Origin of the sequence: Paraburkholderia megapolitana (genome assembly GCF_007556815.1) — a bacterium.
GTDB lineage: Bacteria > Pseudomonadota > Gammaproteobacteria > Burkholderiales > Burkholderiaceae > Paraburkholderia > Paraburkholderia megapolitana.
In genome coordinates this window covers 2,435,687-2,492,005 of record NZ_CP041743.1, presented here as the reverse complement: position 1 = coordinate 2,492,005, position 56,319 = coordinate 2,435,687, and the positions used below count along the sequence as shown (strand labels likewise).

Below are 56,319 nucleotides of genomic sequence, written 5' to 3'. Positions count from 1 at the left end.
AGACGCAAGGTCTGCCCGGCCTTCAGACGACCCGCGCGCTTCAGGCCGTTCCACGTCTGCAGATCGGCCACGCTGCAATTGTGATCCTGCGCAATGCGGCTCAACGTATCGCCGCGCTGGACCTCGTAGAACTGCGCCGGCGCCGGCGTAGCTGCCGGCTGGCTGGCCGCCCCCGTCGGCACCTCGGTGCCGGACGCAACTGCCGTAGACGCCGACGCGACAGGCGCTGCGCCGATGGTCTGCGGGTTCTGCTGTGCAACGTTCGTACACCCACTCACTACGATCGCGAGCCCAAGGCTCACGAGACCGATCTTCGTGATGTCGAAACGACTTCCCAACATGTTCGACTCCTGCTCGATTTGCCGGGACCGATGCTTCCGACAGACGCGCTACCACGCGACTGTCGCAACCGGTCCCGATCATGCATCCAGCCGGCTTCAGCACGCAAAAGCGCACAAAGCCCCTCGTTCGTCTCTAAACGGGGTCGGACTGGCATTCAACCTTCAGGGCGCCATTGTAAAATGCGCGTCACAAAAATCTGCGCCGGAAACACAAACTGATACAAATGAAATGTTTAGGTCTCGCGCTCAGTGCGGACGTGGACGCGGGCACATCGCCAGTTTCCTGACGACGGCCCGGCGAGCGGACTAAATGAGGGAGAAAGCGTACGAAACAGGTCAGCTGTAGTACTGCCCCTGATACAGCACATAACCCACCGGATGATGCGTGAAGTGCAGCACGGCCAGCACGGGGTTGTCGTTGTCTTCGGTGGGATAGGCGCTGGCTTCGGCGATGTACTCGCCCTGCGCCTCGATGGGCTGGCCTGCCTGCAGGCCAGGAATTTCATGAGCCAGCCCTTCGCTGTCGCCGAAACGCACCGCGAGGAAGACTTCGGTGCCGACGAGATTCTGGGTACCGCCGTCGAACTTCACCACCTTGTCGATCGTTACGATGAACTGCTGATGGTTCGCGCCATGGTGATTCTCGGGGCTCGCGAACACGCGACTGATAGTGCCTTGAATACACGCGAGCGGTGCAGCAAGCGACGGGGCAAAGCGATGATGCGGAAGGATCTGGTTCGCGCGATTGGTCATGAACTTCGTTCTCCGGGGAAAGGAACGCAGCGGATCTGCATGCCGATAGTACGGTGATGCGGGTAGTACGACCACGCGGCGGCCAGATCGATCCCTATCCGATGTACATTCAATGCGCACTGCCCTCGCTATCCAGGTGCGACAGATGCACTTCGTTATAGCGCGCGCCGGCCACTGCTTGCGGCGGAATGGCTGCTTCGATCCGCGCCAGCTCTTGCGCATCGAGTTGCAGGTTCGCGGCGGCAAGCGCATCGGTCAACTGGGTCCGGCGGCGCGCACCGACCAGCGGCACGATATCGTCGCCGCGCGACAGCGCCCACGCGATCGCAAGTTGCGCCGGATTGCTTTGGCGCGTTTCCGCGATAGCGCGCAACGTCTCCACCAGCGCGAGATTGCGGTCGAGATTTTCGCCCTGAAAACGCGGGCTCACGCTACGGAAATCGCGCTGCTCTCCACGAGCCTTCGACCACTGTCCGCCGAGCAGCCCACGCGACAGCACACCGTAAGCCGTCACACCAATGCCGAGTTCGCGGCAGGTCGGCAGGATGTCCGCTTCGATGCCGCGCGACATCAACGAGTATTCGATCTGCAGATCGCCGATCGGTGCGACGGCCTGGGCACGCCGCAGCGTCGCCGCCCCGACTTCCGACAGACCGATCTGCCGCACGTAGCCCTCTTTGACCAGATCGGCGATAGCGCCGACAGTGTCCTCGATCGGCACCGACGGATCGAGCCGCGCCGGCCGATAGACATCGACGTAATCGGTGCCGAGACGGCGCAGCGTGTAAGCGAGGAAGTTGCGAATCGCTACCGGTCGCGTGTCGTTGCCGGCCCATCCGTTGGACGGATCGCGCAGCGCGCCGAACTTCACGCTAACCTGCACGTTCTCGCGCTGCCGCCCCCGCAACGCATCGCGAATCAGCATTTCGTTGTCGCCCATGCCGTAGAAATCGCCGGTATCGAGCAAGGTAATGCCGGCATCGAGCGCGGCGTGTATCGTTGCGATGCTTTCTTCGCGATCGGCGGGACCGTAGAAATCGGACATGCCCATGCAGCCGAGACCGATGGCTGAAACGTGCGGACCCTGGCGGCCGAGTTGACGGGTGTTCATGGTGTTAGCTCCAGAATGTTTTCGAACGGGCGCACATCCGGACCGATAATGCGGTTCGCGCGGAACGGCCCATGTGCATGAACGCTATTCTGCGTACGCGGCGTCAATCGATAAATGCGCGGTGTTCGATCAGTCTGTTCGACGGGCGTTAACAGTCGCGGTGCTTCAGGTCCACTACGTCCGTTATGCTCTTGCCCCGCCCACCCGAGCTCATGGAGTCATGCTCATGGATCACCTGCAGGCGATGCGAGTCTTCGCGCGAGTCGCGCAGCTCGGCAGTTTCTCGAAAGCCGCGGAACAGTTGCAGTTGCCGCGACCGACAGTCAGCAACGCGATCCAGTATCTGGAGGCGCATCTGCGCGTGCGGCTACTACACCGTACGACGCGACGCGTCGCGCTAACACCCGAAGGCGCGGCCTATCACTCGCGCTGCATCCAGGTACTCGCCGATCTCGACGACGCCGAGTCGCTGTTCGCCGATGCGGCCGCCAGTCCACGCGGCTCGGTACGCGTCGATCTGCCCGAGCGGCTTGCGTTGCAAACCGTGATTCCCGCTCTACCCGACTTCCTGGCGCGATACCCGGATATTCACGTCGTACTCAGCGCAACGGACCGCATGATCGATCTGATTGCGGATGGCGTCGACTGTGCAGTGCGGGTGGGCGAACTGCGCGACACGACACTCGTCGCGCGCCGACTCGGTGCGTTCGAGCAGATCAACTGCGCGTCGCGCGGCTATATCGAACGCTACGGTTTGCCGCGTACACCCGACGATCTCGCCGATCATCAGGCGGTCGGCTTCTTTTCGAGCCGCACCGGCCGGGATCTTGTCTGGGAGTATGAGGAAGACGGGCAGGCACGCAGCCTTGCAATGCGCAGCGCGGTTTCGGTCAACAGCGCGCATGCTTATCTGGCTTGCTGCGTGGCTGGCCTCGGGTTGATTCAGGCACCGCGTGCCGGAATGGAAACGCTGCTGCAAAGCGGCGAACTGATCGAGGTGCTGCCGCAATGGAAAGCACCGCCGTTACCGCTTTCGGTGGTGTTTCCGCATGGGAAGCATCTTGCGCCGCGGGTGCGGATTTTCGTCGATTGGGTCGCGAAGTTGCTTGGGGAACCTGATACTGCGCGCGCGGTGCGGCCGAGAAAAGCGCGTGCTGCGCGCGTATAAGAAAACCCGGCTCGCCGGATCAGGTCGCCGGGTCAAACTTGACGCGGCGCCACAGCGCCGCGCCATCCCGCCTGAACCTCAAAACTTATGCCGGATCCCCGCGCGCACCGCGAACTGGTTCGCCGCCGACGAAACCCCACCCGCGCCCGGAATATAGGCGTTGTCCAACACAGTCCCGGTCTTGTCGCCGCCAACCTTCTGATACGCGCTCTGCACGTAGAAATCGGTGCGCTTCGACAGGTTGTAGTCCGCCATCAGGCCAAGCGTGTGGAACTTCGGTTTAAGGTTGCCCGTCGATGCCTCGTAATTCACGAGCGTATAGACATACTGCGCACCAACGAAGAACGTCGGCGTGACCTGATACTTGCCGTTCACTTCGAAGTTCTGGAATTTCAGTGCACTCAGCGTGCCGCCCGCGCCGACCAGCGGCAAGAAGTTACCCGATGCATCGGTCAGGTAAACCGTGCCCGCCGGATTCTTTACGTTCGTGTTGGTGTAGACCAGGCCAACCGTCGCCGAGCCAAACGTGTACTTGGCGCCGCCGCCAAAAACACGCAGAAGGTCAGACGTGAAGTTCGCATCGTTGGCCGCGATCGCACCATCGCTGCCCACACCCGGATTGTTCGCTTGCAGATAGGCCGCCGCGAGCAGCAGCGGTCCGCGCGTATATTGCGTGCCGATGCTGTACTGGCGATTGTTCGCGAAGTTCGTGCCGTTGCTGAAGCTGTACGTACCGCCGAACTGCAAGCCGGAAATATTCTGACTCGCGTACTTCACCGTGTTGTTCACACGAAACGAGTTGTCGGTGTTGTCGTTATCGAGCGGATGCGACAGCAGGAAACCGCCCCAGTTGCCGTTCGCCGTCATTTGCGCGAGATAGTCGACGAGCGAATCGTACTGACGGCCGAGCATGACGGTACCGTACCGATCGTCCGCGAGGCCAATGAACGCCTGCCGCCCAAACATCCGGCCACCCTGCATCAGCTTGCCGGTGTTCAATTCGAACCCGTTCTCGAGCGTAAAGACCGCCTTCAGGCCGCCGCCGAGATCTTCGCTACCCCTCAGCCCCCAACGGCTACCCTGTGCGTAGCCGCTCTGCATCTGATAGGACGCCTGGCCCTTGGTGTTTGTGTTGTTCGTGTAGACGAAGCCCTCATCGATCAACCCAAACAGCGTGACGCTGCTCTGTGCGAAAACGGGCGCGGCAAAAGCGGCGGATGCCGCCAGCGCGATAACCTGCTTTTTCATTGCTATCTCCAAACTCTACGGACAACTTATTTTTTGAGACGGCCCGTCGTTTCAGGTCGCGCCATCCAGTGATGTCGGCGGCTGTGCCCGCGCGACGAACGCAATCCTTACATAATGTAATATTCCCGTCTATTGGCGATTCATGCTCAATGGCCGAAGCGTTGTGAAAGGCCCACGGCGGGTGCGTCAATCAGCGGCATTGACGTGATCGAGCGCAGGCGCACGCGTGCGATATCTGGATGGAAAGTTGCGCGAAGTCCGCTCGATGGTGTGCGTCATACGTCCGGGTAATTCGACGAAATATTCCGAACGGCTATCTGCCGGCGCGTGGTGGAACTCGTGAACCAGGGTCGTGTCAGTTTCTACGACGCTGCCGTCGCGCGTTTGTTTTCACGATACGGCGGCACCGGACGATGCACGAGACTCCGCCTGCTCGCAGCGTTGCGTGTATCGTCCGCCTTCCCAATTCAGGTTCATGCCGACGCGTCCCCCAGGTTTTGCGCGCCGCTGCTACGAACCGCTTTTGTCAACGCGCATGCAAACGTCGTCTTCCCGTCTGATCGAGCTGGATTTTTTTCGTGGACTCGTACTGCTGGTCATCGTGGTCGACCATATAGGCGGCAGCATTCTGTCGCGCTTCACGCTGCATGCGTATGCGCTGTGCGATGCGGCTGAAGTGTTCGTGTTCCTCGGTGGTTTCGCAACGGCGACCGCTTATGCCGCACTCGCCGAACGACGCAACGAGGCCATCGCGCGGCAGCGTTTCCTGCGGCGCGCGCTCGAAATCTATCGTGCGTTTCTGATCACCGCGGCCCTGATGCTGCTGGTCAGCGCGGTACTGGTTGCGCTCAGCATCGACGCGCCGAACATGACCACCGACGACCTCAACGAGTTCATCTCCGCACCGCTCGCCGGGCTGCGCGACATCGTGCTGTTCAGACGCCAGCCGTATCTCGCATCGGTACTGCCGATGTACACCTTCTTCGCGCTGACCGCGCCCGCCATCCTGCCGCTCGCACGCCGCAAGCCCTGGCTGCTGCTCGCGGGCAGCGTCGCGCTGTGGGCCGTGGCGCGACCGCTGCAAGGCTATCTGCCAGCCGTCGAAGACGCGCACTGGGACTTCAATCCGTTTGCCTGGCAGCTGCTGTTCGTGCTGGGTGCGCTCGCGCGCTATCAACCCGTGTACCAGCGGGTTGCCGCGCATCGATTTGGTTGGCTCGTGAGCCTCGCGGCGCTCGCCATCGTGATCGCGGCGGCGTACTACAAGATATTTATCGAAAGCTCGCTGCCTGATGGCAGCCTCAAGCAGAACCTGTCGTGGTTACGGGTGGGGAATTTTCTGGCGATCGCGTGGCTCGTCGCGAACCTGATCCGCATGGGCATCGCGAAGAAGCTCGCGCAGTGGTTGCCGTGGGTCGGCCTGGTCGGGCGTAAGGGGCTGCTGTGTTTTATCGCGGGCGCGGTGATTTCGCTCGTCGTCGACTCGCTGTTGTATACCGTCACCGACGGTTATCTGAACATACCGCTCGGGCTGCTGGCCGATGCCATCGCGGTCAGCGCGCTGCTACTCGTGGCAAAGGCCTCGGTGCCGCTCGGCCGCGTGCTGGCGCCGCGCGTGCGCATCCCCGCCTGACGGCGGGGTTCGCGCAACGCTGAGCGACGATGCACGACGACACGCGTCGTCTACTGCACCCAGTCCTTCCACAGCACGACGAGTACTGTCATCAGCGCCGGGCCGATGAAAAGCCCGAGCAGACCGAATGTCTCGGCGCCGCCCAGGATGCCGAACAGCACCAGCAGAAACGGCAGGCGCGTCGAATTGCCGATCAGCACCGGCCGCACGAAGTGCTCGGCGACGAACACGACGACCACGCCGAATGCCGCGACACCGATCGCGCCGGCAACCGCCCCCTGCACGGCAAAGAGCCACAACGCGGCGCCGCCGAATACGATCGGCGCGCAAAACGGCAGCATGGCCGCCACCGCGGTGACGAGCGCGAGCAGCGTCGCATGCGGCACGCCGGCAATGGCATAGGCAACACCGAGCAGCGCTCCTTCGCCGAGCCCGACCACCACGAGCCCCGTCACGGTACCGCGCACCGCACCGGCCATGCGCTGGAGGATCTGCGCGCCATCGGCGCCAAACGCCCGGCGCGCGCCCTTCAGCAACGCCCCCGACAGGCGCGGCCCGGCCTGGAAGATCACGAACAGCGTGACCAGCGTGAAGCCGAACACCAGCAAGCCATGCGCGGCGCGCGCGCCAAAATGCCGGCCGAACGTGACCACCGCCTGACCGTGCAACCCTTTCATGGCCGGCGATGCATTCAGCGGCTGCGCGAGATTGGCCTGCCACCAGGCGCTGATCTGCTGCGCGCCGAACGGCAGATGCTCGACGAAGGCAGGTAGCGGCACACCATTTTCCTGGATGGTGCGGGTCCAGACGATCAGGTCGTGCGCCTCGCGCGCCGCCTGGGTGATCCCGAGACCGATGGGCAGCACGACGAGCAGCCCGACGGCTGTCGTGAGCACGATCGAGATTAGCGTCGTGCGCCCTTTGAACAACCGGTGCCCTTCGATTGCCCGCATCGCAGGCCACAGCGCAATCGCGATCACGGCGGCCCAGACCACCGCGGGAATGAAGTTGTGCACGACCCATAACGCGAGCACGACCAGCACGCCGTACAGAATCGCGGACGCGATCTGCTGCATCTGGGCACGACTGGGAGAGTGAGGGTCTTGCGACGACGGACGCTGGATCATGGAGCCTCATACGGGTTGCGGAGCTGGCGACGCCGGTTTGCACAGGCGCGGTACACTGCCGTCCGCCCGCGTAGTCCGGCGAGAGCGCCCATCTTAATGGAAGCGCCGCAGCCAGCCTACACCGCTTCGGCTTGTCTCACCCGTTACAACACTCTGTTGCAAAAATCCGCCCTATCGCAATCATTGTTCCCGCAGAGCCGCGTCCCTTCGTAGGTCGCGGTCCAGCGGGTTCGATTGTTGCTATTTGGAGAACGGTGTTTCAACTGGCGCACAATGGCACTCCGTCACCGGCAGGACTACATTCGGCACACCACACCTACTGGAGCCGATGATGAAGACCACAGAGTCCATCCCCCTGACCGGCGCCAACGGCGTTCGTATCGAGATTCTCGAACGCTCCGACACCACCCTTGTGATCCGTTGGGTCGAACCCGGCCGCTGCCACTATGGCGAGCAACGCTGGCGCCGACGCTCGGCGCACACCTCGGGCACCTGCGCAGTGTCGCGCCGCAAGATCCGTCGCGGCGACGCGGTGTTCCGGCCGGCTGAACGGCCCGCACCGTCCAATGCCGCCGCCATGATCTCCGCTGAGATTCTCTGCGGGCTAACCGCCGAGGCCTGACGCTACGCTTCCCTCACGAGACGACGGATAGCGAAAAGCCATCCCAGCCCTTGCTGCCGACGGTCTGGATCGCGGTCGTCGTCAGATGGGGCGTGGCCGCGGCCAGTGCCAGAAATTCCCGGATACCGGTGACATCGGGATCGTCGTTGTGCGGATCCGCGATGCGTCCATTACGAACCACGTTGTCGCCGACGATCACCGTTCCCGGCCGGGACAGTTGCAGCGCGAGCTTCAGATAGTCGGGGTTGTTCTGCTTGTCCGCGTCGATGAAGACGAGATCGAACGGTTCGGCCGCTTCGGCGATCAGCTTCTGCAAAGTCCGCACCGCGGGCCCCACCACGACCGAGACCACATTCGCCAACCCCGCAGCCGCGATGTTTTTTCTCGCGATCTCCGCGTAGCCGGCATCCGCTTCGAGAGAAATCAGCTGGCCGTCAGCCGGCAACGCGCGACCCAGCCAGATCGTGCTGTAGCCGGCCAGTGTGCCGATCTCGAGAATGCGCCGGGCGCCTTTGATTTTCGCTAGCAGATGGAGAAACTTGCCCTGAGCCGGCGTGACGTTGATGGACGGCAGGCCGGCCTCGGCGCTGTGCCTGAGCGTTGCGTCGAGCACGTCGTCCGAAGGCACGAGTGCTTGCGAGAAATACTCGTCTACCGCATTCCATTGCTGTGGGTTCGTCATGGCATCGTTTCCGCTAGTGATCGAGGCAGACGATGTTATCAGCGCGAGCCCAAGCGACTTATGACGATTTGCGATGTCGTTTCGTGTCCGCCGGTGGAACGCTCCCTGTGAGCGCGAGCCTCTAACAGGCAGCAAACGGGTACAAAAACAAAGGGCCTGCCGCACGAACCGTGCAGGCAGGCCCCATCAGACAGCAGACTCGATATACCGCCGCAGATGCCTTAGTTCACCTTGAGCTGACCACCCCGGCCCAGGCCGCCCTTCACGTCCTGCGCCTTGTAGTTGCGCAACGAGACGACCATCTTGTTCCACGCATCGATGAACGCGGAGACCGTTGCCTTGCCTTCCGGCGTCTTCGAGAAACCGCCCAGACCACCACCGGCGCTGCCACCGAGTGCCCCCAGCGCCGCGCCATAGTTCGTGGCCGTCGAACTGCCTTCGGCCGCCGCAATCTGCACCGCCGAGCGCACGTCGAACAGCGTCAGCGTCACGACCGAAGCCTTCGTCTGAACGCTGCCGGCGATCGCCGCTATCGCCCCCCCCCGGGGATCAGACCGCCCAGCGCACCGACCATCCCGCCAATCGGCGAGTTGCTGATGACGATCGACGGTTCCATATAGTAGTCAGCCGCGACGCGCTGGCCTTTCTGCTGCTTCGAGCCGGCGCGGTATTCGCCGGAGTTGCGCTGCAGGTCCGTAATGCGCGACAGGCGCGAGTCGGTCTTCTGGTTACCGATCGACGTAATGACGAAGCAGTTCGACTCCTGCACCGCGAGACGCAGCAGCGGATCGATGCTGGTCACCTGGGTGGCGCTCCCGAACGGACCGAACCAGTCGGCATTGCGGCCGTCGTCGACGGCGATCGTCCCGAGGGGCGCCGGACAGCGTTGCAGCGAGTCGTCGGCACCGGCGCTCGCGGCACCGCCCGCCGCGCCTGTCACGCCCAGGTTCTGGTTCCCCGTGGTCACCATGCCTCCGCACGCAGTCAGAGACCCGACCAGGGCGATCGCGATGGCGCCCTTGACGCCCGAATATTTCGAAATGAGGTTCATAGATTGATGGTCGTAGTAAGTGATCTCGATGTTCGACTTATCCGTTCTGGCGATCCGAAATAAGCCCCTGATGAGGCAGCCCCCGTAATGGCCGCCTCAAATCTCGCGTCGGTACCGTCCTGAGGTGGGCTCAGTACCAGTACCACGCTGTCTGGCGCCAATAGCCCTGATACGCGTAACCCGAATACCAGTAGCCGTAATACAGCTCGCGCTCTTCTTTTTGTCGTTTGTAGTCGGCCGCATCGGCCAGCTTGTCGGCTCGCGCCTGCACCAGAAGCTTCTTCGACTCCTGGTCGCCGCGGCTCGCGGCGAGCATCAGCCACTTCTCCGCTTCGCGCGGGTCCGGGCCCATCTCTTCGAGACCGAACAGATAGAAACTCCCGAGGGCTTTCTCAGCCTGCAGGTTGCCGGCTTCGCCAGCCTTGCGCATCCAGACGAGCGCCTGATAACTGTCCTGCCGTACGCCGTCGCCGCGGAAATAGCGCAGGCCCAGATCGTAGGCCGCGCGCGGTTCTTTCTCGGCCGCGGCTTTTAGCGCGGCAATACGCGGGTCGGCGTTTTCGTCGGGTGCATTGTTGGCGGCCTCGAACGTCCCTTGATCCTTCGGACGGTCGGAACACCCGTGGTCGTCGCAAATCCTGACGAGATTGTTCTGCGGAGGGTTTTGCACACAGGCGGCCAACACCACCACGGCACACGATGCAAACACGCGATACTTCATTTCTATCCCCGTTTCTTGTTGGAAACGCGCGCCACCATAACGGAGCGCAACATGCAAAAAACAAAATAACCGGCTTCTGATAATTCTGTTAATGCACGACCGGTGCAAACCGGCCTTGAATTCAAATGCGAATCGCCGATGAAATGCCGAACGATCCCCCAGAGTCCCGAATCAACAGGAACCTCTTTCGATAATTCTCATTTCGCGTAATCGCGTTAATTCTCTGGGCGCACATATCCCTGCCATAGACAGCCCGCATTCGCAAAAAGCGATGCGTGACCTGCCTGTCAGCACGTGGTGCTATCTGGCGGAAATATCTGCCTGTCCCGTTCTCGTCAAACCCCTTGTCGATTCATTTTTTTCACCCGCACCGGCAAGCGGCTTATATCGCTTGACGCAGCGGCATTCCCTGCAGATTTCTTGTTAATTCTTCGTGGCGCTCGTTGTCATCATAAAAGTCGACGTCGTGCACTTCGCACTCTTGCCTTGACCTGCATATCGGCACTGCAGGGCGGTGCGATCGTGTCGCAAACGTGACTCTGGTTGCATCTGCCGTCACTTATGTTGGACGAATTGTACAAGAAGAATTTTAATTTTCACCACAGGAAAATGTAGTTGCAAAGAAATCACTCAACCTGCCGGAGCGGCTGATGGCGGTCCGACAAGATGGAATATGACGGGACCGTTACTCCAGGCAAAGAAAATTGATCTGGTTGCACCCGCAACTAGTGCGGAATATCCGCGGGTTGCGCCAATGATGAGATTGACCAGTCAATCCGCCGCGCCTCGTTTGTCCCGGTAGACGCTATATTGCGTTTAATTTAAATACTCATTGCGCCAGGCGGAATATGTCTGGTTGCACCTCGTTTCTTCTGCTTCCTCTTATAGCGAGCGCTCCAGAATCCTGATCCGCGACAGCAATTCGTCGCGATCGACGTAGCAACCCTGCAGATGCCGGGCGCCGCCACGCGGATCGAACGCGGTGCGGGCATGGAGGATCCTGCGGTTATCGAACGCCCACATCTCGCCAGCGGCGAGCCGGCGCTGCACGTGGAACCGTGCATCGCGCGCGAGCCCCAGGAAGCGGCGATAGGCGCGGTATACCGCGGGCATTGTCTGTGCGGTCGCGTCGATCGGTCCGCGCAGAAAGTTCGCGTGCCGCACCTCGCTGACTTCGCCCCGTCCGTCCAGCGCGATCACCGGCGCCGAGCAGCGGTAGTCGCTCGAAGCACTCTTGTTCCAGAACTCGAACGGAACGCTCGTGAGGGTCGCGAAATCGTCGGGCCAGTGTGTGCGCAGCGCATCGGCCAGCGCGAAGCCGTCGACGAACACGTTGTCGCCGCCAGGCGCATCGTTCACGAGGCAGTGCAAAAACTGCAGGCCGGGTTGCAACTCGCGGGTCGGCAGATCGGTATGCGGCGGCAGGTTGATCGACGTGTACGCGTTGCTGTCGGGCACCGCCTTCGATTTCACGTCGAACAGCACACCGAAGTTGCTTTCGCGGATAAACGAAATGCGCAGCGCGATATCGGCGACGCTTCCCGGCTGCGTCGGGACACCGTGCACGAGCGTGAGCCCGGTATCGCGCAACGCAACGAGCCAGGCATGCAGTGCGCGTTCGTCGCGCATGACGTCGCGCCAGTCGAAGACAGCAAGTGTCGACCCACCCGACGCGTCCCAGATCTTTCGCGTATTGCCGCCGTGCCGTTCCGCGCGCGATGCGTCGTCGTACGCGTGCGCGCGCAACCAGCCAGGCGTATAGACGCTTCGATGTCCGTCGGACCATTGCACCTGCATGGCACCCGTGTCGTCAATCGACACGTCGATGGCGACCAGATCGTCCGGCATGTCGGCGATCTCGAAGACCTGCTCGCGCGTCAACGCATGCACGCACTGGTTGCACGCGCAATTGTCGCGCAGCCAGACGAAGTGATACGGCGAGCTGCGCGCATCGCTCCACTGCACGACGATCGCGTCATCGCTCAGCGTCGCGTCGGCAATCGACACGCTCGTTGCAAACGCGCGCCAGTCTTCAACCATCGATCCGGCAACCTGCATCTCATGTCTCCCGAAGAGAATGCCCGATGCCGTGTGGTTCAACCGGCCGGGACGTCGTGAATACTGTCGGTGTGGCCTGCCGCCGTATCGCGTAGAAAGCGGCACACTTCGTCGTGCATGCGCTGCGCGCCCGGGCTCGCATCGAGTGCACGCCAGCAGCCGTGCACGAGCCCTTTACCGAGCCAGAAGCGCCCGTTGCCACCCGCTGCCTGAATACGCTCGACGAACACGCTCGCGTCGTCGCGCAGCGGGTCGTGCTCGACGCCGATCGCCAGCACCGGTGGCAAGCCGTCGAAACGGCCCGCATCGAGCGGCACAGTCCACGCAGGCGGCGACACATCGCCCCAATACAGCCGACGAAACGCATGAACATCGGCAAGCGTGAGCATCGGTGCGTCGGCCTCGGTGTCGCGTGCCGGTAGTTGCGGTTCGAAACCGAGCATCGGATAGACGAGTGCTATTCCTGCGATTGCTGCGATTGCCGCCGCATCATCGACGCCCGCATCGCGCAGGTGCACCGCGACACCTGCTGCGAGATTGCCGCCGGCGCTATCGCCGGCGAGCAGCAGCGATGCCGGCAACGTTCGTTGCCACGAGGCAAACGGCAACCGGCCTTCGAGCGCGGCCCGTGTGACCTCGACGCAGTCGTCGTGTGCGGCGGGGGCGGGATGATCGGGCGCGAGCCGGTAATCGACGGCAATCACACATAGCCCGGTGTCGGCCGTAATACGTGCCGTGATGATCTGATGACTGTCTAGCGAGCCCAGCACGAAGCCGCCGCCGTGGAAGTACAGCACGGTGCCGCGTGCGGGATTAAGCGTGGACTGGTAGAGACGCAGCCGGATCGAATGACCGACGGCAGATTCGAACTCCGCATCTTCAACGGATACGCCCGGCGGTAGCGGTGGAGTTAACGCCAACGCGTAGCGATCGTAGATGGCCCGCTGCTCGGCAACCGGACGCTGTGCCGTGTGTGCGGGATAGACCGCAGCAGCCCGTGCAATGAATGCGGCGATTTCAGGTTCGAGCATGATCGCGGGGGTTCGATGTTATCGATTGTCGAAGCACAGGCGCCGTTTTAACTGCGTCGCGCCGGCGGCAGTCCGATCACACGCCCAGCATATTGCGCCGGCGGCAGCGCGGCTTGCAATGCACCCAATGCCTGCACGCGCTCAGCAACATCCGGATCGAACGCTACCGACCGCGGACCATTCGTATCGACGTGCAACAACATCTGCTCGCTCGCGGCAACTGCTTCGCTGTGCGCATCGGCGTACATCTCCAGGTACAGATGCAGGCGTTTCGCATCGTGCGCGAGCAGCCGCGCGGCGACGCGCACTTTGGCGCCAAGCCTGATCTCATGCAGATAGTTGATATGCGCTTCGAGCGTGTAGATCGAACGGCCCCGCGCGCGGCGCGCCGTATCGTCGAGACCGATATGCTCGATCAGCGCATCGGTCGCGAAGCTGAAGATCAGCATGTAGAACGCGTCGCGCAGATGGCCGTTGTAATCGACCCACTCCGCGCGAACCTCGTCGCGATAGATCTCCAGTCCTGGCATGGGCGGCTTGCTCCTGTCGCGTTGTGGCGGTTGAACTACTTGCTACGGCTACTCGTCGGCATGCAAACCGTGCCGCGCCTTCGCCTCGCGGATCGCCGTCAGCACGCTCGTAATGCAGTCGTCGCGATAGCGTTCGAGCTGCTTGATCGAGCGCGGTCCGACCTGCTCGGCCGTGCCTTCCACCACACGGTCGATCAGTTCGTCGGTGAGTTGCGGTGCGACCAGTTTGGTCCACGGCAATTCGAGCGCCGGTCCGAACTGCTGCATGAAGTGTCGCATCCCCGCATCGCCGCCGGCAAGCGTGTACGTAAGGAAGGTGCCCATGAACGACCAGCGCAGACCGGCGCCGAAGCGGATCGCATCGTCGATCTCGCCGGTCGTCGCGACGCCTTCGTTCACGAGATGCAGCGCTTCGCGCCATAGCGCTTCGAGCAGACGGTCCGCGATAAAGCCCGGTACTTCCTTGCGCACACGCAACGGTCGCATCCCCAGTGAACGGTAAATCTGCTGCGCGGCATCGATCGTCGCGGGCGAGGTACGCTCGCCGCCCAGCACTTCGACAAGCGGCAACAGATACACTGGGTTGAACGGATGCCCGACCACGCAGCGCTCGGGATGCAGCGCTCGCGCATAAAAGTCGGTGGGAAGCAGGCCAGATGTCGACGAAGCGATGATCGCATCGGGTTTCGCTGCCGCGCTGATCTGCCCGTGCAATGCGAGCTTCAGTTCTTCGCGCTCGGGCGCACTTTCCTGAATGAAATCCGCGTCGGCGACACATGCTTCGATGGTCGTGACAAAATGCAGCCGCTCCTGCGAGGCGCCCTCTTTCAACCCTGTGCGCTCCAATGCCGGCCATGCGTTCGCGACGTTGGCACGCAACTGCTGTTCGGCGCCCGGTGCTGGGTCCCATGCCACCACGTCGAGTCCGTTCGCGAGTGCGCGTGCTACCCAGCCGCTGCCGATCACGCCGGCCCCGATTGCTGCAAATGTCCTGATATCGACGATCACTGCCATTGCTGACGATCCCTTGCAAAAAGTGCGTTCACGCAGATTTCTTAAGCAAACTGCTCGGCCGGCCGCCGCTCGAGCAGACGTTCGCCACGCGCCGGCAAACCCAGCTTGCGGCGCCCTTCGGCCGGCGTCAGCGCCCGGCCACCCAGACGCTCGATAATCTCGACCGCTCGCTGCACGAGCGTACCGTTGCTCGCCGGTACGCCGCGGTCGAGCCAGATGTTGTCTTCAAGCCCGACACGCACATGGCCGCCGAGCAGCATCGCCTGCGCGACCATCGGCATCTGCATCCTGCCGATACCAAAGCCGGCCCACTGCGCGCCCGGCGGCAGGTTGTCGGCCATCGCCTTCATCGTCGTGGTATCAGCGGGTGCGCCCCATGGAATGCCGAGGCAGATCTGGAACATCGGCGGCGCATCGAGCAGGCCTTCCTTGAGCAACTGTTTCGCGAACCACAGGTGCCCCGTGTCGAAAATCTCCAGTTCCGGCTTCACGCCGAGTTCCTGGATACGCTTGGCACCGGCGCGCAATTGCGCAGGTGTCGACACATAGATGTAGTCGCCGTCGCCAAAATTGAGCGTGCCGCAATCGAGCGTGCAGATCTCCGGCAAGAGCTCTTCGACGTGCGCGAGTCGCGTCAACCCGCCCACCAGATCCGTACCCGCGCCGAAGCGCATCGGATCTTCGCCGGCACCGATCTCGAGGTCACCGCCCATGCCCGCGGTCAGATTGATGATCACGTCGGTGCCCGACGAGCGGATGCGGTCGACGACTTCGCGGTACAGGTTCGGATCGCGGCTGCCGCGGCCGGTCTGCGGATCGCGCACGTGACAGTGCGCCACGGTAGCGCCGGCCTTCGCGGCTTCGATCGCAGCCTCGGCGATCTGCTTCGGCGTGACGGGGATGGCCGGGTGTTTGCCGACCGTATCGCCGGCGCCGGTCACGGCACAGGTAACGATGACTTCGTGGTTCATGCGGGGTAGTCCTGTCTGTTCATGTCGAATCGGCCGCTAGTGCGCCCAGCCGTGTGTCAAAGCCCGAGATAGGCTTTCACCGCCGGCAATCCATCCTTGCCGTCATACGTCTTCACACCGGCGAGCCAGGTATCCAGTACCTGAGGGTTCTTCTTCAGATAAGCCTTGGCGGCGTCCGTCGGTTTTTCCTTGTTCATCACCGACTGCATCACGACGTTTTCGAGCTGCGTCGTGAAGCGCAGATTGCTGACGAGCTTGCCGGCGTTCGGACAGCGCGTCAGAAAATCGGGCGCCGTCAGCGTATAGACGCGCGCCTCGCCATCGTTCGGTCCGAACACACCGTCGCTGCCGGTCAGATATTTCATGTCGATCTGGATGTTCATCGGATGCGGTTCCCAACCGAGGAACAACACCCACTTCTTGTCGCGAATCGCGCGATCGACGGTGACAAGCATGCCGGCCTCGCTCGACTCGATCAGCTTGAAGCCGCCCAGACCGAACTGGTTCGTGTCGATCATCTTCTTGATCGCGGCGTTCGCACTGCTGCCCGGTTCGATGCCGTAGATCTTGCCGTCCAGTTCCGTCCGGTGCTTCGCGATGTCGGCGAAGGTCTTCAGGCCCGCGTCGTATTCGTAGGTCGGCACCGCGAAGGTCGCCTTCGCACCGGACAGGTTCGGCGGTTGCAGCACCTGGATCGTCTTCGCGTCGACGAACGGCGCGATCGCCTTTTCCTGCACCGGCCACCAGTAGCCGAGCGAGACATCGAGTTGTTTCGTCTTCAGCCCCGCGAACGAGATCGGCACCGATGCGACCGTCGTGACCGGCTGATAGCCGAGCCCTTCGAAGACCGTCGACGCCAGCGCGGTAGTCGACGTGATGTCGGTCCAGCCGATGTCGGCGAAGCGCACGTTGCGGCAGGTGGCCGGGTCCTGCGCGAAGGCCGGTTGGAGCAACGTGGCCGCGGCGCATAGCAGACCAGCGGACAAGGCTTTGACGCGTAACTTCATGACGTTCCCCCTTCTGATACCTGATGGGTGGGTCGCAGCGCTATTCGCCAGAAGGCGAACCGGCCGGACACCGTGTATTGCGTGGCGTGATGCAAAGGTACTAGCGCATATTCCCGCCAAAGCGACCGGCTGCGACCCGTTCTTGCTTGCTTGCGACCATGAGGGAAAACCAGCATGATCGTCCCGCGCGCCGTCCTGATCCCGCGAACGTCAATATTGGCGGGCCTTGCCGGCTCGCGCACTGCTTGTTACGCTCGCCCGGATCGCGACCGCAGGTCCACGCAACCGCCCACACCAGGCACCCACGCTCCGCACGATGCCCGAAGACATTTCGTTCCTGCTGCTACCGGGCTTCTCGGCGATCGGCTTCATGTCGGCGGTCGAACCGCTGCGCGTCGCGAACCGCTTTCGCGAGAATCTGTACCGCTGGCACATTCTCAGCGTCGACGGTGCGCCGGTCGCCGCGAGCAACGGCATCTCGCTGAACGCCGAGGCCGCCTTCGATGCCTTCGATCACGCACAGACCGTTTTCATCGTCGCGGGCTTCGATCCGCTTGCGTGCTACAGCCGCGCGCTCGCCGGCTGGCTGCGACGGCTGGCGCAGTCGGGGGCGACGCTCGGTGGTATCGATACGGGCAGTTTCGTGCTTGCCGAGGCGGGACTTTTCAGCGCCGCCGACAGCCTGACCGTGCATTGGGAGGCGCTGCCCGCGTTCCGCGAGCGCTATCCGGCGCTGCAGGCCAGCCAGGAGTTGTTCGAGATCGGCGCGCGGCGCATCACCTGTGCAGGCGGCACCGCCTCAATCGATATGATGCTGGACCTGATCGGCCGCAGCCACGGCGCGGCGCTGGCGTCGGCGGTGTCGGAGCAGTTTGTCGTGAGCCGGATCAGGCAGCGCTCGGACCATCAGCGCATGGAAATCGCCGCGCGCTACGGCGTGCACAATCGCAAGCTGATCCAGGTGATCGGCGTGATGGAACAGCATATGGAAGAGCCGCTCGCACCCGACGCGCTCGCGCAGGAGATCGGCGTGACACGGCGGCAGCTCGAGCGGCTATTCTGCTCGTCACTGAAGGACACACCGACGCATTTCTATCTGCAGTTGCGGCTCAATCGCGCGCGCGAATTGCTGCAGCAGACCGACATGACGATCACGTCGATCTGCGTCGCGTGCGGATTCGAATCGCCGTCGCATTTCTCGCGGACGTATCGCGCGAAGTTCGGTGCGAGCCCGCGACGCGATCGTAGCCCGGTGCGGGTTGCCGCGCAGTAAGCCATTTCTGCGCGCGGGGTCGCGAAGCTTCGCTGGCTGGAACCACGACACAACGCAACACGGCCCGCATCGCACGAACTTCGCGATGCGGGCCGTTACCCATTAGCCGTGGATGTCTGGCACTCCAGGTCGCGCGCCATACCGCAGGCGCGCGTGGCGCTCAGAACGAATGCCGCATACCCACGCGAACGTCAGCCTGTGTCGTCGTAGTAGACGGCGTGAAGCTATAACCGATCACCGCATCGACCCCTTGCGACGCCTTCAGGTAATCACCCGAGATATACACATCGGTGCGCTTGGAGAGCAGATAGTGGAAGCCAGCCGACACCTGGTTCCAGTGATGCCCTTCGAAGTTCGTGTACTGATAGCCGCCGATCGTGCTGAACGCCGGCGTGACCTGCCAGATCGCGCCACCTTCGAGCACCTTCATATGCGACGACACGCCGAACGCCTTGATCGTCGTGTACGTGAAGTCGCCGTTCAATGTCACATTGCCGATCGCGTAGCTCGTCCCGACGCCGAACGTACCCTGCTTGTCGACGGGGAACGACGAACTCGAATACAGATCGGTGATGGCACCGGTCGTCTGGTTGACGCTGACGGTCGGACGGCCGAGGAACGTGCTCGTACCGATCATCGCGTAGGGATCGAACGCGTAGATGCCGTTCGGATTGTTCAACTGCGTATAAGCCGCACCCAGTGTGAACGGCCCGTTCGCATAGTGCGCGCCGAGGCTGTATGCGCTGTTCTGGTGGAAGTTGCCGGCCACGTTACCGAACGAATACATACCGCCGAACATGAAACCCGAAAACTCGTTCGACAGGAATTTCACCGAGTTCGGCAGACGGTCGCCGTTAAAGCGGTCGAAGTCGCCCTGGTGGATCGCGTACCCGCTGCCCCAGCTTGAGATGTTGTACAGATAGACCATCTCTTCGGTCATGTCGAGCTGATCGCCGAACGACAGCGTGCCCCACTGGTTCTTCAGGCCGACGTAGGCCTGGCGCCCGAACTCCGCGCCACCGAAGCCGAGCTGGCCATTGCCCACGTGAAAACCGCTTTCGAGCACGAACACGGCCGACAGCCCGCCGCCGAGATCTTCGACGCCCTTCAAACCCCAACGGTTGCCGTACGACACACCGTCGTCGAATTTGACGACATGCGAGCCACCGGTGTTGTTCACGTAGGTGATACCGGCGTCGAGGATGCCGTACAGCGTCACGCTGCTCTGCGCATGGCTAATGGCCGGGACGCTGGCGAGCACGAGGGCTGCGCCGGAGAATGCTGCGGCATTCAGTCTTTTCATTGTGTGGTTCTCTCTTGCCTTGCTGGATGGAAAGAGGATTCCGCCGCTAACCGGGCGAAATCGCCTGTCTTGCTGGAATGACGCACTGTCGGTGCAACGCTCGTCGCGGGTGCCATTACGCATAAACCGTCGTCGATGATGGACATTACAAATCCAATTTGCGGCCAATACGATCTGAAGCGACATCGATTGGTCGGAATGCGACAACCGGGGGAAAACGACAATGAGGGTGCGCCGCCCCAGAACGGGGCAGCGGGAGCAACGCAAGTTGAGGGGTTTAGCGAATGCCGAGCTGACTCTGCACGGCCTGCAGGCCATCCGCGCCGCTGGCGGTCGTCACGCCCTTCAGCCACGTCGCCACGAGCGCGGGATTGCCCTGCAACGCGTGCAGCGCCGCCGTGTTCACATTGACCTTGTTCTGCAGCACGTTCGCGATGATCTGGTTTTCGAGGTCGACGTTGAAGGTCATCTGCTGGAACAGACGTGCGAGGTTCGTGCACTGACCGGCGAAGCCCGCCCGCGTCACGGTGTTGACGGTCGCGCCGCCGTAGTTCGGCCCGAAGTACGCATCGCCGCCGGACAGATACGTGAGGTGGAATTTCGTGTTCATCAGATGCGGTTCCCAGGCGAGAAACACGATCCACTTCTTGTCGCGCGCGGCGCGCTCGACCTGCGTGAGCATTCCCGTTTCGCTCGATTCGACGATCGACCAGCCGCCGAGCCCAAACGCCTTGTCGGCGATCATCTTCTTGATGTTCTGGTTGGCCGGCGCGCCGGGCTCGATACCGTAGATCTTGCTGTCGAACTGGGCCGCATGCTTCTCGAGATCGGCAAACGAGTGGATGCCCGCAGCGGCGACGTAGTCGGGCACGGCGAGCGTGAACTTCGCGTTGGTCAGGTTTGCGTGCAGCACATCGATCGAATGCTCGTCGACAAACGGTTTGACGAGCGGTCCTTGTGCGGGCATCCAGTTGCCGAGAAACACGTCGATCTGGCCTTTCTTCAGCCCCTGGTAGGTAATCGGCACCGACAGGTTCGAAACGTTCTGCTGATAGCCGAGCGCCTTCAGCAGCACGCCGGACATCGCGTTGGTCGCATCGATGTCGGTCCAGCCGGGATCGGCCATGCGTACCTGAGTGCAGCTTTGCGGTTCGGCCGCGGCAGCCGTGGTGACGCTGGCGATAGCGCCGATCCCCGCGCCCGCCGCAGCAAGCAGCAGGGACAACAACCACGTGTAGCGTTTTTTCATCATGGCCTCCGGTTCGTATGCAGAACGCGTTTGTATCGTGAGTGAGAAATTCGTTTCATTCCCTGGTCTCGCAGTCAGCGGGAACACAGTGTTCGAGGTGTCGCTTGTAGAGGCGTTCAGCTTCGCGCCAACCGTCCTCGGTCAGGATTGCGGATCGCGCCTTGTTGCGTGGATCGGTAATGAGGTCTCGCTCGTAAAGCTGGTCAAGTGCACCCCAGTCGCAGCCCCTCCACGCGCGCTTGGTTTCATGCTCCGTCAAGTAGAGAAGCGTCAGAACCGCAGCGTCGATCGAAGCGGTGTCGATGCTCATGCCGCTCATGACGGCCGCATCGTAGCTGTGCCGTGCATCACGCAGTGCAATCGCCGGCAGGTTATTCAATGAATTTCTCGCTCATGACGTTAACGAACGACGCGCGGAAACCGCGCCATCGCTTCCAGTGTGTCGAGCTCGATGTGATTGCGCATGTAGCGCTGGCTCGCATCGGTGAACGGCTGCCAGTCCCACGACTGGATGCGCCCCTGCGTCGTCGCCTCGAAGTGGAAGCGCCGCCGGCTCTGGCTCGCGAGCACGGCGTCATGCAGCGCAGGGAGATTCCAGCGGCGCGCCGTCTCCGCGCGAAACGCGTCGAGCACCGCGGCTGCGCCTGGGTCGGCGGCGAGGTTGTGCAGTTCGAGCGGATCGGCGGCGAGGTTGTACAACTGATCGGGATCGCATGGCGTGTGGATGAACTTGAAGTCGCCGCGCCGGATCATCACGATCGGTGCGACCGCGCCTTCGGCGAGGTACTCGGCGATCGCTTCGTCGTGCGCACTGTCGTGCATTTGCTCTTTTTCGCCACTGCCGCGCAGATGCGGTACGAGGCTGCGACCGTCGACGGGGTCCGGCCATGCGCTGCGGCGCTCGCCTGTAGCCAGTTCGACGAGCGTCGGCAGCAGATCGACGTGCGATACCGATGCGGCGACGCGGTGCGCGTCGAAGCGACCCGGCGCATGCACGATCAGCGGCACGCGCACGCCGCCTTCGAAGCAGGTCATCTTGTACCAGAGGCCGCGTTCGCCGAGCATTTCGCCGTGGTCCGAGGTGACGATCACGATCGTGTCGTCGGCCATCCCGGTCGCTTTGAGCGCATCGAGAATCTGCCCGAACTGCGTATCGACATAGGAAAGCGCGCCGTAGTACGCATGACGTGCCGCACGCACCTGCTGCGCCGTTGGCGGCGTCACATCGGCTTCGTAGACGTCGCGCAGGCGCCGCGAATGCGCATCGCTTGCTTCGCGCGACAGCTCGACCTTCGGCATGTCGATCTCGTCGTCGGAGTACAGGTCCCAGTATTCGCGCGGAATCGCGTACGGATCGTGCGGATGCGTCAACGACGCGACGAGGCAGAACGGCCGCGCATCGCCGCCGGCTGCCCGCTCGCGGGCGATGTCGAAGAGCTTCTGGCGCGCGGTGAAGGTCACTTCGTCGTCGAAGTCGAGCTGGTTGGTGCGCACGCAAGGGCCCGCGTCGAGCACCGAACTCATGTTGTGATACCAGCTCGGCCGCACATCCGGCTGCGCCCAGTCCGGGACCCAGCCGAAGTCGGCGGGGTAAATGTCGGTGGTGAGACGTTCCTCGAAACCGTGCAACTGGTCGGGCCCGCAGAAATGCATCTTGCCGGAAAGCATGGTCCGGTAGCCGGCCGCGCGCAGATAGTGGGCGAACGTCAGGGTTTGCGCTGGAAATTCGGCGGCGTTATCGTAGGCGCCTATCTTCGACGGCAGCTTGCCCGCCATCATCGAGAAGCGGGCGGGCGCGCACAGCGGGCTCGCGCAATACGCGGAATCGAACACGACGCCTTCGCGCGCCAGCGCGTCGATACGCGGTGTCAGCGAGACGGTATGACCATATGAACGCAGCGCAAACGGCGTCATCTGGTCGGCCATCAAGATAAGGATATTCTGCTTTGTATTAAGGCTCATGGGCGGGGTCGATTAGAATCGAGAGTTCGTTTGCGGCCGCGGGTTCGTAGCGCGTAGCGGCCCGGCTGCAGCGCTAGTCCTGCACGCGCCGCCTGCATCGTGGCGTACGGTGCAGAATCAGGCTGAAAACCGCACCGCGCACGAAAGCGTCCTCACTATTGCCGGTTAATTTCGCTCTGTGAAGCCGCGCAATGCTTATAGGTCCATAAGGGGGTGTTATGCCGAGACAAGATCGCCTGCCGCCGATGCAGACGCTATCGGTATTCGAATCGGCCGCGCGGCTCGCGAGTTTCACCGCGGCTGCGCGCGAGCTCGGTTCGACGCAGCCCGCCGTCAGCCAGCGCGTCGTGCAGCTCGAAACCGATCTCGGCACACCGCTCTTCGAGCGCGGACACCGTGGCGTGACGTTGACCGCCGACGGCGAACGGCTCTTCGAAGCCGTGCGACAAAGTCTCGACGCGATCCGCGTCGCCACCGGCGATATCCGCACGCGCCGTGCAACCGGCTCGCTCACCCTGCTCACCGATTTCGGCTTTGCGACCTACTGGCTGATGCCGCGCCTCGCCCGTCTCAAGCATTCGATGCCCGACGTGAGCGTGAAAATCGTCACGTCGCAACAGGGCTTCGATCCGCATCGCGATCACGCGGACGTCGCAATCGCATTCGGCGACGGCGACTGGGCACCCTGCACGTCGACGCGGCTCTTTCCCGAAGAGGTCACGCCGGTCTGTTCGCCCGCATTCGCCGCCGCGCACCCGGGCATCGTCCACGCCGGCGATCTCGCCCATCTGCCGCTATTGCATGTGCAACCCACCGAGCCCGAACGCTGGCTCGCGTGGGATAGCTGGTTTGCAGCGCTTGGCATCGAACGTCGCGCGAACACGGACGGCATGACGTTCAACAGCTATGCGCTCGTGATCCATGCCGCGCTGATGAATCAAGGTGTCGCGCTCGGCTGGACACCGCTTGTCGATGAACTCGTCGCGACAGGTCAGCTCGTGCGTCTGCTCGACCAGCCCGTCGTCACCGCGCGCGGCTATTTCCTCGTCTGCCCGCTCGCGCGACCTGAAGCTGCGGCGGTGCCGCTGTTTCGGCGCTGGCTGTTCGACGAGTGCCGGGCGCTGGCCGCCTGACGTCGCTTTGTGCAGGATCGCAGCGCAAAGCACCGCGCCGCAACATCGTCGCCAGGTGCAATGAGTCCGAACCGGCATGACGCGAGCCTCAACCAATCCTGACAATTACCTGACGAATATCGATCGTTGAGCTTTCCTGTGTGCGCAAGCGCACAGACTGCTCCGCACCGCTGCGCGCGCTTCTCCAGCCGGTGCAATACCCCACACGTATGTCATCTGGCCTTGTTACCATGCGCCGGGCACTGCACGTTAGCGTCACCGTTGTTCCGTTTGGTGCAATATCTGCGAGAGGACTCCGTTGATTTGCGCAACGAACTTTTCCAGTTGCGGCATCGCACAACCTGCGCTGTCCGGCATAAGATACCGGAGCCCCTTTCTACCGAAACGACTGACAAAGGAGTACGCATGAAAGAAGACCAGGTACGCTCGAAGGCGTTTGCGATGCCGCTCACCAGCCCCGCATTCCCGATGGGCCCTTACCGTTTCGTCGGTCGCGAATTCCTGATCATCACCTACCGCACCGATATCGACCGTCTGCGCGAGATCGTGCCGGAGCCGCTCAAAGTCACCTCGCCGCTCGTCCACTACGAATTCATCCGCATGGCTGACTCCACCGGTTTCGGCGACTACACCGAAAGCGGCCAGGTCATTCCGGTCGAATACAACGGCGTAGCAGGCGGCTACACGCTCGCGATGTATCTCGACGATCACCCGCCTATCGCCGGTGGACGCGAGCTGTGGGGCTTCCCGAAAAAACTCGCCTCGCCGACGCTTGCGGTTCACACCGACACGCTGCTCGGCACGCTCGACTACGGTCCGGTGCGCGTCGCAACCGGCACGATGGGCTACAAGCATAGCCAGCTCGACATGGCAAAAGAGCAGCAACGCCTGGCCGGCCCGAACTTCCTGCTGAAGATCATCCCGCACGTCGACGGTACGGCGCGTGTGTGCGAACTCGTGCGTTACTACCTGCAGGACATCACGATGAAGGGCGCGTGGACCGGCCCCGCCTCGCTCGAACTCGCGCATCATGCGCTGGCGCCGGTGGCCGATCTGCCTGTGCTCGAAATCGTCGAAGCGCGACATCTGATCGCCGACCTGACGCTCGGTCTCGGCGAAGTCGTGCACGACTATCTCGCGCAGTAACGCCCCGCCCTCTCATTCACTTACGAACAACAAACAGGAACCCAGTCATGAGCAATCTGAACGGAAAAGTAGCGGTCGTCACCGGCGCGGCCAGCGGCATCGGCAAGGAAATCGCCCTGACCTACGCGAAGGCCGGCGCGGCCGTCGCCATCGCGGATCTGAACCTCGATGGTGCCAACGCAGTCGCGAACGAGATCAAGGCGGCCGGCGGTAAAGCAATCGGTATTGCGATGGACGTGACCAGCGAAGAAGCGGTGAATACCGGTATCGATCAGGTCGCGGCAGCGTTCGGCACGATCGACATCCTCGTGTCGAATGCGGGCATCCAGATCGTCAATCCGATCGAAAACTACGCGTTCTCCGACTGGAAGAAGATGCAGGCGATCCACGTCGACGGCGCGTTCCTCACGACCAAGGCCGCACTCAAGTACATGTACAAGGGCGACCAGGGCGGCGTGGTGATCTACATGGGTTCGGTGCATTCGCATGAAGCATCGCCGCTGAAGTCGGCCTACGTGACGGCCAAGCACGGTCTGCTCGGTCTGGCACGCGTGCTGGCCAAGGAAGGCGCGAAGCACAACGTGCGTTCGCATGTAGTGTGTCCGGGCTTCGTGCGCACGCCGCTCGTCGACAAGCAGATCCCCGAGCAGGCGAAAGAACTCGGTATCAGCGAAGCCGATGTCGTGAAGAACGTCATGCTCGGCGATACCGTGGACGGCGTGTTCACGACCGTCGAGGACGTCGCGCAAACGGTGCTGTTCCTGTCGGCGTTCCCGAGCGCCGCGTTGACCGGTCAGTCGTTCGTGGTCAGCCACGGCTGGTACATGCAATGAAGCCACGCGCCCGCACCGAAAAGCAGGCCGTCGATCCGACCGACCTGCACAACGAGGTTGGCGCGACGCCGGTGCGCGCGCTGCCCTACGAAACCATCGCCCTCGTGCTGCAAGGGGGCGGTGCGCTCGGCGCGTATCAGGCTGGCGTGTTCGAAGGTCTGCACGAAGCCGAGATGCCGCTCGACTGGATTGCCGGTATCTCGATCGGTGCGCTCAATACCGCACTGATCGCCGGCAACCCGCCCGAGCGGCGCGTGGAGCGGCTGCGCGAGTTCTGGGAAACGATCTGCCAGCCGGCGTTCTTTCCCGCGCTGCCCGCCGCGTTCGAGTTCGCGCTGTTCAATAGCCACGAATCGATACGTTCTGCGTTCACCGCATCGCAGGCGATGAGTGCGATATTGCAGGGGCAAAAAGGCTTCTTCGTGCCGCGTTTTCCGCCGCCGATCGACGGCATCCCGGGCGAGCCCGGCAAGGTGAGCTATTACGACACCTCGCCGCTGCGCGCCACGCTGCTTGCGCTGTGCGACTTCGACCGCATTAACGACGGCAGCACGCGGGTGTCGGTGGGCGCGGTCAACGCCCGCACCGGCAACTTCGTCTACTTCGACAACACGCGTATCGAGCTGCGCCCCGAGCATTTCATGGCGTCGGGCGCACTGCCGCCGGCGTTCGCGCCGGTCGAGATCGATGGCGAGTTCTTCTGGGATGGTGGTGTGGTATCGAACACGCCGCTGATGGAAGTGCTGCAAAGCTCGCCGCGTCGCGACACGCTCGCGTTCCAGGTCGACTTGTGGAGCGCGCGCGGTCCGGTGCCCGACACGATGGCCGGTGTCGCCGAGCGCATGAAGGACGTGCAGTATTCGAGCCGTACGCGTTTTGTCACCGACACGCTGCAACGCGAGCAGCGTTACCGCAATCTGCTGCGCCACGTGCTCGACCAGGTGCCAGAAGATCAGCGCCACGACAACCCGTGGTGCAAGGAAGCCGAAGCGTTGTCGTCGAACAAGCGCTACAACGTCCAGCATCTGATCTATCAGCGAAAGAACTACGAACACCAGTACAAGGATTACCAGTTCGGTCTTTCGACGATGCGCGACCATTGGGCTGCCGGTCTCGCTGACATCCGCAACACGCTCGCAGTGCCGGATGCGCTTGCGTTGCCGCATAACGACGCGGGCTTCGTTACGCACGACGTGCATCGCCGCCGCAAGTAATCGGGCGCATCGGTCGGAGCGCGGTGGAGGTCGAACCCGCCCCGCCGCTCATCTTTAGTGATCTGAACCCGGCCGCCGTCCTGGCGCGCCGGTACTAGCAGCACGGCGTATCGATTCTATGCACGGGGAAATTGGGCTGCTCTACTGGAGCATCCCGCCTGTGCCGCCGTTGCGTGGTCGCGCTGCTACCGGCTTCATGCGGGCAATCCCATGAAAAGCCGAGGACCCGCATGCCCGCCACCGATCGTTTCCATCAATACGTGCTGACGCTGTCGTGCCCGAGCGCCGCAGGACAGGTCGCCGCTGTCGTCGCACTGCTCGATCGGCACCACTGTTATATCGACGAGCTGAGCGTATTCGATGACGACCTGAGCGAGCGCTTTTTTGTACGTTGCGTGTTTCATGGCGTGACCGACAGCGGTGAGGATGCGCCCGGCCGCCCGGCACTCGATCTCGACGCGCTGCGTCGCGAGTTCGTCCCGATCGCCGCCGACTTCGACATGACGTGGGCAATCCACGACGTCGACGCGCGGCCGAAGGTGCTGATCATGGTGTCGAAGCTCGAACATTGCCTCGCCGATCTGCTGTTCCGCTGGCGCATGGGCGAACTGAAGATGGATATCGTCGGGATTGCTTCGAATCATCCGGATTTCGAACCGCTCGCCGCGCAGCACGGACTACCGTTCTGGCACCTGCCGGTGAATGCCGATAACCGCGCGCAGCAGGAGCAACAGGTGCTCGATCTATTCGCATCGACCGGCGCCGAACTGATGATTCTTGCGCGCTACATGCAGATCCTCTCCGATGAGACGAGCCGCAAACTGTCGGGGCGCGCGATCAATATTCATCATTCGTTCCTGCCGGGCTTCAAGGGTGCGCGGCCTTATCACCAGGCGCATACGCGCGGTGTCAAGCTGATTGGCGCGACGGCTCACTTCGTCACTGACGACCTGGATGAAGGTCCGATCATCGAACAGGTCGTCGAGCGCGTCGATCACTCGTATAAACCGGAGCGGCTGCTTGCGGTGGGGCGTGACGTCGAGTGCATTACGTTGGCGCGGGCGGTGAAGGCGTTTGTCGAGCGGCGGGTGTTTATCAATGGGGATCGGACGGTGGTGTTGTAATCCATTGAGTCATAACGCATCGACCGCGCAGTCTCCTTCAACAACGCCCAGGAACACCCCACCTCTGATAACATCTCGCCCTCTTCTGCTGGCATGACCCTGCCGACGGTACTCGCCGGCGCGGTGAACGACTCCATGGAGATGGCATGTCCCAGATCGTGGTTGAGGGCCTGGCGAAAACCTATCGCGTCGGCGAACGACAACCTGGCGTACTCGGCATGTTTCGCCGCCACTGGCGCGAGATCGAAGCGCTCAAGGATGTGAGTTTCAGCCTGGAGCGTGGCGAACTGCTTGGATTCATCGGCCCCAACGGGGCGGGCAAATCGACCACCATCAAGATTCTCTCGGGGATCCTGCGCCCCACAGCCGGCAAAGTCGTGATCGAAGATCGCGTTCCGTTCGACAACCGCATTGCTCACGTCGCCCGCATCGGCGCTGTATTTGGTCAGCGCAGCCAGTTGTGGTGGGACTTGCCTGTCGTCGATGGCTTCGATCTGCTGCGCGATATCTATCGGGTGGAACCTGCCGCCTACGTACGGACTCGCGATGAACTGGTCGCCATACTGCGACTCGAACGCCTGCTCGATCAGCCGGTGCGTCAACTGTCGCTTGGACAACGGATGCGCGCGGAGATCGCGGCTGCGCTGCTGCACGCGCCACCTATTCTCTTCCTCGACGAGCCGACTATCGGCCTCGATGCGCCATCCAAGCTCGCCGTGCGCGAGTTCGTGAAGAAGCTCAACCACGAGCGCGGCGTCACGGTGCTGCTCACTACCCACGACATGCACGACATCGAGGCGCTGGCCGAGCGCGTCATCGTCATCGGTCATGGCCGCGTGCTGGCCGATCGATCATTCGATGCGCTGCGCGCGGAGGTGCTGATCGAGCGCCGTTTGCTGGTGGATTTCGCCGGCGAAGCGCCTGCTATCGCGATCGATGGCGTGCGATTACTTCGGCGTGACGGTCGCTCGGCGGAACTCGCTTTTGATCCTCGCGTCATCGGCGCGCCGACGCTGATCGCGCGTATCGCGGCCGAACATGTCGTCGAGGACATCCACGTCGAACAACCCGCAATCGAAGAAGTCATCGCCCGGTTCTACCACCTGCACGGCGCCGTGGAAGCCTGAGCCGATGAACGTCCTTCGTCCTTACGTCGCGGCGTTCGTTGCCCGCTTCAAGACCATGCTGCAATACCGGGCTGCCGCGCTCGCCGGTTTCACTACGCAGTGCTGGTGGGGTGGGCTCAAGGTCATGGTGTACGCGGCGTTTTATCGTCATTCGACGCATGCCCATGCGTCGATGTCGCTCGCGCAGGTGATTACCTATACGTGGCTCGGACAGGCATTGCTCGCATTGCAACCGTGGAACGGCGATCCCGACGTCGCCGCAGCTGTGCGGACCGGTTCTATAGGCTACGACCGCCTGCGGCCTGTCGACACGTACACCTGGTGGTTCATCCGGGCAGCGGCGTGGATGACTTCGCGTGCATTGCCGCGCGCCGGGCTGATGTTCGTTGCCGCTGCCGTTCTGCTACCGCTCGCGGGCCTCGGCGAGTGGTCCTGGCAAGCGCCGGCCGACGTCGTCCAGGCGGGGCTCTTTGCGATCTCGCTAGTGCTGATGATCCTGCTCGGCGCGGCTTTCACGATGCTGATCAACCTCTGCATCACCGCGACGCTGACCGACCGTGGCATCAACACGCTCGCGCCGTCCTTCGTGATCCTGTTTTCGGGCAATCTCGTCCCATTAGGCTTGTTTCCCGACTGGCTACAGCCCGCTCTCATCGCTCAACCGTTCGCAGGAATGCTCGACATTCCTTCGCGAATCTATATCGGTGCGCTTAGCGGTGGAGCGGCGTGGACCGGGTTGGCTTTCCAGGTATTCTGGACCCTGATCTTCGTCGTGCTCGGCCGCAGGGGGCTCGGCAGTGTGATGACGCGTCTCGAAGTGCAAGGGGGCTGACGCGATGAACGCCCTTTATCTGCTGCAACGCTACTTCGTCGCGTCGATCCGTACACAACTGCAATATCCAGCCTCGACTTTGATGTTGAGCTTCGGTGCATTCCTGGCCAATGCCATCGAACTCGCCGGAATCTGGGCGCTATTCAACCGGTTCGGTGCCGTGCAGGGCTGGCAGTTTGGCGATATCTGCATGTTCTTCGGTATGGTCAGCATCAGCTTTTCGATCGCCGATTTTTTGACTCGTGGCTTCGACGTTTTCGGTAGTCAATTTGTGCGCACCGGCGACTTCGACAGAGTGCTACTGCGCCCGCGTACCGCAACGCTGCAGCTCATGGGACACGATTTCAGGCTGCGGGTCTTAGGGCGCTTCGCGCAGGGGCTCGCCGTGATCGTCGTCGCGACCCGAGCACTGAATTTTGACTGGGATGTCGGTGCGATTGCCTTGACGATCTGGACGATCGCGGGCGGCGTGGCGTTGTTCTTCGGTGTGCTGGTCCTGCAGGCAACGCTCGCGTTCTGGACCGTTGAAAGCCTCGAAGTGGTCAATGTTGTCACCTATGGCGGTGTGCAGGCCGCGCAGTATCCCCTCACCTTCTACACAAGCTGGTTTCGCAACTTCCTGATCTTCGTGGTGCCGATCGCCTGCGTCGCCTACTTTCCGGTGCTGGCCATCTTGCACAAAGCGGACCCGCTAGGTGCGCCCCGCTGGTTGTTGCCTCTTACGCCAGCAGTCGGATTCCTCTTCCTCGCACTTAGCTTTGCGGTGTGGCGACTTGGCGTGCGGAAATACACGTCGACAGGTACCTGAAAGTCGAATGCGGGGTGGCCAGATACAGGGCGTATGCTTGCGTCGTGCGAGCATGCTAGACGGCTTGAACGCATAACGTATCGCCGGAATACCGATCCGCTCTGTCAACGTCAACGAGCATTGCCATGGCCCAGCGCAGTTCTACTTATGTTCTCCTGCCGCTATTCATAATCGGCCTGATTTTTCTGGCCGTAACCGCGGTTGCGCTCGCACAGACGCTGACCTTCGTCGTTCACGCAACCCGAACCGAAGGGGCCTTCGTGGGTGCCGTTGCAAAGTCCGGCGGCAATCATGGCGGCACGTTTTTGTATCCGCAGGCTCAATTCACTACGCCAGATGGCCACACTTTTAAGGCGACTTCGAAGAGCGGTTCCACGGATCAGCCCTACACTGACGGAGCCCCGATTACCGTTCTCTACGATCCCAACAATCCGGAGCACGCCGAAATCGAGTCGATCTGGCTGTGGATCGGTTCGATTATTCCGGGGTCGTTCGGTCTGCTTTTCAGCGTCATTCCGACCATCGTGTTCTTTTCCTTGCGTAAAAGATCGCGAGCGGCCGGATAACGGAGTTGGCGTAGAGACGAACTTGAAGCGTTCAATCTAGTCGGTTCGCGCTGGTCACAATACGCGGTCACATCCTCGATCTCAGGCTTCCCGCTGCGTCGCCTGGCGATAAAGAGCTTTGGTAAAAGCCTCCGCCGTCCATGATTCCCGGAGCGCCCTCGCGAACAACATCTGCTGGCTTTCCGGCGCAAGGCCGCCAACGGGTGGATCGCTATCGAGATTCGTCGGAAACGGATAGCCGTCCGCGCTCGACGCAACGACTGCCTCGACTTCAACCTCGGTCAACCGATGATTCGCCAATTGATCGAGCAGAACTGGGTACAGCGCTTCACACATCCTCGTGCGATTCAGCGACTCCATGGCACGACCGTAGGCCGAAGAAACCTGCAATAGATTCGCCATGCGTTGAACGTCAGCCGTCCGGTTCGCCCCTGCTGCGTGGAAGAGCGCGGGGTTGAAGAAAAGCACGTCGCCCTTTTCGAGGGGTAGCTGAATGCAGTTCGCCTCGAAGTAATCGCGGAAATCCTGTCGTCGCCAGGCAAGATAGCCCCCGGCGTAGCGCTGCGAGAATGGAAGTAGCTTCGTCGGACCGCTTTCCACGGGCATATCGCTGTGTGCAACGGCACCTTGCAGCGTCAGAAAGGCAGACATGGTGTGGACGTGCGCCGGATAGCGTTCGGCCTGCTCGACGGTCTGAAACCCCAGATGATAGTCACGGTGTGCCTGCTGCGCCTCGCCGCCGGGACGCACGACATTCACCTGCGAAGTCATCTGAAAGCACGGACCTAGCCATGCTTCTGCTGCGGCAATCAGCATTGGATTTGCGTAGTAACGGGCGAACACCGATGGCGCGCGCAAACAAAGCTTTTGCTGCGCATTCCATATCCGGTCATTCGCGCCCGCCTTTGCGAAATGATCGGCTGCCGCACTGCCCGCTTCCCGCTCGTCGCGGATGATGGTGTCGAAGACCTCGGTGGCATCGTCGATCGGCGCGGTGTCGGGGAAAGCGCGCTTTAGTACGAAAACACCCGCACCGTGCTCAAGCACGTCCGCCCATTCGGCTTGCAACTCCGTACGACGCGTCGCATCCTTGAGTAACCGATTTAACGAAATGCAATCGTAGACCGGCACGTCCTCAACTAACTCGTCCGCGTATTCGACTTGCACTGCATCGCGACGATCTTGCAGTACTGCAAGAAAATCGGGCAGCGTACAGTCGTCCTCGCGATACAGTTTCCTCCGCCCTGGCTCCAGGCGTGAGCGTTGCTGGTCCATATCGCCTCCCGATTGATTTTCTCAACGATACTGCCGTTGCATCGATCTGCGTTGGCATAAACACATCAAAAACACCTCAATAGTGGCGCCTGCCCTTCGACACGATCAGATGAATTCGCGACAATCGAGCGTTAATGGCGAGTATCCAAAGGGGATCTGGATGGAAGATCGCGTGGAACTATTGACGAGGCGCCTGTGCTTGCGTCGTGCGCGCGAGGGCGATGCTTCGGTGCTGTTCGACAACTACACGGGGGTGGGGAACTGCTCACGGTTTCTGCAACGCGATGCTCATCAGGACGTCGACCGTACCGCCGCGATGCTCGACAAGTGGTGCGACTCAGCGTGGCATGAGGCCGGCGCGCCATTTTCGTGGGTCATCGCGACACGAGAAGAGGATGAACCGATCGGAGTATTCGTCGCGATTCCACAGGGCCACAAGATCAAAATTCACTACGGAATCGGTGAGCGCTTTTGGGGCCGCGGACTCGCAGTCGAAGCTGGCCATGCGGCGATCTCCGCGCTGTGGCGCTCGCCTGGCGCGCAACGAATCTGGACCGTGTGCGATGTCGAACACGTCGGCTCACGGCGCGTTCTGGAGAAGCTGGGGTTTCACTGTGAGGGGACGCTGCGGAAGTGGTTGGTGCTTCCTGCGTTTGGCGACGCGGCAAGAGATTGCTATGTATTCTCTTTGACGTCTCGCCTTTCGGACGAACTAAGTGCCGGTGCAAAACCCGATGAATACCGATGATTCAACTGTTGGGCCTTCCTATGGAGATACCGCTTTGAGCAACGAGAGCTACATGAGCTGGCTAAGAAAGCGCGTTGGACGGGACCGGGTATTGAGCCCATCTGTCGCGGCCGTGATTCACGATCACACGGGCAGATTGCTGCTGCAGGAGAAATCCTCCGGAGAAGCCTGGAGCTTGCCGGCGGGTGGAGTTGAGTTGGGCGAAAGCCCTCAGGAAGCGATCATTCGCGAGGTGATGGAAGAGACCGGGTATGCGGTCGAAATCCATCGAATTCTGGGGGTATTCGGCGGACACACGTTCCGATACACGTATCCCAGCGGCGATCAGGTTGAGTATATGGTGACGTTATTTCAGTGCAAGATCATCGGTGCGTCTGGAATTCCTACCGACTCTGAGACTAAGTCCACCCGGTATTTCGATAGACGTGACATGCCTGAGCTGGCGTTGCCGTATCCGATCGATGATTTGTTTCGCTCGTTCTAGAACGAGCGTTTCAAGACTAATCAGGGTTTGGGAATCCTGATACGACTGATCATCAACGACCCAGACAAACCAAAAAGCAGCGTCATCAGATGAAGCGTGCCGCCGTGCATATGAACTTCACCGAACCACAGGTTCGGGCCGATCGAGTCGAGCTTCGCGGCAATCACCAACACCAGCACGAGCACAATCGATGTCGGGATCGGCGTGCCCTCGAAATAGGACACTTTCCCGGTTTCCTGCGAGAGCGCCTCGGCTGTGACGTTATACCGGGCCAGTCTCGACACGCCGCAGACCACGAAATAAACCAGCAGCAACCGGTCGTACAATCCACGCATGCCGCACCCGTAAGCGACGATGGCCGGTGCCACGCCGAACGAAATCACGTCGGCTAACGAGTCCAGTTCCCGTCCCAGGGTCGACGACTTCTGACGCCAGCGGGCAATTCTTCCGTCCAGAACATCGAACACCAGGGCCGCGAGTATCAGGCCGCCCGCGTAATAGACGTGCAACACGTCGTCTGTGGCGATGTAGGTAATGATGGAAAAGAGCGCACCGGTGCCGCAAGCGGCATTGCCGAGCGTGAACCAGTCAGCAAGATGAAATTCGCGAATCATCGAGAAGCGCCGGACGGGTTTTGTCATGTTCTTGTCGCGAGGATTGGGTAGATCGCTATGCTAGCAGGCTATTGAAAGCGTCTCCGATGAGCGATCGGTGGACACCCCCAGCCGCTACGCCCGGTGCGCCGGGGCCCGCCTTGCTGTGCGGCCGCTGGGCGCCGCAAGGCGTAAGCGGCGCAGAAAAAGACAGCCCGACCCGTCCGGTCGGCTATCATGCCAATCCTCTCCGAAGTAGCTCCTTATGATTTCCGTCCGTAATCTCACGCTGCGCCGCGGCGTCAATGTCGTACTCGACAGCGCGTCCATCACCTTCACCCCCGGCGAAAAAATCGGTCTAGTCGGCCGCAATGGCGCCGGCAAGTCGTCGTTCTTCGGCCTTCTCAATGGCACGTTGCACGAAGATAGCGGCGAGTTCTCGATTCCCGCTGCGTGGAAAATGGGCCAGGTCGCGCAGGACATGCCGGAGACCGAGCAGAGCGCGACCGACTTCGTCGTCGACGGTGACACCGTGCTGCTGGCCGCGCAGGCCGAAGTCGCCGCCGCCGAGGCCAGCGACGACGGCATGCGCATGGCGCACGCCTACATGGAGCTGCACGATGCCGGTGCGCACGATGCCCCCGCACGTGCCCAGGCGCTGATTCTGGGCCTTGGCTTCACTGAGGCGCAGCTTAGCCACCCGGTCAACAGTTTCTCCGGCGGCTGGCGCATGCGACTGCAACTAGCGCGCGCGCTCATGTGCCCGTCCGACCTGCTGCTGCTCGACGAGCCGACCAACCACCTGGACCTCGACGCACTGGTCTGGCTGGAAGCCTGGCTCAAGCGCTATCAGGGCACCATGGTCGTGATCAGCCATGACCGCGAATTCCTCGACGAGGTGACGCAGGTGACGGTGCACGTCGACAACGCCAAGCTCGTGCGTTATGGCGGCAACTACAGCAAGTTCGAAGACATGCGCGCCGAGCAGCTCGTGTTGCAGCAGGCCGCGATGGCGAAGCAGGTGGAGAAGATCGCCCATCTGCAGAAATTCATCGACCGTTTCAAGGCCAAGGCCTCGAAGGCGAAGCAGGCGCAGAGCCGGGTCAAGGCGCTCGAACGCATGGAGAAGATCGCCCCCGTGCTGGCCGACGCGGAGTTCACCTTCGAGTTCAAGGAGCCGCTCAACGTACCGAACCCGCTGCTGTCGATGCTGGACGCGAGCTTCGGCTATCCGGCGCCGACCGATGCACTGCCGGGCACGCCGCCCACGGTCATCGTGCGGGGCATCAACCGGTCGGTGCTGGCCGGGCAGCGCATCGGCATCCTCGGTGCCAACGGCCAGGGCAAGTCCACGCTGGTGAAGACGGTGGCGCACGCGCTGACGCCGATTGCCGGCGAAATCAGCGAAGGAAAAGGCCTGAACATCGGCTACTTCGCCCAGCAGGAACTCGACGTGCTGCGTCCGCTCGACACGCCGATGGAACACATGATCCGGCTTGCCAAAGACACGCCGCCGCACATGCGCGCGCCGGGCCAGAGCGGCACCGAACAATCGCTTCGCACGTTCCTCGGCACCTTCAGCTTCAGTGGCGATATGGTGCATCAGGCGGTCGGCACGATGAGCGGCGGCGAAAAGGCGCGGCTCGTGTTGTGCATGATCGTGTGGCAGCGCCCCAACCTGCTGCTGCTCGACGAACCTACCAACCACCTCGACCTGGCCACACGCGAAGCGCTAGCCATGGCGCTCAACGAATTCGAAGGCACGGTGATGCTGGTCAGTCACGACCGGGCCCTGTTGCGCGCCGTATGCGATGAGTTCTGGCTGGTCACCAAGGGCGGCGTCGAGCCTTTCGACGGCGATCTGGATGACTACCAGCAATTCCTGCGCGACGAAGCGCGTCGCATACGCGAGCAGGCTGCCGCGGGGTAGAAGGTCAGCGCTTGAGATACCCCAGGCGGGCGGTGGGGATGCATGGAAGGCGAAGCCGGATATCACTTGCACCAGGTCTCCGCCCAATTGTTTAGCGGCCGCAACGCAACCCGTAGCGCCATCCCTCCCTCGGTCAGGCAATACCCCTCTCCCGCGTGATCGATGAGTCCTGCCTCGCGCAATTCCTTTAACCGGGTATTGAGCAAGCTGGGATTCGTATCGGCCGCCTCTTGCAGTGCGCGAAACGTCAGTGGCTCGCCGCGCAATTCCCAGAGAATGCGCAGCGCTGCCCGGCGTCCTAGCAGGTCGAGCGCAACCATGATCGGCCGCCCTGTCGTCGACCCGCGTACAGGTTTTCCAGTTTTCGGTGTTTTCATGCTTTACTTTTCATAGCAAAATGACCAGAATGTGCTATCGAAATTATAGCAAAGAGATCTGCCATGCCTGCACGCATCGAACCCGCGCGGCCGCCTTTTTCGCCGTTCATTCAGGAAAGCATTGAGAAGACCATGCCGCAGGGTGTTCCGGCGCTTAGCCTGTTCACCACGCTGGCTCGCGACGAGCGGCTATTTGGAAAATTCTTCGCCGCCGGTCTGCTGGGTCGTGGACACCTGACGTTACGGCAGCGCGAATTGATCATCGATCGAACCACTGCCCTATGTCGGTCCGAGTATGAATGGGGGGTACACGTGACCTTCTTTGGCGCACGTGCTGGTTTCTCGGAAGAACAAATCGAGGCGCTGGTGCATGGCACACCTCACGACAAATGCTGGTCGACCGAAGACTCGGTCGTCTTGCAAATGTGTGACGCGTTACATAACGACTGCGACATCGACGAAGACACATGGCAGGCGCTACGCGCTCATGTCTCCGAGGAAGCGATTCTTGAAATGTTGATGTTGGCAGGTCTCTATCGAACCGTAAGCTACCTCACCAATGCTCTACAGTTGCCGCTCGAATCTTATGCAATGCGCTTCCCCGAACGCACGGCGACCCAAGCGCCGTGATGAGTCGGGATTAATGCGTGGGACACGCTATCTGAAGTCTTCGCAACCGAGGGTGAATTTCCATGATCACCGTGATCACCTCATTTCAATTTCCAAAGCCGGTCACACGTGAAGAAGCGCGACGCATTTTCCTGAGTGCGGCCCCGAGATACCTGGGCGTGGCCGGTCTTCTCCGTAAGTACTATGTCCTGTCGCAAGATGGCACCACGGCTGGGGGAGTCTATCTATGGAACTCCCGCGTCGAAGCCGAAGCGATGTACACGGAAAGTTGGCGTGCTGTTGCACGTGAGACCTTCGGTGCAAATCCTTCGGTCACGTACTTTGACAGCCCTGTCGTGGTTGACAACATTACGAACGAAATTCTGTCGGATGAGTAGTTCGGATCTTGCTATCCACATCGCAACTCATAGACCTAAGTCCTGCAGAATAAACAAGACCTCACGCCTTCGCTTCTTGAAAGCAACGCGCAAGCCTATGCGCTTGACATGACCCTCCCGTAGTACCTGAGCGAATACTCAATCCCGCTGACAAGTAAATGTCATCGGAATGGACGATAACGTCGCGTGCATCTACATTTCGATGCATCCATTCCGATCAGGCGAGATGTCCGATCGCACAAAACGACAAGACCTGTACCCCCGGGGAACACCCAAATTTCTGGAGGTTATCCATGAGTCGAACCGTTTTGACTGCCCTGCTTTGCGCCTTGACTCTGCTATCCGCTACCGCCCAGGCCGCTACACTGCCCGCTCAAACGCCTGCCACTGCAACCGCTTCAAGCCCCACGCTGATCACCGAACCCGGTCAAGGTCTCACGCCGATCTATACGTTCATGCAATCGGCAACCAAGACGCTCGACATGACGATGTACGAACTCGTCGATACGACGGCCGAGCAGACGCTCGTTCAGCTCGCGGCCAACGGCGTCACAGTGCGTGTGATCCTCGATCAGAACCTCGAGTCGAGCAACAACCAGGCGGCCTACACTTACCTGTCGCAGAACGGTGTCAACGTCGTCTGGGCCAATCCGACTTATGCGGCCACGCATCAGAAGTCGATTGTCGTCGATGGAAAAACGGCGGCGATCATGACGCTCAATCTGACGAGCCGCTACTATTCGACATCGCGCGATTTCGCGGTGATCGAGAGCGACGCCAACGACGTGGCCGCCATCGAGACCGTCTTCAATGCCGATTTCAACAGCAGCTCGATCACACCACCCGCCGGAGACGATCTGGTGTGGAGCCCGACGCAGTCGCAAACGGATCTGGTCAATCTCATCAACTCGGCGCAAAGCACACTGCAAGTCGAGAACGAAGAGATGAGCAACTCGAAGATCGTCACCGCACTCGTCAACGCGGCAAAACGCGGGGTAACCGTCCAGGTCGCGATGACCTACAGCAGCGACTGGGTCAGCAACTTCGACAAGCTCAGCGCGGCCGGCGTGCAGATCAGCACTTACGCATCGAGCGCGTCGCTGTACATCCATGCAAAAGCGATCCTCGTCGATTACGGCACACCGCAAGCGAACCTCTTTCTCGGCTCGGAGAATTTCTCGGTAGCATCGCTGACCAAGAATCGCGAGCTGGGTCTCGAGACGACGAACGCAGCCATCCTGTCGTCGATCCAGAGCACGCTCACTGCTGACTTTAACGGTGGCACGCCGTTTAGCAGCAGTAGCAATAGCGATGAGCGCTTGCTGAGACAATCGCCGTTTCACTGACTTGCGGCCGCCCGCGCGACCCAAATGCCGCTTAGCGATTAAACGTTTTGTGCACTACGATTGCCTCTGCACGTTCGGTACGTTGAGTACGCCAGTGCGTGACATACCATCAAGGAGACATCGGATGAGCGAGCACTATGGGTCGTTTTGCCCGTGCTGCGGCAACGCGGAGCATCGGGCGATGAGTCGCCGTACTTTCATGAGCCTCGTCGCCGGTACGGCTGCGGGGCTCGTCATACCGCCGGCTTTCGCGGACGCACAATCGGTGCCGTCGATTCCTTTCGATTCGATTGCCGATCCCGTTCGTTTACCTGAAGACACCTATTTCGGCGAATGCTCCGGCGTTGCGCTCAACTCGCAAGGACACATCTTCGTGCTGTCGCGCGGCAATACAACCGGGCCGGCCTATGGCGCGGCTGCGGCACAACTGCTGGAGTTCGCACCCGACGGACGCTTCATCCGCGAGATAGGACACAACCTGTATGCCTGGTCGTTCGCGCATTCGTTCAAGGTCGACCGGCAGGACAACATCTGGGTGACGGACAAGGGCTCCGACATGGTGATCAAGTTCACACCGGAGGGACGCGTCGCCATGGTGTTCGGCCGCAAGCAGGAAGCCGCCGACGAAGAGACCGCCCCGCTCAAGCACCCTAACCCGCCGCTACCCGCCGAGCCCGGGCGCTTTCGCCAGGTCACCGATGTCGCATGGGACGTCGCAGGCAACACGTACATCAGTGACGGCTATATCAACTCGCGGGTCGCGAAAGTCGATCGCGACGGCAACTGGATCAAGTCATGGGGCGACCGCGGCACCGGGCCGGGACAGTTTCATACGCCGCATAGCATCGCGCTCGATGCACACGACAACATCTACGTCGCGGACCGCAGCAACCGGCGCATTCAGGTGTTCGACACCGAAGGCAAGTTCCTGCGGCAATTCACGATCGATGTCCCGGTGCCCGCGGATGCGCGTCCCGCGATCGGCAACATGCCGAATGAGGCGGACATCGCAGCCGGCACGTTTGCACCAGGTTCGCCGTGGGCGATCTGCATCTCGCCGGGACCGAACCAGGTGCTCTATAGCTCCGATGCTTTTCCGGGTCGCATCTACAAGATGACGCTCGACGGCAAGGTACTCGGCGTGCTCGGCAAAGCAGGCAAGCAGTCGAAGCAGTTCGGCTGGATTCATCAGATGGCGTGTCCATCCGAGAACGTGCTGTTCGTTGCCGAACTGCTCAACTGGCGTGTGCAGAAGCTGGTTCTGCACGCCTGACACTGGGGCGTAAGACCGCTTACGCAGATTCCTTCTCGCTATCGAAGCGCAGGCGGGCCGCCGTGACCGCAGCATGGTTGTCGTCGGCCCACTGGATCAACACGTTCAACGCATCGAACATCGAATGCCCGAGATCGGTCAGGCTGTATTCGACGCCCGGCGGCTTGGTCGGAAAGACCACGCGATGCACATAACCATCGCGTTGCAATTCATGAAGTGTCTGCGTCAGCATGCGCTGCGAAATGTCGGGCACCAACCGGCGCAGTTCGCCGAATCGACATGGGTGCTCGGCCAGCGCCGTCATCAGTAACGAACTCCACCGCCCGCTGATCACATCGACGACGTCGCGCACCGGGCAATTCGCCCAGGCGCCGTGTTCGGCCCGAGCCTTCTCCAGCCTCGCTTTGAGCGCGCTGGTCGATACCTTGGTGGTTCCCATCTGGTAACTATCTCCTCAGAAACTGCCTTCTTTACGAGTGCTCGCAGAAGCCTGATTATCGAGTCACTCTCAAAAAGAGAGTAACACTCACAATGAGGCGAGTACATGAGCGACACCATTTTCGTCACCGGCGCATCCGGTCAACTCGGTCAGCTTGTCATCAAGCATCTGCTTGCGCGCGGCGTGACGCACGAGCGCATCATCGCCGGCACGCGCAACCCCGAAAAACTTGCCGGCCTTGCTGCAGCAGGCATTGAGGTTCGCAAGGCGGACTTCGAAGATCCTCAGGGCCTGACCGAAGCTTTCAAAAACGTCGGTACCGTCCTGATCATTTCGACAGATGCCATGGATGGAGTCGACACACGATTGAAGCAGCATCGCAATGCGGTCGCATCGGCGGTCGCGGCAGATGTCAAGCGTATCGCCTATACGTCGCAGCCCAATCCGGACAGCTCGCTACTGAGCTTCGCGCCGGACCACCTGGAAACAGAGCGGGCCATCAAGGCCACCGGTCTGCCGCACGTGATTTTCCGCAACAGCTGGTATCACGAGAATCTGCACAGGTCCCTCCCTCATGCGCTGAAGAGCGGGCAATGGCATTCGGCGACTAAAGGCGGGAGAACGTCGTCCGCCGGACGGGAGGACTATGCTGAAGCGATTGCCGCAGCGCTGGCCACGTCAAGCACCGATAGCCGGACCTACACGCTCACAGGTCCGGAAGCGTTGTCCAACGAAGAAATCGCCGACCTCGCTAGCCGGGTGACAGGCAAGCCGCTTGTCGTCGTCCATGTGACTGACGAGCAATTCGTCACGGGACTGAAAGCGGCGGGTGTTCCTGACGTGTTTGTTTCCGCACTGGCGTCGATTGAAGTGGAGGTCCGGGCCGGAAATCTTTCTATCGTCACCGACCATCTCGAGTCGCTCATCGGACGTGCTCCAAAGCGGCTTGGTGAATATCTGCAAGAGGCGAGAGCCAGCTATATCGTTTGAATGTGTTTCTGTGCGATATCGGGTAGTGGTCGGCCAGGAGCGGCCAGCCACTGCCAAGGTTCGAACACGATTTCCCCTAGCTCTAGCTCTTTGCCATGATCCACTCAGGCAACGCCCCTCACTACAACCTCGCGATCGGCACGGCGAGAAACTTCATCGACCCCGGACTCCAGCCGCTTCACGTTCCGCTTTGGTGGCTCGCCGAACATGCGCGAATATTCGCGGCTGAATTGCGACGGGCTTTCGTAGCCCACCTGAAAAGCCGCTGTCTCGACGTTCGCGCCGAGCGAGACCATCAGTCTGCGAGCTTCCAGCAGCCTTAGCTGCTTGTGAAACTGCAACGGCGAAAGCGATGTCAGTGCCTTGAAATGTCGATTGAAAGAAGACGGACTCATCTGCGCAACCGTGGCTAATTCTTCGACGCGGATCGGTTCAGCAAGATTTTCGCGGAGCCGGCGCATCGCATTGAGCACGCCTTTCGAAGGCGCATTCGTCAATGCCATGCGTGCGACGTCCCCGCCGTGTGGCCCGGTTAGAAGCCAGTAGCAGATCTCTCGCATGATGAGCGGATAAAGCGTCGCAATCGCACCAGGCGTATCGAGCAACTTGACGAGACGCAGCGCACAGTCGGCGAGCGGTCCCAGGAAATCGGTCACGAAGACGCCTCGACCGACATCGCCACTCGCCTTCGGTGGCTCGTCCAGTTCCGCCGCAACACTGCGCATGATCGCGAGATCGAGTTCGAACGCGAGGACAAGACATGGCCGGTCGGGGCTGGCCGCGCTTACCTTGCCAACCGATGGAGCCTCGACTCCAACAATGAGTGCCTCGCCGGCCTTGTATTCGTAGCGCGTTTCGCCAAAGCTGGCCCACTTGGCACCCTGAGCCACGATACACATGGCCGGTTGCGATATCCGGTGGACCGGTGGCTTGGGGTGATCCGAGCGAAGAATGAACACGCTTTCGATCGCCGTAAAGTACGGGCTCGCGCCCTCCTGGCGGTCGGTATATCGCAACATCGCAGCGACTAAATCTTCCAGCATGAACCTGATCTCCCATCCGGGCATCGACTGACAACCATACGTCGCCGAGTCGGAATAGGCAAGAAATGGGGTGGTTTGGGTATTCAGATTGCGTCACCTCCAAACCTATACTCGGTTCCAGTTTCTAACCGGGAGCACGAACATGGCAGTCGCAGATTCAACCCCATCAACGAACAAGATCGCTATTGTCACCGGCGGCAGCCGGGGCATCGGGCGCAACACCGTGATAAGCCTCGCGAAACGCGGGGTGCGGTCGATATTCACCTACCACGCAAATCAGGCAGAAGCGGAGAAGGTCGTCGCGCTCACGAGCGATATCGGAATTCCAGCTATCGCGTTGCAGCTCGACACGGGCAACGCGGCGAGCTTCGGCGGTTTCATCGATCGAGTGACACGCGCCCTGAGCGAAGTGCACGCGGAACGCTTCGACTATCTCGTGAACAACGCGGGGACTTCCTCTGCGGCATCGCTGGCGACGGGCACGGAAGCTGAACTGGATGCGCAATTCAACGTGCATTTCAAGGGCGTTTTCCTGCTCACGCAGGCGCTTTTGCCGCTCATGAACGACGGCGGGCGAATCGTGAACATCTCGTCGGGTCTTGCCCGCGTGGCGATGAATGGCCGTGCGATCTACGGCCCGATGAAGGCCGCGGTCGAGTCGCTCTCGCGTTATATGGCGCTGGAACTCGGGCCGCGCCGGATCGCGGTGAACGTCGTCGCGCCTGGAGCCATTGCCACCGATTTCAGCGGGGGCGTCGTGCGTGACAACCCCGCCATCAACAAGATGGTTGCGGATCATACGGCGCTCGGACGTGTCGGTGTGCCCGACGATGTTGGCCCCGTGATTGCTGGTTTGCTGTCCGACGAGTTCGGTTGGGTCAATGCTCAACGGATCGAGGTGGCGGGAGGAATGCAGATCTGAGTGCCGCTGGTTCACTCAATAGAAGGGCTTCGCAAGGTAGTGCGAAGCCCACACCACAAGCGCAGCCAGCACCAACGCACCATAAGGCAACGCACGCCGCATACCACTCACCCCGCTCCCCGGCTGCATCTCCATATCCTGCGCCATGCGCGCAGGAAAACGCCCACGATCCTGCCAGTAATGCCGGAACACAAACACCGGCACGATCAACAGCATCGCAATCAAGCCGTTACGCAACGTGCCTTCGCCCTGCAAATCCGCACCCGCACCGATGAACGCCAGGTCGAGATAACCACACACCGCGCCTGCCGCAAGCAACCAGGTCGGACAGCGAAAAGGCCTGTCCGCGTCAGGACGATCCATGCGATGAATCCATCCCGACTGCAGGTTCAGAAATACGAAGATCATGTAGCACACGCCCGACACGGACAGCACCGTCATATAGTCGGACATCATCAACAGGATCAGGTTGAAGCCGAGATCGGTCCACATCGCGCGCGTCGGTGCGCCGTGTTCGTTCACATGCGACAGGTAGCGCGGCAACCAGCCGTCCACCGACGCCTGGTACAACGTGCGCGACGATCCCATCATCGAAGTCATCACGATCAGCAAGATAGACAGCATCAGCATCACGACGATCACGTTCGCAACCACTGCACCGCCGCCCACCATATGCGCCATCGCCGCACCCACACCGGTGCCGTCGACGATCTTCGGATTCAACATGCCCGCCGTGCCGAGCGCGCCCTGAAACGCAATCGGCACCAGCGTCATGACGACAAGGCACAGTGCACCCGACCAGAAGATCGCCTTGACCGTATCGGTACGCGGATTGCGGAACTCGCGCGTATAGCAGACGGCTGTTTCGAAACCGTATGCAGCCCAGCCCGCCATGAACATCGCACCGAACACCATCGTGATACCGGTGCTGTTCCATGAACCAAACGATGCCGCGCTGAGCTGGCCGTGCGCATCGTGCGCGAGCGGCAGCAGCGGCCACAGGTGTGCAGCCGGCACATCGCCGGTCACGAACGGGACGATACCCACAATCAGCAACGGCGTCAGCGACGCAATGCCAAGCAGGCGCTGCGTCTTCGCCGCTTTCGCTGCGCCGCTGTGCTGCAGCCTGAAGGTGATCAACAGGAAAACGACCGCAAGCAGAAACGTGGCGTTGATGCGCAGCGTAAGACCGTGCTTGACGAAGCCAAGATCGAGCAAGGTCCATTGCCACGTGTTGATCAACGCATCGGGCGCGAACAATGTGGTGAGCGCATAGCTCGCGGCGAGCCCGGTGCCGAGCGCCAGCATCGGCGACCACGCGACCCAGTTGCACCACACCGACACCGGCGCAATCAGCTTGCCGTAGCGAACCCAGCCCATCGCGCCGTACACCGATGCGCCGCCGGATTTATGGGGAAACAGCGAGGAAATCTCGGCATACGTCGCGCTCTGGATCAAGCCCATCGAGATCGCCGCGATCCAGATCGCCCACGCAGGTTGACCGATCGTCGCGCATACGCCGCCTATCGTGAACAGAATGCCGGCCGGCACACCGCTCGTCACCCAGAATGCGTCCTTCCATGTGAGGCCGCGTTGCAGCGTGTGGCCTTCGTCATGAGCGGCACCATGTGCCGCGTCGTGGGTGCTGCGCGTGCGCAGTCTTGCCTGTTCCATCCAGAGCCTCCTGTAGAGAGCCTGTGCCTGGACCGGAACGCGTGAACCTGAACCCAGCATGCGGATCGCCCTGCAACGGCGATCCGCACGCTGTGTGACAACGTCAAAGCGAAGACGTTATTGCGCTCCAGCCACCCAGCTGTCGACCCGATCGCCGTGCGCGGCGATCCATGTGTCGGCTGCGGCAGCAGGCTTGGCGCCGTTCTGTGTCGCCAGCATCACGCTGTCGATTTCGCCCGGCTTCCATTGAAATTTCTTGAGAAACGCAACCACGGGTGCAGCCTTTGTCTCGAGCCCGGGGTTGATTACGTTATCGACATGCTCCGATTCGCCGAACACCTTCTTCGGATCCTCGAGGAACTTCAGTTTCCACTTCGCAAACATCCAGTGCGGTACCCAGCCGGTCACGATGATAGGTTTATTGGCATGCATCGAGCGTGCAAGTTCCGCGGTCATCGCACTGCCCGAGCTTGGCATCAGCTGAAGACTGAGGTTGTAGGCTTGGATCGCCTCGCCCGCTTTCTTCATCACACCCGCGCCCGCATCGATCCCGACGATGCGGCCGCCGAAGTCCGCCTTATGCGCTTCGAGGTCGCCGATGCTCGTCTCCGGTAAATCAGCGGGGACGATCAGACCGATCTTCGCGTCGTTGAAATTCGGCCCGAGGTCGGTCACCTTGCTCTTGAACTGATCCCAGTACGCACCATGCGTCACCGGCAGCCAGGCCGACAGCGTTGCGTCGAGATCGCCGCGCGCCACACCCTGCCACATGATCCCTGCCGCAACCGGCACCAGTTGCACCGGATAACCCAGCCGCTTCTGGATGATCTGTGCGGCGACGTTCGAGGTCGCGACGCTGTCATCCCATCCTTCGACATAGCCGATCTTGATCGTCGGTTTCGTATCCGCTGCCGCAGTCACGCTCGCGCTCATCGTCGCGATCAGAGCAGCCCCGAGTGCACCGCACAGCAAGAGTTTTTTAAGGCGTTTCATGGTCGATCTCCTTATGGCCGCTAGCGCGGTGTAGCACTGAGCATCGCCAGCCAGAATTGACGGCGGATAGTCTGTTGCGACAGCGGCTTGTGGAAATGCGACACGCATCATCGGCAGGCGTCGATACGTCGGGCAACCGGATGCGCGGGCCGCGCGCATCGGGTGTTCATGCCGTGCGGTCCGGTGCAGGACAAACCGACTGTCACTTCTCGACGACGAGATCCGTCAATGGTTTGCTGCAGCAGAGCAGCACCATCCCCTGATCGATTTCCCGCTGACGAATGCCGCCGTTGTGTTTCATCTCGACCTGGCCGGAGACGAGCTTGACCTTGCAGGTGCCGCACATGCCCTGCGTGCACGACGACGGCAACCGCACGCCGGCCTGGCGCGCAGCGTCGAGCACGTGCTGGTCGCTGCCGCAGCTGATCTCGCGATTGCTGCGCGCAAAGCTTACCGTGAACGTCTGTGTGCCCTGCTCTGTGGGACTGGCTGCGTGTTCTTCGACGAGAACCTCGGGCGCCGACTGTGTCAGCGTCTCGAACGAGAAGCTTTCCTCGTGATAGTGCGCGCGATCGAAACCCGCATCGCCGAGCAGGTCGCGCACGGCCTTCATATACGGCGCCGGGCCGCACGTGAAGATCTCGCGCTCCATGAAGTCCGGTGCGATCGCTTGTAGCAGCGGCAGCGTCAGAAAACCCGTTACGCCGTGCCAGTTGGTGCGCGGACCGACACGTTCGCAGATGAACGACGTGCGGAAATTGCTCTGGTTCGACGCGATCAGATCGAGTTCACGCGCGAAGATGATGTCGTCGGGTGTGCGGGCGCTGTGCACGAACACGATGTCGCGATCTTCGCTCAACTCGTGATGCGCGCGGCTCATCGACATCAGCGGCGTGACACCCGAACCCGCCGACAGAAACAGATACTTGCGCGCCGGATGCCGCGCACAGGTGAAATCGCCGGACGGTCCCAGCACGCGAACCTGCGCGCCGGCCTGCAAGTTGTCGTGCAGCCAGTTCGAAACCGGGCCGCCGGGCACGCGTTTTACGGTGATCGAAATGGTATGCGGCCGCGTCGGCGACGAAGAGATCGTGTAGCAGCGATTGACCGTCTCGCCGTTTATTTCCAGTTCGAGCGTGAGGAACTGGCCCGGCTCGAACACAAACGCACGACCTTGCGGCGAACGGAAGAAAAAGCTCTTCACGTCGTGCGTTTCCTGGCGCACCTGGCAACACACGAGCGTCTCTTCGACGTCGCTCGTCCAGCGCTCGGGCAGCACGCCCCAGAATTGCGGCTTGGTCAGCCGGCTCTCAACGGGTTCGAAAGTTGCCGCATCCCGCATCATCGTTTGCTCCACCTGCCCGAGGCAGCCAGTTGTCTGCTTGTGTTCGTTGCGTTGCTGTTTACGCTGCTGCTTGTACTACTGCCTGCTGCGCGTTAGCTGCTAGCGTGTGCTTCAGTCTGCGAATCGATCTGCGCCGCGACCCGTCCCACATACCAGTCGCTGAACTTCTCGACGAGCCCTTCGGTGAACGGCGAATACGGACCCGGTTCGTACGCGCTGCTCGACGCACCGCGCTGCGAATATTCGACGAGCGCGCGGTCCTGATCGTTGGTCGCATTCCACACGGCCGTCAGGTTGTTCACGTCGTAGTCGACGCCTTCCTTCGCGTCCTTGTGCACGAGCCACTTCGTGCGCACCAGCGTCTCGCCAGCCGACAACGGGATCACCGAGAACGTCACGACGTGGTCGCTCATGAAGTGATGCCACGAGTTCGGCTGGGTCCAGAACGATAGCCCACCCAGGTCGGCCTGCTTGAATTCGCCGAGCAGTTTCTTCGATGCAACCTTCGCGTCGAGCGTCTGCGATTCGCCGCTGCGATCGAGCGGCAGGCGCTGCGTACGAAAACCGGTCACGTCAGACAGCCGGTCCACTTCGACCGACGGCAGATTCATCGCTTCCCACTGCGCCGCGCGTTCGACGCAGGTCCGTTCGAACGCGGCCATACCCTCGGCATTCGCCGCTGACGGCTGATAGCCGAACCCATACTCGTACAGCGAAATGGTCAGCTCCGGATGGTTCGCGACGCAGTGATAGCACTCGCGATTGTTCTCCATCGTCAGCTTCCAGTTGCCCTTTTCGATGATGTCGATCGTGGCGGCGATCTTGAGGTTCGGCAGATCGTGCGGCAGCAGGTACGGCTCCATCGCGGCGCGCATCACGTCGAAATCGACCGGCGGTTCGTCTGCGAGGCAGATGAAGATCAGCCCGGCCAGATTCTGCACGTGCACGCTCTTCAGGCTGTGCTTGCAGCGGTCGAACTTCTCGCCCATGTGCTCGGCGAACATCAACTGGCCGCTCAGGTTGTAGGTCCAGCTGTGATACGGACACACGATATTGCCGACCGAGCCCTTCTCTTCGTTGCACAGGCGCGCACCGCGATGGCGGCACACATTGTGGAACGCGCGGACTTCCATGTCGTCGTCACGGACGATCAGGATCGAATCGTGGCCCAGCTGGACCGTCGTGTAATCGCCGGGCTCGGGGATGTCCGGCTCGATGGCGACCTGGATCCAGTGCTGGCGGAAAATCGCGTCCATGTCGAGCGCGAAAATCTCTTCGCTCAGGTAAAACGGTGCCTCAAGGCTGTAACCCTTCTTGCGCCGATCGACCAGCGCGCGAATGTCTGCCGATACTTTCATCGTGTGCTCCGGAACGCTCTTTTTCAGTAGTCGATGAGTTGATGCTCGCGCAAATAGGCGAGGATCACTTGTGCTTTTTCGACCGAAGTCCCTTCAATTACGACGCTGCCGCCGCGGCTTTCGGTCGTGGTCGCGGACATCATGCGCGCGTGCCCGGAACGCTTCTCCGGCGCGGCGAGTCGCACGGGTTTGCGGGTTGCCGGCGCGACCGTCCAGTGCGCCGCTTCGGCGTCCGCGCCGCGCGGCGCGACGCTGCGCGTGTCGACGGTGCCGGCGCGCAACCTTGCATAGGCATACAGCGGCTGGACCGGCGCGAGCGGATGCACGGCGACCACGGCCGGCAGCGGTGTCTGCACGCGCCGACGTACGCCCTTCGGCAAGAATTGCCTGACCGTCGCCGTCGTCACGTCGCCGTTTTCGATCACGACGTCGACCGCCGAGCCGACCAGCATGTAACCCAGCGCAGCGGCAAGGCGATACGGCAGCATGCCGCTGTCGAACGCGCCTTCCGCGCAGGTGCCAGTCAGCACCAGATCGTAGCCCTGCACACGCTGGGCGAGCGCGGCTACGGCATCGTCGGCGGGATCGCAGACTAGTACCTCGACGCGTGCAGCGCCGAGCGCCAGATAGGCTTCGAGTGCCGCGTTGGACGGGTCGCCGGCATGCACGACGTCGAGCAGCGCGCCGTGCTGTTGCGCGAGTGCGCGGCCGGTTTCGAGTGCGGCGGCATCGTTGCGGCTATAGCGCGCCACGCCGCTCACCGGATGGCGACCAACCGAGACGAGCACGGCGATCCGTGCGAGCTTGCCGTTCATGCGGCGACTCCTTCTGCGACGGTTGCGGCGGGTGTTGTAGCTGCGGCTCCGGCCGGTGCGCGCGTGGACCGCGCTCGCGCGACCTCGTCGATCAGCGACGCGATCGTGGCCTGCGTATCGCCGATGATCGTCAGGTTCGCGCGCTTGACGATCGGCGCGCTGCCGTCCAGATTCACGGCGATCACGTGCCGACAATCCTTGATGCCCTGCAGATGCTGGACCGCGCCCGAAATACCGAACGCGATATAGACGCTCGCCTCGACGGTCTTGCCGGTCGCGCCGATCTGCTTGTCGCGCGGAAAGAGACCGTTGTCGACCGCGACGCGGCTCGCGCCGACGGCCGCTCCGAACGCGCCGGCCAGTTGTTCGAATGCCGCGACATCGGCCACGCCGTTGCCCGCCGAGACGATGAAATCCGCCTCTTCGAGTGCGACCTGCGCGGCGTCGATTTCTTCGATGCCGAGATCGCGGTAGCGATCGCTCGCCGCGCCTTCTTTTGCTTCGGCTGGCAGCGCAATCTCGACGCGTTCTCCCGCGCCGACAAACGGTAACCGCGGGTCGACAGCGCCCGCCGCCAGCAGCACGACATCGGGCAGCGCGCGGCTCGCATATGCCTGCTTCGCCTGGGCATAGCTGCTCACATGCGCAGCATCGACCTCGACAACCTGAGTCGCGATACTTGCGCCGGCATACGCGGCATAACGCCGTCCGAGGTCGCCGTCGCCGGTTGCGTTGTCCGGCATCAGGATGTGCGCCGGCGCAATCTGTGCGACGCATGCGGCCAGCGCCTGCAACTCGCGCTCGGGCGCAAACCTGCGACGGTCGAACGTTGCAAGTTCAACAATACGATCGGCGCCGAGTGCCGCCGCATCGTCCTTCAGTTCGCCGAACACGACGAGCGCCACCTGGGTCTGTGCGTCTGCGATAAGCGCTGCGGCAGCGAGCGCCTGACGTGTGTGTTCGTCGAGCGCGCCACGGTCGCTGTGCGCGGCAACCAGTACCGTGCGCTGCGCCGGTTGCCTGGTGCGGAGCGGCTTCACAGCCTGACCGTGCGCGTGCGCACCGGCCGCGCCGTGACTCTGATCGTTCGATGCATGCGCGTCGAAAGTCCCGCCGAGCGTGATACGCCGGATACCTGCCGCCGTGATCGTGAACGGCCGCCGCGGATCGATACGTTTGATGGTCGTGTTCATCGCGTCACTCCAGCGCAGCGGCAACGAGTTCGGCTACGTCGAGCACTTCGGGGCGCGGACCGACCACGCCTTCGAGCATCGCCGTGCAGTTCGGGCACCCCACCGCGACCACGTCCGCTCCAATGGCACGAGCATCGGCGATGCGGATATCCGGAATACGCTGCTTACCGGGGATATCGGTCAGCGGTGCACCGCCTCCACCGCCACAGCAGCGCCCGCGCTTGCCGTTGCGTTCCATTTCGATGACCTGAATGCCGATCGATTTCAACAGCTTGCGCGGCGCGTCCGTTTCGCCGTTGTAGCGGCCGAGGTAGCACGGATCGTGGTACGTGACGCGTTTGTCGTGCAAAGCATCGGCGGCCTTTGGCGACAGCTTGCCGGAGGCGACCAGTTCCGCGATGAAACTCGTGTGATGCAGCACGTCGTAACGCGTGCCGAGCGAGCGGTATTCGTTGCGCAGGCTGTGCATCACGTGCGGGTCGGCGGTGACGATGCGTTTGAACGTGAGGTTCGCAAGCGTACCCGCCAGTTGCCGCGCGAGTTGCTGGAACGTCGCTTCGTCGCCGAGGCGGCGCGCGACGTCGCCCGTATCTGTCTCTTCGCCGCCCAGTACCGCATAGTCGACGCCTGCCTTGTTCAGCACCGTAACCAGGGCACGCAGCGTGCGTTGATAGCGCATATCGAATGCCCCTTCGCCGGCCACCAGCAGCACGTCGACGGGTTTGCCCGGTTGCGCCACCGGTGCGTTCAGATCGACGGCCCAGTCGTAACGCGCAGCCTTGTCGTAGCCGCCAGCCGTGCCGGTTTCACGCAGATTCGCGAGCACTTCGGGGCCTTTGCCCGGCACCGTGCCGTGTACCAATGTCTGATTGCGGCGCATGTCGACGATCGCATCGACGTGTTCGATCAGCATCGGACATTCCTGCACACAGGCACGGCACGTCGTGCAGGACCACAGCGTGTCAGCTTCGATCAGGCTCGATACGATCGGCCGGTTCGGTTCGCCCGTATGGTGGCCTACCGGCAAACCCGGTGTCGGGCTGCCTGCATACGCCGCATCCGAGCCACCGACCATTCCGGTCACGAGATCCTGAATCAGCTTTTTCGGGTTCAGCGGCTGGCCCGCGGCGAAGGCCGGGCACGCTGCTTCGCACTTGCCGCACTGCACGCACGCATCGAAGCTCAGCAATTGATTCCAGCGGAATTCGACCGGCTTGCCGACGCCGTATTCGTTTTGCTCCAGCACCGGCGTTTTCAACGCCGTTGGTGGCGTCATGCTGACGGCACCGGCGCGGCGGACATCGCCGGACGCCGCGAAGCGCTCCTGGCGCGGATGAAACGCCAGATGCAGCAGACCCGCGAGCGCATGCTTCATCGGGCCGCCGTGTGCTGCACCAACGGTCATCGCAAACGCGCCCGCAGCGATCAGCAGCGCGAAAATCACGGCGAGTGCACCCGACATCGCACCGGCGGGTACCGAAACAAACAGCACGAGACCAAGTGCAAACGAGCCAAGCAGCCACGGCAGGGTGTCCCACGGTCCGTGTGACAGTCGCGCCGGCACCGCCTTCGTACCGCGCCGGCGACGCCACACGAACATCACGCCGACCAGCATGATGAGCGCCGCGATAAAGATCAGCCGGTCGAGCCACGGTGAGTAGATCGCGAGCCCGTAGTTGAGAAACACCAGCACGAACGCGCCAATCGCACCGCCCGCGGTCGCGACGTGGGTCTTCGCGATGTACGGGTCGCGGGCGACCACGTGGTGCAGATCGACGAAATAGCGCTTCGGAATCGTCAGCAGGTTGGTCCAGCCGAACGCGCCGGCCGCCGTCGCGCGGCCGAGGCGCCAGTACGCCGAGCGCTTCGCGACCGCGAACGCAAGGCCGGCCACCGATACCCACAGCAATGCGGTGATGAGAAACGCCGGGCTCATCGTCAGAAGTCCTTGCAGAGACGCAGCGCGTCGTAGATCGCGCCGTGGATGTTGTGCATCGAAATACAGTCGCCGACGCGGAACAGCAGGAAGCGACCGTTGCCGAGTTCTTCCGACAGCGACGGTTGCGGCTCCGATGCAAACAGCGTGTGCACATCGGTCTGGCCGCGATTCACCGATTCGGGCTTCAGTGTCCAGTACAACGCGTCGTTCGGTGTGCTGCCGTTTTCGATCACGACCTGATCGACGACACGTTCTTCGAGTTCTTCGGTGTATTCGTTGCGCAGCACCGCGATCTTGCGGCCGTCCTCTTCGTACACGCGATCAAGCCAGTAGTTCGGCGTATGGATCACGCCGAGCGCATACAGCCGCCGGTAGAAGATCGGGAACGTCGTGCCGCCCACGTCATCGGCGATCTTCACATCGGGTGTCACGATCTCGACCTTCGCCCCGCGGCTCGCGATGAAATCCGCGACGCCCGCACCGGCATGCGTGCTGACGCCGTCATAGACGAGCACGTGCTGCTTCGGCTCGACGCGACCTGAGAGGATGTCCCACGAGCTGACCGCAAGCCCTTCCTCGACACCCCACGCCGGCACCTGCTGCGTGAAGCTCGAGCCACCCGTGGCTAGCACGACGATATCGGGCTTCTCGGCCATGATCGCCTTCTCGTCGGCGGCGACGCCGAGGCGCCGGTCCACGCCGAGGCGCTTCGTCTCCATGTCGAACCAGCGCACGATGCCGGCCATCTGTTCGCGCTGCGGCGCTTTTGCAGCGAGCATGATCTGGCCACCCACCGCGTCGTTCTTTTCGAACAGCACGACGTCGTGACCGCGCGAACGCGCAACACGTGCCGCTTCGAGTCCGGCGGGACCCGCGCCGACCACTACCACCTTGCGGCGCGGTCCACGGGTCTTTTCGATCACGTGTGGCATCGTCGCTTCGCGCGACGTTGCGGCGTTCTGCACGCACAGCACGTCGAGGCCGTTGTACTGGCGGTCGATGCAATAGTTCGCGCCGACGCACTGCTTGATCTCGTCTTCTCGGCCGTCGCGGATCTTGATCACCATGTGCGGATCGGCGATCTGTGCGCGCGTCATGCCGACAAGGTCGACCATGCCATTAGCGAGCAGGCGTTCGGCCTGACCCGCGTCGCGAATGCTTTGTGCGTGCATCACCGGCAGCTTCACCACCGACTTGATGCCGGCTGCAAGGTGCACGAATGGTTCGGGCGGCAGCGCCATCGGCGGCATGCAGTTGGCGAGCGTGTTGTGCGTGTCCGCGCCGGAACCGATCACGCCGAGGTAATCGATCAGGCCGGTCTCGGCCATCGCCTGGGCGATTTCCTTCAGTTGCTCGTGGTCGAGGCCGTCTTCGTGGAATTCGTCGCCGCACATGCGCAGGCCGATGCAGAAGTCCGCGCCGACCGCTTCACGTACGGCCTTTAGTACTTCGGTGCCGAAACGCAGGCGGTTTTGCAGCGAGCCGCCCCATTCGTCGGTACGGAAGTTCGTACGCGGGCTCCAGAACTGATCGATCAGATGCTGGTGCGCCGCCGAAATCTCGATGCCGTCCATCCCGGCCTGCTTCACGCGCTTCGCAGCCGCCGCGAAATCGCCGATGATGCGGCGGATTTCCTCGACCTCGATGATCTTCGCGTTGCCGCGGTGCACCGGTTCACGCACACCCGACGGCGTCATCAGATGCGGCCAGTGCTCGCCGTGAAACGCTGAGCGACGACCCATGTGCGTCGCCTGGATCATGATCTTCGCGCCGTGCCGATGCATTGCTTCGGCGAGTCGCGCGAGCGGATCGATGATCTTGTCGGTCGACAGATTCACCGATTTCCACCAGCCCTGCGGACTGTCGATCGACACCGGGCTCGAACCGCCGCACACGGCCAGCCCGACCCCGCCCTTCGCCTTCTCTTCGTAGTAGCGGATATAGCGATCGCCGGGCAGACCGCCCGGTTCGGCATAGACCTCGGCGTGCGCGGTGCTGACGATGCGGTTACGCAGCGTCAGTTGATTCAGCGTCAAGGGTTTGAACAGATTGGGGTAACGCATCGCGATCGACCTCGGGCGGTGTGCGGTAAAAGTCTCGACAATCAGGCGAGCGGCGACACTTCGAACACGCAGTGCGCGTGATGTTCGGCGGCGCACTGCACTTCCTTCGACTGCGAACGCGGCGCATCTTTGCCCGCGTCGGTCGTGTCATTCACCCAGTCCATCGCGCCGGCGAACCAGCCTGCGAACATGTAGCAAAGCTTGCCGCTCTTGTCGGGCTGCGCGAGCACGAACGACGAGTGATGCAGCTCGATGCGCGCATGCGCACGCGCCGGGTCGGCCTCGACGATCTTGAACAGACCCCAACCGCGCTGCGACAGACGCTTCAGATAATGTTCGAACACCGCCATTCCGCTAATGCCGTGCTGTTTCGCTTCCTTATCGCACCAGTGGTAAGCCGATTTATAACCGGCCTTATAAAGAATCTCGGCATACGTGTCGCGACCCAGCGCTTCTTCGACTGCCGTGTGGTTATTCGTGAAGAAATGACGCGGCACGTACAGCATCGGCAGCGCGTCGGTAGTCCATACGCCGGTGTTGGGATCGACGTCGATCGGCAGTTGCGGTTGCATCGCGGGGTGACTCCGTGGGGTAAGCAGATTCGTATCGGTGCTGGTTCGGCGCGGGCGCTCGTAGCGGCGCCCGTCGTCGTTCTTATATTGAGCGGGTTCTCTCAGGCTCCCCACACATCGCGGAAGACGCGCACCCAGTTCTCACCCATGATCTTGCGAATACGGGTCTCGCTCCAGCCGGCGCGCTCCATCGCGGCCGTGAGGTTCGGAAACTCGCCGATCGTGCGGATGCCTTCCGGATTGATGACCTTGCCGAAGTTCGTCAGGCGGCGATAACGGCCCTTGTCATGCGTGATCCAGTC

At 61.9% G+C, this 56,319-nt stretch carries 54 protein-coding genes and 1 pseudogene (2 of these 55 only partly in view); 22 read left to right on the top strand and 33 right to left on the bottom strand.

All coding sequences use genetic code 11. The annotated features are described in order from the left end of the window. From FNZ07_RS10625 to FNZ07_RS10615, 3 genes are all read right to left on the bottom strand, one after another. Positions 1-341, bottom strand: the 5' end (the start) of a protein-coding gene (locus FNZ07_RS10625; RefSeq protein ID WP_091018167.1) for a peptidoglycan DD-metalloendopeptidase family protein. Its footprint begins 583 nt before the window's first position; only the first 341 of its 924 coding nucleotides appear in the window; the start codon lies at positions 339-341; its stop codon lies off the left edge, out of view. A 336-nt stretch (positions 342-677) separates the two neighbouring features. After that, entirely contained in the window at positions 678-1,094 is a 417-nt protein-coding gene (locus FNZ07_RS10620; RefSeq protein WP_091018165.1) for a hypothetical protein, read from the bottom strand. 109 nt (positions 1,095-1,203) lie between these two features. Then, positions 1,204-2,205, bottom strand: coding sequence for an aldo/keto reductase (locus tag FNZ07_RS10615; protein ID WP_091018163.1), 1,002 nt, complete (start codon positions 2,203-2,205; stop codon positions 1,204-1,206). A 226-nt stretch (positions 2,206-2,431) separates the two neighbouring features. Here FNZ07_RS10615 and FNZ07_RS10610 point away from each other — a divergent pair, with 226 nt between their 5' ends. Further along, positions 2,432-3,373 carry a LysR family transcriptional regulator gene (locus FNZ07_RS10610; RefSeq protein ID WP_091018161.1) on the top strand — a complete coding sequence of 314 codons (942 nt, stop codon included), beginning with the start codon at positions 2,432-2,434 and terminating at the stop codon, positions 3,371-3,373. Between the two features lie 78 nt (positions 3,374-3,451). Here the strand turns inward: FNZ07_RS10610 and FNZ07_RS10605 are convergent, their stop codons facing one another. Continuing rightward, a complete protein-coding gene (locus FNZ07_RS10605; RefSeq protein WP_091018159.1) occupies positions 3,452-4,621 on the bottom strand; it encodes a porin in 1,170 nt (389 codons plus the stop codon). Between the two features lie 535 nt (positions 4,622-5,156). Here FNZ07_RS10605 and FNZ07_RS10600 point away from each other — a divergent pair. Beyond that, on the top strand, positions 5,157-6,254 hold the full coding sequence (locus FNZ07_RS10600) for an OpgC domain-containing protein (protein WP_091018157.1): 1,098 nt from the start codon (positions 5,157-5,159) through the stop codon (positions 6,252-6,254). A 50-nt stretch (positions 6,255-6,304) separates the two neighbouring features. Here the strand turns inward: FNZ07_RS10600 and FNZ07_RS10595 are convergent, their stop codons facing one another. Further along, on the bottom strand, positions 6,305-7,381 hold the full coding sequence (locus FNZ07_RS10595) for an AI-2E family transporter (RefSeq protein WP_091018155.1): 1,077 nt from the start codon (positions 7,379-7,381) through the stop codon (positions 6,305-6,307). 331 nt (positions 7,382-7,712) lie between these two features. Here FNZ07_RS10595 and FNZ07_RS10590 point away from each other — a divergent pair, with 331 nt between their 5' ends. Further along, complete coding sequence (locus FNZ07_RS10590) at positions 7,713-8,003, top strand: DUF3331 domain-containing protein (protein WP_091018153.1); 291 nt, start codon at positions 7,713-7,715, stop codon at positions 8,001-8,003. Positions 8,004-8,016: 13 nt separating this feature from the next. Here the strand turns inward: FNZ07_RS10590 and FNZ07_RS10585 are convergent, their stop codons facing one another. The 9 genes and pseudogenes from FNZ07_RS10585 to FNZ07_RS10545 all read right to left on the bottom strand — a co-directional run bounded on the left by FNZ07_RS10585 (position 8,017) and on the right by FNZ07_RS10545 (position 17,068). Then, a complete protein-coding gene (locus tag FNZ07_RS10585; protein WP_091018151.1) occupies positions 8,017-8,685 on the bottom strand; it encodes an O-methyltransferase in 669 nt (222 codons plus the stop codon). A 221-nt stretch (positions 8,686-8,906) separates the two neighbouring features. Beyond that, positions 8,907-9,736: pseudogene (locus tag FNZ07_RS10580) on the bottom strand (hypothetical protein). Between the two features lie 130 nt (positions 9,737-9,866). After that, entirely contained in the window at positions 9,867-10,457 is a 591-nt protein-coding gene (locus FNZ07_RS10575) for a tetratricopeptide repeat protein (protein WP_091018147.1), read from the bottom strand. 882 nt (positions 10,458-11,339) lie between these two features. After that, on the bottom strand, positions 11,340-12,515 hold the full coding sequence (locus FNZ07_RS10570; protein WP_091018146.1) for a TauD/TfdA family dioxygenase: 1,176 nt from the start codon (positions 12,513-12,515) through the stop codon (positions 11,340-11,342). Positions 12,516-12,553: 38 nt separating this feature from the next. Then, a complete protein-coding gene (locus FNZ07_RS10565) occupies positions 12,554-13,546 on the bottom strand; it encodes an alpha/beta hydrolase (RefSeq protein ID WP_091018143.1) in 993 nt (330 codons plus the stop codon). Between the two features lie 47 nt (positions 13,547-13,593). Next, positions 13,594-14,076: a thioesterase family protein gene (locus tag FNZ07_RS10560; protein ID WP_091018140.1), complete on the bottom strand. Its 483-nt coding sequence runs from the start codon at positions 14,074-14,076 to the stop codon at positions 13,594-13,596. Positions 14,077-14,124: 48 nt separating this feature from the next. After that, complete coding sequence (locus FNZ07_RS10555; RefSeq protein WP_091018138.1) at positions 14,125-15,090, bottom strand: L-carnitine dehydrogenase; 966 nt, start codon at positions 15,088-15,090, stop codon at positions 14,125-14,127. 41 nt (positions 15,091-15,131) lie between these two features. Next, positions 15,132-16,061, bottom strand: coding sequence for a beta-keto acid cleavage family enzyme (locus FNZ07_RS10550; RefSeq protein WP_091018136.1), 930 nt, complete (start codon positions 16,059-16,061; stop codon positions 15,132-15,134). Positions 16,062-16,117: 56 nt separating this feature from the next. Further along, entirely contained in the window at positions 16,118-17,068 is a 951-nt protein-coding gene (locus FNZ07_RS10545) for a choline ABC transporter substrate-binding protein (RefSeq protein WP_091018134.1), read from the bottom strand. A 316-nt stretch (positions 17,069-17,384) separates the two neighbouring features. On the opposite strand from FNZ07_RS10545, the gene FNZ07_RS10540 reads away from it, so the two are divergent. Further along, a complete protein-coding gene (locus tag FNZ07_RS10540) occupies positions 17,385-18,341 on the top strand; it encodes a GlxA family transcriptional regulator (RefSeq protein ID WP_091018132.1) in 957 nt (318 codons plus the stop codon). 160 nt (positions 18,342-18,501) lie between these two features. Here the strand turns inward: FNZ07_RS10540 and FNZ07_RS10535 are convergent, their stop codons facing one another. The 4 genes from FNZ07_RS10535 to betC all read right to left on the bottom strand — a co-directional run bounded on the left by FNZ07_RS10535 (position 18,502) and on the right by betC (position 22,855). Beyond that, a complete protein-coding gene (locus tag FNZ07_RS10535) occupies positions 18,502-19,644 on the bottom strand; it encodes a porin (RefSeq protein WP_091018129.1) in 1,143 nt (380 codons plus the stop codon). Positions 19,645-19,921: 277 nt separating this feature from the next. Next, a complete protein-coding gene (choX, locus tag FNZ07_RS10530; RefSeq protein ID WP_407670701.1) occupies positions 19,922-20,896 on the bottom strand; it encodes a choline ABC transporter substrate-binding protein in 975 nt (324 codons plus the stop codon). A gap of 52 nt (positions 20,897-20,948) precedes the next feature. Beyond that, a complete protein-coding gene (locus FNZ07_RS10525; RefSeq protein WP_322788662.1) occupies positions 20,949-21,272 on the bottom strand; it encodes a DUF6429 family protein in 324 nt (107 codons plus the stop codon). A gap of 20 nt (positions 21,273-21,292) precedes the next feature. Then, positions 21,293-22,855, bottom strand: a complete 1,563-nt coding sequence (betC, locus tag FNZ07_RS10520; RefSeq protein ID WP_091018126.1) for a choline-sulfatase — start codon at positions 22,853-22,855, stop codon at positions 21,293-21,295. 218 nt (positions 22,856-23,073) lie between these two features. On the opposite strand from betC, the gene FNZ07_RS10515 reads away from it, so the two are divergent. The 9 genes from FNZ07_RS10515 to FNZ07_RS10475 all read left to right on the top strand — a co-directional run bounded on the left by FNZ07_RS10515 (position 23,074) and on the right by FNZ07_RS10475 (position 31,638). Continuing rightward, complete coding sequence (locus FNZ07_RS10515) at positions 23,074-23,988, top strand: choline sulfate utilization transcriptional regulator (RefSeq protein ID WP_091018124.1); 915 nt, start codon at positions 23,074-23,076, stop codon at positions 23,986-23,988. Between the two features lie 405 nt (positions 23,989-24,393). Beyond that, entirely contained in the window at positions 24,394-25,134 is a 741-nt protein-coding gene (locus tag FNZ07_RS10510) for an acetoacetate decarboxylase (protein ID WP_091018122.1), read from the top strand. A gap of 47 nt (positions 25,135-25,181) precedes the next feature. After that, entirely contained in the window at positions 25,182-25,967 is a 786-nt protein-coding gene (locus FNZ07_RS10505) for a 3-hydroxybutyrate dehydrogenase (protein ID WP_091018119.1), read from the top strand. After that, the gene (locus FNZ07_RS10500) at positions 25,964-27,181 is read left to right on the top strand and encodes a patatin-like phospholipase family protein (RefSeq protein ID WP_091018117.1); all 1,218 of its coding nucleotides are present in this window, start codon (positions 25,964-25,966) and stop codon (positions 27,179-27,181) included. Before FNZ07_RS10505 ends, FNZ07_RS10500 begins: the two co-directional genes overlap by 4 nt. A 230-nt stretch (positions 27,182-27,411) precedes the next feature. After that, positions 27,412-28,305, top strand: coding sequence for a formyltetrahydrofolate deformylase (gene purU / locus FNZ07_RS10495; RefSeq protein WP_091018115.1), 894 nt, complete (start codon positions 27,412-27,414; stop codon positions 28,303-28,305). A 146-nt stretch (positions 28,306-28,451) separates the two neighbouring features. Continuing rightward, a complete protein-coding gene (locus FNZ07_RS10490) occupies positions 28,452-29,432 on the top strand; it encodes an ABC transporter ATP-binding protein (protein ID WP_091018112.1) in 981 nt (326 codons plus the stop codon). Positions 29,433-29,436: 4 nt separating this feature from the next. Then, a complete protein-coding gene (locus FNZ07_RS10485; RefSeq protein ID WP_091018110.1) occupies positions 29,437-30,264 on the top strand; it encodes an ABC transporter permease in 828 nt (275 codons plus the stop codon). A 4-nt stretch (positions 30,265-30,268) separates the two neighbouring features. Then, entirely contained in the window at positions 30,269-31,072 is an 804-nt protein-coding gene (locus FNZ07_RS10480; protein ID WP_091018108.1) for an ABC transporter permease, read from the top strand. Between the two features lie 125 nt (positions 31,073-31,197). Beyond that, complete coding sequence (locus FNZ07_RS10475; RefSeq protein WP_091018104.1) at positions 31,198-31,638, top strand: DUF3592 domain-containing protein; 441 nt, start codon at positions 31,198-31,200, stop codon at positions 31,636-31,638. 81 nt (positions 31,639-31,719) lie between these two features. Here FNZ07_RS10475 and FNZ07_RS10470 read toward each other — a convergent pair whose 3' ends face one another. Then, positions 31,720-32,913, bottom strand: coding sequence for a phytanoyl-CoA dioxygenase family protein (locus FNZ07_RS10470; RefSeq protein ID WP_091018102.1), 1,194 nt, complete (start codon positions 32,911-32,913; stop codon positions 31,720-31,722). A 160-nt stretch (positions 32,914-33,073) separates the two neighbouring features. Between FNZ07_RS10470 and FNZ07_RS10465 the strand changes: the two genes are divergently transcribed. Then, the gene (locus FNZ07_RS10465) at positions 33,074-33,661 is read left to right on the top strand and encodes a GNAT family N-acetyltransferase (protein ID WP_170275710.1); all 588 of its coding nucleotides are present in this window, start codon (positions 33,074-33,076) and stop codon (positions 33,659-33,661) included. Then, the gene (locus FNZ07_RS10460; protein WP_245811707.1) at positions 33,648-34,145 is read left to right on the top strand and encodes an NUDIX domain-containing protein; all 498 of its coding nucleotides are present in this window, start codon (positions 33,648-33,650) and stop codon (positions 34,143-34,145) included. Before FNZ07_RS10465 ends, FNZ07_RS10460 begins: the two co-directional genes overlap by 14 nt. Positions 34,146-34,165: 20 nt before the next feature. Here FNZ07_RS10460 and FNZ07_RS10455 read toward each other — a convergent pair whose 3' ends face one another. Further along, the gene (locus tag FNZ07_RS10455) at positions 34,166-34,786 is read right to left on the bottom strand and encodes a CDP-alcohol phosphatidyltransferase family protein (RefSeq protein WP_091018095.1); all 621 of its coding nucleotides are present in this window, start codon (positions 34,784-34,786) and stop codon (positions 34,166-34,168) included. A gap of 217 nt (positions 34,787-35,003) precedes the next feature. Between FNZ07_RS10455 and FNZ07_RS10450 the strand changes: the two genes are divergently transcribed. Beyond that, positions 35,004-36,668 carry an ABC-F family ATP-binding cassette domain-containing protein gene (locus FNZ07_RS10450; protein WP_091018092.1) on the top strand — a complete coding sequence of 555 codons (1,665 nt, stop codon included), beginning with the start codon at positions 35,004-35,006 and terminating at the stop codon, positions 36,666-36,668. 62 nt (positions 36,669-36,730) lie between these two features. On the opposite strand, the gene FNZ07_RS10445 is transcribed toward FNZ07_RS10450, so the two are convergent. Further along, on the bottom strand, positions 36,731-37,045 hold the full coding sequence (locus tag FNZ07_RS10445) for a winged helix-turn-helix transcriptional regulator (protein WP_091018090.1): 315 nt from the start codon (positions 37,043-37,045) through the stop codon (positions 36,731-36,733). A gap of 63 nt (positions 37,046-37,108) precedes the next feature. Here FNZ07_RS10445 and FNZ07_RS10440 point away from each other — a divergent pair, with 63 nt between their 5' ends. The 4 genes from FNZ07_RS10440 to FNZ07_RS10425 all read left to right on the top strand — a co-directional run bounded on the left by FNZ07_RS10440 (position 37,109) and on the right by FNZ07_RS10425 (position 40,671). After that, positions 37,109-37,675 carry a carboxymuconolactone decarboxylase family protein gene (locus FNZ07_RS10440; RefSeq protein ID WP_091018088.1) on the top strand — a complete coding sequence of 189 codons (567 nt, stop codon included), beginning with the start codon at positions 37,109-37,111 and terminating at the stop codon, positions 37,673-37,675. Positions 37,676-37,737: 62 nt separating this feature from the next. Continuing rightward, positions 37,738-38,052, top strand: a complete 315-nt coding sequence (locus FNZ07_RS10435) for a hypothetical protein (RefSeq protein WP_091018085.1) — start codon at positions 37,738-37,740, stop codon at positions 38,050-38,052. A 293-nt stretch (positions 38,053-38,345) separates the two neighbouring features. Beyond that, complete coding sequence (locus FNZ07_RS10430; RefSeq protein ID WP_170275709.1) at positions 38,346-39,398, top strand: phospholipase D-like domain-containing protein; 1,053 nt, start codon at positions 38,346-38,348, stop codon at positions 39,396-39,398. A 124-nt stretch (positions 39,399-39,522) separates the two neighbouring features. Continuing rightward, complete coding sequence (locus FNZ07_RS10425) at positions 39,523-40,671, top strand: peptidyl-alpha-hydroxyglycine alpha-amidating lyase family protein (protein WP_091018081.1); 1,149 nt, start codon at positions 39,523-39,525, stop codon at positions 40,669-40,671. Positions 40,672-40,690: 19 nt separating this feature from the next. Here FNZ07_RS10425 and FNZ07_RS10420 read toward each other — a convergent pair whose 3' ends face one another. Continuing rightward, positions 40,691-41,110 carry a winged helix-turn-helix transcriptional regulator gene (locus FNZ07_RS10420; protein WP_091018078.1) on the bottom strand — a complete coding sequence of 140 codons (420 nt, stop codon included), beginning with the start codon at positions 41,108-41,110 and terminating at the stop codon, positions 40,691-40,693. Between the two features lie 105 nt (positions 41,111-41,215). Here FNZ07_RS10420 and FNZ07_RS10415 point away from each other — a divergent pair, with 105 nt between their 5' ends. Then, complete coding sequence (locus FNZ07_RS10415; RefSeq protein WP_091018075.1) at positions 41,216-42,100, top strand: SDR family oxidoreductase; 885 nt, start codon at positions 41,216-41,218, stop codon at positions 42,098-42,100. Between the two features lie 104 nt (positions 42,101-42,204). Here FNZ07_RS10415 and FNZ07_RS10410 read toward each other — a convergent pair whose 3' ends face one another. Next, the gene (locus FNZ07_RS10410) at positions 42,205-43,143 is read right to left on the bottom strand and encodes an AraC family transcriptional regulator (protein ID WP_091018073.1); all 939 of its coding nucleotides are present in this window, start codon (positions 43,141-43,143) and stop codon (positions 42,205-42,207) included. Between the two features lie 142 nt (positions 43,144-43,285). On the opposite strand from FNZ07_RS10410, the gene FNZ07_RS10405 reads away from it, so the two are divergent. Then, positions 43,286-44,065 carry an SDR family NAD(P)-dependent oxidoreductase gene (locus FNZ07_RS10405; RefSeq protein WP_091018071.1) on the top strand — a complete coding sequence of 260 codons (780 nt, stop codon included), beginning with the start codon at positions 43,286-43,288 and terminating at the stop codon, positions 44,063-44,065. Between the two features lie 15 nt (positions 44,066-44,080). On the opposite strand, the gene FNZ07_RS10400 is transcribed toward FNZ07_RS10405, so the two are convergent. From FNZ07_RS10400 to FNZ07_RS10355, 10 genes are all read right to left on the bottom strand, one after another. Next, positions 44,081-45,739 (bottom strand): APC family permease, encoded by a 1,659-nt coding sequence (locus FNZ07_RS10400; protein WP_091018069.1) that lies wholly within the window; start codon positions 45,737-45,739, stop codon positions 44,081-44,083. 117 nt (positions 45,740-45,856) lie between these two features. Continuing rightward, complete coding sequence (locus FNZ07_RS10395; protein WP_091018067.1) at positions 45,857-46,732, bottom strand: glycine betaine ABC transporter substrate-binding protein; 876 nt, start codon at positions 46,730-46,732, stop codon at positions 45,857-45,859. A gap of 202 nt (positions 46,733-46,934) precedes the next feature. Next, a complete protein-coding gene (locus tag FNZ07_RS10390) occupies positions 46,935-48,077 on the bottom strand; it encodes an FAD-binding oxidoreductase (protein ID WP_091018065.1) in 1,143 nt (380 codons plus the stop codon). Positions 48,078-48,169: 92 nt separating this feature from the next. Next, on the bottom strand, positions 48,170-49,435 hold the full coding sequence (locus FNZ07_RS10385) for an aromatic ring-hydroxylating oxygenase subunit alpha (protein WP_091018063.1): 1,266 nt from the start codon (positions 49,433-49,435) through the stop codon (positions 48,170-48,172). Positions 49,436-49,458: 23 nt separating this feature from the next. Further along, on the bottom strand, positions 49,459-50,250 hold the full coding sequence (locus tag FNZ07_RS10380) for a drug:proton antiporter (protein ID WP_091018061.1): 792 nt from the start codon (positions 50,248-50,250) through the stop codon (positions 49,459-49,461). Next, positions 50,247-51,443: an electron transfer flavoprotein subunit alpha/FixB family protein gene (locus FNZ07_RS10375; protein WP_091018058.1), complete on the bottom strand. Its 1,197-nt coding sequence runs from the start codon at positions 51,441-51,443 to the stop codon at positions 50,247-50,249. The genes FNZ07_RS10380 and FNZ07_RS10375 overlap by 4 nt, the downstream gene beginning before the upstream one ends. A gap of 4 nt (positions 51,444-51,447) precedes the next feature. Continuing rightward, positions 51,448-53,379: a (Fe-S)-binding protein gene (locus tag FNZ07_RS10370; protein WP_091018055.1), complete on the bottom strand. Its 1,932-nt coding sequence runs from the start codon at positions 53,377-53,379 to the stop codon at positions 51,448-51,450. A 2-nt stretch (positions 53,380-53,381) separates the two neighbouring features. Continuing rightward, positions 53,382-55,445: an NADH:flavin oxidoreductase gene (locus FNZ07_RS10365; RefSeq protein ID WP_091018052.1), complete on the bottom strand. Its 2,064-nt coding sequence runs from the start codon at positions 55,443-55,445 to the stop codon at positions 53,382-53,384. Between the two features lie 41 nt (positions 55,446-55,486). Continuing rightward, on the bottom strand, positions 55,487-56,017 hold the full coding sequence (locus FNZ07_RS10360) for a DUF5943 domain-containing protein (RefSeq protein WP_091018050.1): 531 nt from the start codon (positions 56,015-56,017) through the stop codon (positions 55,487-55,489). A 101-nt stretch (positions 56,018-56,118) separates the two neighbouring features. Beyond that, on the bottom strand, positions 56,119-56,319 hold the end of the coding sequence (locus tag FNZ07_RS10355; protein WP_091018047.1) for a dipeptidase. Its footprint extends 771 nt past the window's final position; only the last 201 of its 972 coding nucleotides appear in the window; its start codon lies off the right edge, out of view — the gene reads right to left on this strand; its stop codon occupies positions 56,119-56,121.

What these genes read in the sequence shown, in the direction of transcription:
- FNZ07_RS10560 (WP_091018140.1), bottom strand. Translation starts at nt 14,076, where the DNA reads ATGCCAGGACTGGAGATCTATCGCGACGAGGTTCGCGCGGAGTGGGTC.
- FNZ07_RS10450 (WP_091018092.1), top strand. Translation starts at nt 35,004, where the DNA reads ATGATTTCCGTCCGTAATCTCACGCTGCGCCGCGGCGTCAATGTCGTA.
- FNZ07_RS10400 (WP_091018069.1), bottom strand. Translation starts at nt 45,739, where the DNA reads ATGGAACAGGCAAGACTGCGCACGCGCAGCACCCACGACGCGGCACAT.
- FNZ07_RS10430 (WP_170275709.1), top strand. Translation starts at nt 38,346, where the DNA reads ATGAGTCGAACCGTTTTGACTGCCCTGCTTTGCGCCTTGACTCTGCTA.
- FNZ07_RS10600 (WP_091018157.1), top strand. Translation starts at nt 5,157, where the DNA reads ATGCAAACGTCGTCTTCCCGTCTGATCGAGCTGGATTTTTTTCGTGGA.
- FNZ07_RS10405 (WP_091018071.1), top strand. Translation starts at nt 43,286, where the DNA reads ATGGCAGTCGCAGATTCAACCCCATCAACGAACAAGATCGCTATTGTC.
- FNZ07_RS10550 (WP_091018136.1), bottom strand. Translation starts at nt 16,061, where the DNA reads ATGAACCACGAAGTCATCGTTACCTGTGCCGTGACCGGCGCCGGCGAT.
- FNZ07_RS10590 (WP_091018153.1), top strand. Translation starts at nt 7,713, where the DNA reads ATGAAGACCACAGAGTCCATCCCCCTGACCGGCGCCAACGGCGTTCGT.
- FNZ07_RS10435 (WP_091018085.1), top strand. Translation starts at nt 37,738, where the DNA reads ATGATCACCGTGATCACCTCATTTCAATTTCCAAAGCCGGTCACACGT.
- FNZ07_RS10440 (WP_091018088.1), top strand. Translation starts at nt 37,109, where the DNA reads ATGCCTGCACGCATCGAACCCGCGCGGCCGCCTTTTTCGCCGTTCATT.
- FNZ07_RS10505 (WP_091018119.1), top strand. Translation starts at nt 25,182, where the DNA reads ATGAGCAATCTGAACGGAAAAGTAGCGGTCGTCACCGGCGCGGCCAGC.
- FNZ07_RS10370 (WP_091018055.1), bottom strand. Translation starts at nt 53,379, where the DNA reads ATGAGCCCGGCGTTTCTCATCACCGCATTGCTGTGGGTATCGGTGGCC.
- FNZ07_RS10380 (WP_091018061.1), bottom strand. Translation starts at nt 50,250, where the DNA reads ATGAACGGCAAGCTCGCACGGATCGCCGTGCTCGTCTCGGTTGGTCGC.
- FNZ07_RS10390 (WP_091018065.1), bottom strand. Translation starts at nt 48,077, where the DNA reads ATGATGCGGGATGCGGCAACTTTCGAACCCGTTGAGAGCCGGCTGACC.
- FNZ07_RS10535 (WP_091018129.1), bottom strand. Translation starts at nt 19,644, where the DNA reads ATGAAAAGACTGAATGCCGCAGCATTCTCCGGCGCAGCCCTCGTGCTC.
- FNZ07_RS10375 (WP_091018058.1), bottom strand. Translation starts at nt 51,443, where the DNA reads ATGAACACGACCATCAAACGTATCGATCCGCGGCGGCCGTTCACGATC.
- FNZ07_RS10465 (WP_170275710.1), top strand. Translation starts at nt 33,074, where the DNA reads ATGGAAGATCGCGTGGAACTATTGACGAGGCGCCTGTGCTTGCGTCGT.
- FNZ07_RS10515 (WP_091018124.1), top strand. Translation starts at nt 23,074, where the DNA reads ATGCCGAGACAAGATCGCCTGCCGCCGATGCAGACGCTATCGGTATTC.
- FNZ07_RS10475 (WP_091018104.1), top strand. Translation starts at nt 31,198, where the DNA reads ATGGCCCAGCGCAGTTCTACTTATGTTCTCCTGCCGCTATTCATAATC.
- FNZ07_RS10545 (WP_091018134.1), bottom strand. Translation starts at nt 17,068, where the DNA reads ATGAAGTTACGCGTCAAAGCCTTGTCCGCTGGTCTGCTATGCGCCGCG.
- FNZ07_RS10585 (WP_091018151.1), bottom strand. Translation starts at nt 8,685, where the DNA reads ATGACGAACCCACAGCAATGGAATGCGGTAGACGAGTATTTCTCGCAA.
- FNZ07_RS10540 (WP_091018132.1), top strand. Translation starts at nt 17,385, where the DNA reads ATGCCCGAAGACATTTCGTTCCTGCTGCTACCGGGCTTCTCGGCGATC.
- FNZ07_RS10570 (WP_091018146.1), bottom strand. Translation starts at nt 12,515, where the DNA reads ATGCAGGTTGCCGGATCGATGGTTGAAGACTGGCGCGCGTTTGCAACG.
- FNZ07_RS10420 (WP_091018078.1), bottom strand. Translation starts at nt 41,110, where the DNA reads ATGGGAACCACCAAGGTATCGACCAGCGCGCTCAAAGCGAGGCTGGAG.
- FNZ07_RS10500 (WP_091018117.1), top strand. Translation starts at nt 25,964, where the DNA reads ATGAAGCCACGCGCCCGCACCGAAAAGCAGGCCGTCGATCCGACCGAC.
- FNZ07_RS10490 (WP_091018112.1), top strand. Translation starts at nt 28,452, where the DNA reads ATGTCCCAGATCGTGGTTGAGGGCCTGGCGAAAACCTATCGCGTCGGC.
- FNZ07_RS10565 (WP_091018143.1), bottom strand. Translation starts at nt 13,546, where the DNA reads ATGCTCGAACCTGAAATCGCCGCATTCATTGCACGGGCTGCTGCGGTC.
- FNZ07_RS10605 (WP_091018159.1), bottom strand. Translation starts at nt 4,621, where the DNA reads ATGAAAAAGCAGGTTATCGCGCTGGCGGCATCCGCCGCTTTTGCCGCG.
- FNZ07_RS10425 (WP_091018081.1), top strand. Translation starts at nt 39,523, where the DNA reads ATGAGCGAGCACTATGGGTCGTTTTGCCCGTGCTGCGGCAACGCGGAG.
- FNZ07_RS10615 (WP_091018163.1), bottom strand. Translation starts at nt 2,205, where the DNA reads ATGAACACCCGTCAACTCGGCCGCCAGGGTCCGCACGTTTCAGCCATC.
- FNZ07_RS10415 (WP_091018075.1), top strand. Translation starts at nt 41,216, where the DNA reads ATGAGCGACACCATTTTCGTCACCGGCGCATCCGGTCAACTCGGTCAG.
- FNZ07_RS10360 (WP_091018050.1), bottom strand. Translation starts at nt 56,017, where the DNA reads ATGCAACCGCAACTGCCGATCGACGTCGATCCCAACACCGGCGTATGG.
- FNZ07_RS10455 (WP_091018095.1), bottom strand. Translation starts at nt 34,786, where the DNA reads ATGACAAAACCCGTCCGGCGCTTCTCGATGATTCGCGAATTTCATCTT.
- FNZ07_RS10595 (WP_091018155.1), bottom strand. Translation starts at nt 7,381, where the DNA reads ATGATCCAGCGTCCGTCGTCGCAAGACCCTCACTCTCCCAGTCGTGCC.
- FNZ07_RS10610 (WP_091018161.1), top strand. Translation starts at nt 2,432, where the DNA reads ATGGATCACCTGCAGGCGATGCGAGTCTTCGCGCGAGTCGCGCAGCTC.
- FNZ07_RS10555 (WP_091018138.1), bottom strand. Translation starts at nt 15,090, where the DNA reads ATGGCAGTGATCGTCGATATCAGGACATTTGCAGCAATCGGGGCCGGC.
- FNZ07_RS10575 (WP_091018147.1), bottom strand. Translation starts at nt 10,457, where the DNA reads ATGAAGTATCGCGTGTTTGCATCGTGTGCCGTGGTGGTGTTGGCCGCC.
- FNZ07_RS10385 (WP_091018063.1), bottom strand. Translation starts at nt 49,435, where the DNA reads ATGAAAGTATCGGCAGACATTCGCGCGCTGGTCGATCGGCGCAAGAAG.
- FNZ07_RS10460 (WP_245811707.1), top strand. Translation starts at nt 33,648, where the DNA reads ATGAATACCGATGATTCAACTGTTGGGCCTTCCTATGGAGATACCGCT.
- FNZ07_RS10365 (WP_091018052.1), bottom strand. Translation starts at nt 55,445, where the DNA reads ATGCGTTACCCCAATCTGTTCAAACCCTTGACGCTGAATCAACTGACG.
- FNZ07_RS10510 (WP_091018122.1), top strand. Translation starts at nt 24,394, where the DNA reads ATGAAAGAAGACCAGGTACGCTCGAAGGCGTTTGCGATGCCGCTCACC.
- FNZ07_RS10485 (WP_091018110.1), top strand. Translation starts at nt 29,437, where the DNA reads ATGAACGTCCTTCGTCCTTACGTCGCGGCGTTCGTTGCCCGCTTCAAG.
- FNZ07_RS10410 (WP_091018073.1), bottom strand. Translation starts at nt 43,143, where the DNA reads ATGCTGGAAGATTTAGTCGCTGCGATGTTGCGATATACCGACCGCCAG.
- betC (WP_091018126.1), bottom strand. Translation starts at nt 22,855, where the DNA reads ATGAGCCTTAATACAAAGCAGAATATCCTTATCTTGATGGCCGACCAG.
- choX (WP_407670701.1), bottom strand. Translation starts at nt 20,896, where the DNA reads ATGATGAAAAAACGCTACACGTGGTTGTTGTCCCTGCTGCTTGCTGCG.
- FNZ07_RS10470 (WP_091018102.1), bottom strand. Translation starts at nt 32,913, where the DNA reads ATGGACCAGCAACGCTCACGCCTGGAGCCAGGGCGGAGGAAACTGTAT.
- FNZ07_RS10480 (WP_091018108.1), top strand. Translation starts at nt 30,269, where the DNA reads ATGAACGCCCTTTATCTGCTGCAACGCTACTTCGTCGCGTCGATCCGT.
- FNZ07_RS10395 (WP_091018067.1), bottom strand. Translation starts at nt 46,732, where the DNA reads ATGAAACGCCTTAAAAAACTCTTGCTGTGCGGTGCACTCGGGGCTGCT.
- purU (WP_091018115.1), top strand. Translation starts at nt 27,412, where the DNA reads ATGCCCGCCACCGATCGTTTCCATCAATACGTGCTGACGCTGTCGTGC.
- FNZ07_RS10445 (WP_091018090.1), bottom strand. Translation starts at nt 37,045, where the DNA reads ATGAAAACACCGAAAACTGGAAAACCTGTACGCGGGTCGACGACAGGG.
- FNZ07_RS10620 (WP_091018165.1), bottom strand. Translation starts at nt 1,094, where the DNA reads ATGACCAATCGCGCGAACCAGATCCTTCCGCATCATCGCTTTGCCCCG.